57 protein-coding genes and 2 pseudogenes (2 of these 59 cut by a window edge) are annotated in these 55652 nt (G+C 71.4%); 25 read left to right on the forward strand and 34 right to left on the reverse strand.

From position 1 onward, the window contains the following. Positions 1 to 2115, reverse strand: the 5' portion of a protein-coding gene (locus IW245_RS24380) for an ATP-dependent DNA helicase UvrD2 (protein ID WP_197005487.1). 75 nt of this gene lie to the left of the window's left edge; the window shows 2115 of its 2190 coding nt (coding positions 1-2115); its start codon is at positions 2113 to 2115; the stop codon falls past the left edge of the window. Between the two features lie 95 nt (positions 2116 to 2210). Between IW245_RS24380 and IW245_RS24385 the strand changes: the two genes are divergently transcribed. The 3 genes from IW245_RS24385 to IW245_RS24395 all read left to right on the forward strand — a co-directional run bounded on the left by IW245_RS24385 (position 2211) and on the right by IW245_RS24395 (position 3633). Beyond that, on the forward strand, positions 2211 to 2456 hold the full coding sequence (locus tag IW245_RS24385) for a mycoredoxin (RefSeq protein WP_197005488.1): 246 nt from the start codon (positions 2211 to 2213) through the stop codon (positions 2454 to 2456). Positions 2457 to 2542: 86 nt separating this feature from the next. Beyond that, positions 2543 to 3094: an aspartyl/asparaginyl beta-hydroxylase domain-containing protein gene (locus IW245_RS24390; protein ID WP_197005489.1), complete on the forward strand. Its 552-nt coding sequence runs from the start codon at positions 2543 to 2545 to the stop codon at positions 3092 to 3094. A 32-nt stretch (positions 3095 to 3126) separates the two neighbouring features. After that, complete coding sequence (locus IW245_RS24395) at positions 3127 to 3633, forward strand: ferredoxin family protein (protein ID WP_197005490.1); 507 nt, start codon at positions 3127 to 3129, stop codon at positions 3631 to 3633. A gap of 57 nt (positions 3634 to 3690) precedes the next feature. Here the strand turns inward: IW245_RS24395 and IW245_RS24400 are convergent, their stop codons facing one another. The 8 genes and pseudogenes from IW245_RS24400 to IW245_RS42820 all read right to left on the reverse strand — a co-directional run. Further along, on the reverse strand, positions 3691 to 4227 hold the full coding sequence (locus tag IW245_RS24400; protein ID WP_197005491.1) for a hypothetical protein: 537 nt from the start codon (positions 4225 to 4227) through the stop codon (positions 3691 to 3693). Positions 4228 to 4297: 70 nt separating this feature from the next. Further along, positions 4298 to 5131: an NAD(+) diphosphatase gene (nudC, locus tag IW245_RS24405; RefSeq protein WP_197005492.1), complete on the reverse strand. Its 834-nt coding sequence runs from the start codon at positions 5129 to 5131 to the stop codon at positions 4298 to 4300. Then, positions 5128 to 6453 (reverse strand): M16 family metallopeptidase, encoded by a 1326-nt coding sequence (locus IW245_RS24410; protein WP_197005493.1) that lies wholly within the window; start codon positions 6451 to 6453, stop codon positions 5128 to 5130. Before IW245_RS24410 ends, nudC begins: the two co-directional genes overlap by 4 nt. After that, on the reverse strand, positions 6450 to 7745 hold the full coding sequence (locus tag IW245_RS24415; protein WP_197005494.1) for a M16 family metallopeptidase: 1296 nt from the start codon (positions 7743 to 7745) through the stop codon (positions 6450 to 6452). The genes IW245_RS24410 and IW245_RS24415 overlap by 4 nt, the downstream gene beginning before the upstream one ends. 77 nt (positions 7746 to 7822) lie before the next feature. Then, on the reverse strand, positions 7823 to 8734 hold the full coding sequence (locus IW245_RS24420; RefSeq protein WP_197005495.1) for a hypothetical protein: 912 nt from the start codon (positions 8732 to 8734) through the stop codon (positions 7823 to 7825). Continuing rightward, positions 8731 to 11745, reverse strand: a complete 3015-nt coding sequence (locus tag IW245_RS24425; protein ID WP_307788911.1) for an ATP-dependent helicase — start codon at positions 11743 to 11745, stop codon at positions 8731 to 8733. Before IW245_RS24425 ends, IW245_RS24420 begins: the two co-directional genes overlap by 4 nt. Continuing rightward, a pseudogene (locus tag IW245_RS42815) lies at positions 11742 to 13536 on the reverse strand (RecB family exonuclease); the annotation flags it as partial. The gene IW245_RS24425 and the pseudogene IW245_RS42815, both read right to left, overlap by 4 nt. 803 nt (positions 13537 to 14339) lie before the next feature. After that, positions 14340 to 15200: pseudogene (locus IW245_RS42820) on the reverse strand (UvrD-helicase domain-containing protein); the annotation flags it as partial. Between the two features lie 110 nt (positions 15201 to 15310). Here IW245_RS42820 and IW245_RS24435 point away from each other — a divergent pair. Continuing rightward, positions 15311 to 16687: a gamma-glutamyltransferase gene (locus IW245_RS24435; RefSeq protein ID WP_197005497.1), complete on the forward strand. Its 1377-nt coding sequence runs from the start codon at positions 15311 to 15313 to the stop codon at positions 16685 to 16687. 101 nt (positions 16688 to 16788) lie between these two features. Here IW245_RS24435 and IW245_RS24440 read toward each other — a convergent pair whose 3' ends face one another. The 3 genes from IW245_RS24440 to proB form a co-directional block, all read right to left on the reverse strand. After that, positions 16789 to 17082, reverse strand: a complete 294-nt coding sequence (locus IW245_RS24440) for an MGMT family protein (protein ID WP_197005498.1) — start codon at positions 17080 to 17082, stop codon at positions 16789 to 16791. Positions 17083 to 17169: 87 nt separating this feature from the next. Next, positions 17170 to 17379, reverse strand: coding sequence for a hypothetical protein (locus IW245_RS24445; protein WP_197005499.1), 210 nt, complete (start codon positions 17377 to 17379; stop codon positions 17170 to 17172). Between the two features lie 35 nt (positions 17380 to 17414). Next, positions 17415 to 18512: a glutamate 5-kinase gene (proB, locus tag IW245_RS24450; RefSeq protein WP_197005500.1), complete on the reverse strand. Its 1098-nt coding sequence runs from the start codon at positions 18510 to 18512 to the stop codon at positions 17415 to 17417. A 126-nt stretch (positions 18513 to 18638) separates the two neighbouring features. Between proB and IW245_RS24455 the strand changes: the two genes are divergently transcribed. Then, a complete protein-coding gene (locus IW245_RS24455; protein ID WP_197005501.1) occupies positions 18639 to 19877 on the forward strand; it encodes a glutamate-5-semialdehyde dehydrogenase in 1239 nt (412 codons plus the stop codon). Between the two features lie 20 nt (positions 19878 to 19897). Here the strand turns inward: IW245_RS24455 and IW245_RS24460 are convergent, their stop codons facing one another. From IW245_RS24460 to IW245_RS24480, 5 genes are all read right to left on the reverse strand, one after another. Further along, positions 19898 to 21538 carry a M14 family metallopeptidase gene (locus IW245_RS24460; RefSeq protein WP_197005502.1) on the reverse strand — a complete coding sequence of 547 codons (1641 nt, stop codon included), beginning with the start codon at positions 21536 to 21538 and terminating at the stop codon, positions 19898 to 19900. Between the two features lie 115 nt (positions 21539 to 21653). Beyond that, on the reverse strand, positions 21654 to 22832 hold the full coding sequence (gene moeZ, locus IW245_RS24465) for an adenylyltransferase/sulfurtransferase MoeZ (RefSeq protein ID WP_197005503.1): 1179 nt from the start codon (positions 22830 to 22832) through the stop codon (positions 21654 to 21656). A 120-nt stretch (positions 22833 to 22952) separates the two neighbouring features. Next, positions 22953 to 23873, reverse strand: a complete 921-nt coding sequence (locus IW245_RS24470) for a DUF3152 domain-containing protein (RefSeq protein ID WP_197005504.1) — start codon at positions 23871 to 23873, stop codon at positions 22953 to 22955. Between the two features lie 139 nt (positions 23874 to 24012). Next, on the reverse strand, positions 24013 to 24240 hold the full coding sequence (locus tag IW245_RS24475; RefSeq protein ID WP_197005505.1) for a DUF3107 domain-containing protein: 228 nt from the start codon (positions 24238 to 24240) through the stop codon (positions 24013 to 24015). A 10-nt stretch (positions 24241 to 24250) separates the two neighbouring features. Further along, positions 24251 to 24895 (reverse strand): TetR/AcrR family transcriptional regulator, encoded by a 645-nt coding sequence (locus IW245_RS24480; RefSeq protein ID WP_197005506.1) that lies wholly within the window; start codon positions 24893 to 24895, stop codon positions 24251 to 24253. Between the two features lie 88 nt (positions 24896 to 24983). Here IW245_RS24480 and IW245_RS24485 point away from each other — a divergent pair, with 88 nt between their 5' ends. Then, on the forward strand, positions 24984 to 25931 hold the full coding sequence (locus IW245_RS24485; RefSeq protein ID WP_197005507.1) for an alpha/beta fold hydrolase: 948 nt from the start codon (positions 24984 to 24986) through the stop codon (positions 25929 to 25931). A gap of 4 nt (positions 25932 to 25935) precedes the next feature. Next, on the forward strand, positions 25936 to 26769 hold the full coding sequence (locus IW245_RS24490; protein WP_197005508.1) for a phosphoribosylaminoimidazolesuccinocarboxamide synthase: 834 nt from the start codon (positions 25936 to 25938) through the stop codon (positions 26767 to 26769). Positions 26770 to 26908: 139 nt separating this feature from the next. Here the strand turns inward: IW245_RS24490 and IW245_RS24495 are convergent, their stop codons facing one another. Further along, on the reverse strand, positions 26909 to 27556 hold the full coding sequence (locus IW245_RS24495) for a ferritin-like fold-containing protein (RefSeq protein ID WP_197005509.1): 648 nt from the start codon (positions 27554 to 27556) through the stop codon (positions 26909 to 26911). 475 nt (positions 27557 to 28031) lie between these two features. Between IW245_RS24495 and IW245_RS24500 the strand changes: the two genes are divergently transcribed. Next, positions 28032 to 29801, forward strand: coding sequence for a DEAD/DEAH box helicase (locus IW245_RS24500; RefSeq protein WP_443673926.1), 1770 nt, complete (start codon positions 28032 to 28034; stop codon positions 29799 to 29801). 182 nt (positions 29802 to 29983) lie between these two features. Beyond that, a complete protein-coding gene (locus IW245_RS24505; RefSeq protein ID WP_231398916.1) occupies positions 29984 to 30283 on the forward strand; it encodes a translation initiation factor 2 in 300 nt (99 codons plus the stop codon). Between the two features lie 81 nt (positions 30284 to 30364). Here the strand turns inward: IW245_RS24505 and IW245_RS24510 are convergent, their stop codons facing one another. Next, entirely contained in the window at positions 30365 to 30901 is a 537-nt protein-coding gene (locus IW245_RS24510; RefSeq protein WP_197005511.1) for a DUF2231 domain-containing protein, read from the reverse strand. A gap of 98 nt (positions 30902 to 30999) precedes the next feature. Between IW245_RS24510 and IW245_RS24515 the strand changes: the two genes are divergently transcribed. From IW245_RS24515 to IW245_RS24525, 3 genes are all read left to right on the forward strand, one after another. Beyond that, on the forward strand, positions 31000 to 31419 hold the full coding sequence (locus IW245_RS24515; RefSeq protein ID WP_197005512.1) for a Fur family transcriptional regulator: 420 nt from the start codon (positions 31000 to 31002) through the stop codon (positions 31417 to 31419). A 43-nt stretch (positions 31420 to 31462) separates the two neighbouring features. Then, the gene (locus IW245_RS24520) at positions 31463 to 32905 is read left to right on the forward strand and encodes a catalase (protein ID WP_197005513.1); all 1443 of its coding nucleotides are present in this window, start codon (positions 31463 to 31465) and stop codon (positions 32903 to 32905) included. Between the two features lie 111 nt (positions 32906 to 33016). Then, complete coding sequence (locus IW245_RS24525; RefSeq protein WP_197005514.1) at positions 33017 to 33604, forward strand: Uma2 family endonuclease; 588 nt, start codon at positions 33017 to 33019, stop codon at positions 33602 to 33604. A 21-nt stretch (positions 33605 to 33625) separates the two neighbouring features. On the opposite strand, the gene IW245_RS24530 is transcribed toward IW245_RS24525, so the two are convergent. Continuing rightward, positions 33626 to 34834: an MFS transporter gene (locus IW245_RS24530; RefSeq protein ID WP_197005515.1), complete on the reverse strand. Its 1209-nt coding sequence runs from the start codon at positions 34832 to 34834 to the stop codon at positions 33626 to 33628. Positions 34835 to 34972: 138 nt separating this feature from the next. After that, entirely contained in the window at positions 34973 to 35845 is an 873-nt protein-coding gene (locus IW245_RS24535) for a RecB family exonuclease (RefSeq protein WP_197005516.1), read from the reverse strand. A 59-nt stretch (positions 35846 to 35904) separates the two neighbouring features. Here IW245_RS24535 and IW245_RS24540 point away from each other — a divergent pair, with 59 nt between their 5' ends. After that, the gene (locus tag IW245_RS24540; RefSeq protein ID WP_197005517.1) at positions 35905 to 36141 is read left to right on the forward strand and encodes a DUF6191 domain-containing protein; all 237 of its coding nucleotides are present in this window, start codon (positions 35905 to 35907) and stop codon (positions 36139 to 36141) included. Between the two features lie 39 nt (positions 36142 to 36180). Here the strand turns inward: IW245_RS24540 and IW245_RS24545 are convergent, their stop codons facing one another. The 8 genes from IW245_RS24545 to IW245_RS24580 all read right to left on the reverse strand — a co-directional run bounded on the left by IW245_RS24545 (position 36181) and on the right by IW245_RS24580 (position 41102). After that, positions 36181 to 36786 carry a MarC family protein gene (locus tag IW245_RS24545; protein WP_197005518.1) on the reverse strand — a complete coding sequence of 202 codons (606 nt, stop codon included), beginning with the start codon at positions 36784 to 36786 and terminating at the stop codon, positions 36181 to 36183. An 18-nt stretch (positions 36787 to 36804) separates the two neighbouring features. After that, the gene (locus tag IW245_RS24550; RefSeq protein WP_197005519.1) at positions 36805 to 37791 is read right to left on the reverse strand and encodes a PHP domain-containing protein; all 987 of its coding nucleotides are present in this window, start codon (positions 37789 to 37791) and stop codon (positions 36805 to 36807) included. Positions 37792 to 37801: 10 nt separating this feature from the next. Beyond that, a complete protein-coding gene (locus IW245_RS24555; RefSeq protein WP_197005520.1) occupies positions 37802 to 38569 on the reverse strand; it encodes a PH domain-containing protein in 768 nt (255 codons plus the stop codon). Between the two features lie 8 nt (positions 38570 to 38577). After that, positions 38578 to 38736, reverse strand: coding sequence for a hypothetical protein (locus IW245_RS24560; protein WP_197005521.1), 159 nt, complete (start codon positions 38734 to 38736; stop codon positions 38578 to 38580). Between the two features lie 86 nt (positions 38737 to 38822). Beyond that, positions 38823 to 39458, reverse strand: coding sequence for a DUF6758 family protein (locus IW245_RS24565; protein ID WP_307788912.1), 636 nt, complete (start codon positions 39456 to 39458; stop codon positions 38823 to 38825). Between the two features lie 51 nt (positions 39459 to 39509). After that, entirely contained in the window at positions 39510 to 40118 is a 609-nt protein-coding gene (locus IW245_RS24570; RefSeq protein ID WP_197005522.1) for a TrmH family RNA methyltransferase, read from the reverse strand. A gap of 5 nt (positions 40119 to 40123) precedes the next feature. After that, a complete protein-coding gene (locus IW245_RS24575) occupies positions 40124 to 40603 on the reverse strand; it encodes a hypothetical protein (RefSeq protein WP_197005523.1) in 480 nt (159 codons plus the stop codon). 43 nt (positions 40604 to 40646) lie between these two features. After that, positions 40647 to 41102, reverse strand: coding sequence for a MaoC family dehydratase (locus tag IW245_RS24580; RefSeq protein WP_197005524.1), 456 nt, complete (start codon positions 41100 to 41102; stop codon positions 40647 to 40649). 246 nt (positions 41103 to 41348) lie between these two features. On the opposite strand from IW245_RS24580, the gene IW245_RS24585 reads away from it, so the two are divergent. From IW245_RS24585 to IW245_RS24595, 3 genes are read left to right on the forward strand one after another with little or no spacing between them, the layout of a single operon-like run. Then, entirely contained in the window at positions 41349 to 41747 is a 399-nt protein-coding gene (locus tag IW245_RS24585; protein ID WP_197005525.1) for a hypothetical protein, read from the forward strand. Continuing rightward, on the forward strand, positions 41735 to 42601 hold the full coding sequence (locus tag IW245_RS24590) for an MFS transporter permease (protein ID WP_197005526.1): 867 nt from the start codon (positions 41735 to 41737) through the stop codon (positions 42599 to 42601). The genes IW245_RS24585 and IW245_RS24590 overlap by 13 nt, the downstream gene beginning before the upstream one ends. Further along, positions 42577 to 43218, forward strand: a complete 642-nt coding sequence (locus IW245_RS24595; RefSeq protein WP_197005527.1) for a lysophospholipid acyltransferase family protein — start codon at positions 42577 to 42579, stop codon at positions 43216 to 43218. Before IW245_RS24590 ends, IW245_RS24595 begins: the two co-directional genes overlap by 25 nt. A gap of 59 nt (positions 43219 to 43277) precedes the next feature. Here the strand turns inward: IW245_RS24595 and IW245_RS24600 are convergent, their stop codons facing one another. Further along, positions 43278 to 43649 carry a thiol-disulfide oxidoreductase DCC family protein gene (locus IW245_RS24600; RefSeq protein ID WP_197005528.1) on the reverse strand — a complete coding sequence of 124 codons (372 nt, stop codon included), beginning with the start codon at positions 43647 to 43649 and terminating at the stop codon, positions 43278 to 43280. Between the two features lie 106 nt (positions 43650 to 43755). Between IW245_RS24600 and IW245_RS24605 the strand changes: the two genes are divergently transcribed. Continuing rightward, entirely contained in the window at positions 43756 to 45789 is a 2034-nt protein-coding gene (locus tag IW245_RS24605) for an intein-containing Rv2578c family radical SAM protein (protein WP_197005529.1), read from the forward strand. Positions 45790 to 45807: 18 nt separating this feature from the next. Here IW245_RS24605 and IW245_RS24610 read toward each other — a convergent pair whose 3' ends face one another. Both IW245_RS24610 and IW245_RS24615 read right to left on the reverse strand, forming a co-directional pair. Next, positions 45808 to 46530, reverse strand: a complete 723-nt coding sequence (locus IW245_RS24610) for an O-methyltransferase (RefSeq protein ID WP_197005530.1) — start codon at positions 46528 to 46530, stop codon at positions 45808 to 45810. A gap of 198 nt (positions 46531 to 46728) precedes the next feature. Beyond that, entirely contained in the window at positions 46729 to 47919 is a 1191-nt protein-coding gene (locus IW245_RS24615) for an acyl-CoA dehydrogenase family protein (RefSeq protein WP_197005531.1), read from the reverse strand. Between the two features lie 201 nt (positions 47920 to 48120). On the opposite strand from IW245_RS24615, the gene IW245_RS40930 reads away from it, so the two are divergent. After that, positions 48121 to 48600 carry a DUF4190 domain-containing protein gene (locus tag IW245_RS40930; RefSeq protein WP_231398917.1) on the forward strand — a complete coding sequence of 160 codons (480 nt, stop codon included), beginning with the start codon at positions 48121 to 48123 and terminating at the stop codon, positions 48598 to 48600. Positions 48601 to 48661: 61 nt separating this feature from the next. Here the strand turns inward: IW245_RS40930 and IW245_RS24625 are convergent, their stop codons facing one another. Further along, positions 48662 to 49471, reverse strand: a complete 810-nt coding sequence (locus IW245_RS24625; RefSeq protein ID WP_197005532.1) for an SDR family NAD(P)-dependent oxidoreductase — start codon at positions 49469 to 49471, stop codon at positions 48662 to 48664. A gap of 113 nt (positions 49472 to 49584) precedes the next feature. Here IW245_RS24625 and IW245_RS24630 point away from each other — a divergent pair, with 113 nt between their 5' ends. Continuing rightward, positions 49585 to 50100, forward strand: a complete 516-nt coding sequence (locus IW245_RS24630) for a DUF4190 domain-containing protein (protein WP_197005533.1) — start codon at positions 49585 to 49587, stop codon at positions 50098 to 50100. A 27-nt stretch (positions 50101 to 50127) separates the two neighbouring features. Continuing rightward, positions 50128 to 50523 carry a DUF4190 domain-containing protein gene (locus IW245_RS24635; protein ID WP_231398918.1) on the forward strand — a complete coding sequence of 132 codons (396 nt, stop codon included), beginning with the start codon at positions 50128 to 50130 and terminating at the stop codon, positions 50521 to 50523. Positions 50524 to 50561: 38 nt separating this feature from the next. On the opposite strand, the gene IW245_RS24640 is transcribed toward IW245_RS24635, so the two are convergent. Beyond that, the gene (locus tag IW245_RS24640; protein ID WP_197005535.1) at positions 50562 to 51518 is read right to left on the reverse strand and encodes an HpcH/HpaI aldolase/citrate lyase family protein; all 957 of its coding nucleotides are present in this window, start codon (positions 51516 to 51518) and stop codon (positions 50562 to 50564) included. Positions 51519 to 51888: 370 nt separating this feature from the next. On the opposite strand from IW245_RS24640, the gene IW245_RS24645 reads away from it, so the two are divergent. The 5 genes in view from IW245_RS24645 to IW245_RS24665 are tightly spaced (at most 32 nt apart) and all read left to right on the forward strand, a layout consistent with a single transcriptional unit that may run on beyond the window. Continuing rightward, on the forward strand, positions 51889 to 52788 hold the full coding sequence (locus tag IW245_RS24645) for a DMT family transporter (protein ID WP_197005536.1): 900 nt from the start codon (positions 51889 to 51891) through the stop codon (positions 52786 to 52788). A 32-nt stretch (positions 52789 to 52820) separates the two neighbouring features. After that, positions 52821 to 53531 carry an HAD family hydrolase gene (locus IW245_RS24650; RefSeq protein ID WP_197005537.1) on the forward strand — a complete coding sequence of 237 codons (711 nt, stop codon included), beginning with the start codon at positions 52821 to 52823 and terminating at the stop codon, positions 53529 to 53531. Further along, the gene (locus IW245_RS24655; protein ID WP_231398919.1) at positions 53528 to 54070 is read left to right on the forward strand and encodes an SRPBCC family protein; all 543 of its coding nucleotides are present in this window, start codon (positions 53528 to 53530) and stop codon (positions 54068 to 54070) included. Before IW245_RS24650 ends, IW245_RS24655 begins: the two co-directional genes overlap by 4 nt. A 9-nt stretch (positions 54071 to 54079) precedes the next feature. After that, positions 54080 to 55318 (forward strand): magnesium transporter MgtE N-terminal domain-containing protein, encoded by a 1239-nt coding sequence (locus IW245_RS24660; protein ID WP_197005538.1) that lies wholly within the window; start codon positions 54080 to 54082, stop codon positions 55316 to 55318. After that, positions 55311 to 55652 carry the 5' portion of a DUF1003 domain-containing protein gene (locus tag IW245_RS24665; protein ID WP_197005539.1) on the forward strand. The gene runs 132 nt beyond the window's last position, so 342 of the gene's 474 nt are visible here — the first part of the coding sequence; the start codon lies at positions 55311 to 55313; its stop codon lies off the right edge, out of view. Before IW245_RS24660 ends, IW245_RS24665 begins: the two co-directional genes overlap by 8 nt.

Genomic DNA, 55652 nt, shown 5'->3' on the forward strand with positions numbered 1-55652 from the left:
CAGGCCGAGTTTGCGGGGGCCGATGCCCGCGATGGCCACCAGCTGCGGCTCGCCCGACGGGAGCTGCTCGGCGATCGCGGTGAGCGTCGCGTCCGTGAACACCACGTACGAGGGCACCCGGGCCGCCTGGGCGACCAGCGCCCGCCACGCCTGCAACCGCTCCAGCAGCTCCTCGTCCATCGTCGAGGGGCAGGTGGCGCAGCGGCCCAGCTTGCGTTCCATGGCGTCCATCAAGGTCACGCCGCACACCCGGCAGGACACCGACCTCGCCACCGCGCGGTCCCGCTTCTTCGGGACGGGCTGGGTCGTGGTCCCGGCGCGGGCCGGGCCGGCCGGGAGGAACCGGCTCGGCCGGCGGGACTGCCGCCCCCCGGCCGCGCGGGCCGCCGCCCAGGACAGCCACAGCCACTCCCTGGCGCGGGTGATGCCCACGTAGAGGAGACGACGCTCCTCCTCCAGGGCCTCCGGCGTCTTCGCGTATGTCGTGGGCAGCGTGCCGTCCGCGAGGCCGACCAGGAAGACGGCGTCCCACTCCAGGCCCTTGGCGGAGTGCAGGGAGGCGAGGGTGACGCCCTCGACGGTGGGGGCGTGCTGGGCGGCGGCGCGGCGGTCGAGTTCGGCGGTGAAGGCGGCGAGGCTGGTGTCGGGCCCGGCCGGATCGTCCCACCCGGGCTGGCCGCCGTGCCCGGTGTCGTCGCCGCGGTCGGCCCGGGTCGTGCCGGTCGACCTCGACGCCGCGAACTCCTCCGCGAGGCCGACCAGGGCGGCCAACGCCTCCCACTTCTCCCGGGCCGCGCCGCCGGCCGGCGGGTTCTCCGACCGCCAACCCACGGCGTCCAGCGCCTCGGCGACCGTCGGCACCAGCGGGGCGCCCGGGTCGGCCGTGCGGGTGGCCACGCGCAGGGCCACCATCGCCTGGCGGACCTCGCCGCGTTCGAAGAACCTCTCGGAGCCCTGCAGGACGTAGGGGACGCCGGCGTCGGCGAGGGCGCCCTCGTACACCTCTGATTGGGCGTTGATGCGGTAGAGGACCGCGATCTCGCTCGGCGGGGTGCCGGCGTCGATCAGCGCGGCGCACCGGGCGGCCACGGCCGCGGCCTCCGCGGGCTCGTCGGGGAAGTCGCGCACCTCGGGCTCCGGGCCCGGGGCGCGCTGGCCGACCAGCTCCAGGCGCAACCGGGCCTCAGCGCCGCGCGCCTGGCTGATCACGGTGTTGGCCAGGGCCACGACCTGCGGCGTGGACCGGTAGTCGCGGAACAACCGGACCACGGTCGCGTCCTTGTGTTGCCGGGGAAAATCGACAAGGTAGCCGGAGGTGGCGCCGGTGAACGAGTAGATCGTCTGGCTGGCGTCCCCGACCACGGTCAGGTCGTCGCGGCCGGCCAGCCAGGTCTCCAGGAGCTTCTGCTGCACCGGGTTCACGTCCTGGTACTCGTCGACCACGAAATGCCGGTACTGCGAGCGGATCTGCTCCGCCACGTCCTGGTGCTCCTCCATCGCCCAGGCCGCGGCCCGCAGCACGTCCTCGAAGTCGATCATGCCGGCCGCCCGCTTGGCCCGCTCGTACTCCGCGAACACCGCCGCCACCTGGTCGGCCGCCAGCGGCAGCTCCCGGCCGGCCTTCGTCGCGACGGCCGGGTAGTCCCCCGGCTCCACCAGGGAGGACTTGGCCCACTCGATCTCGCCCGCCAGGTCCCGGGCCAGGGTGCGCTCGCCCCGGTGCCCGGTCTTCGCCGCCGCCAGGGTGACCAGCCGGGCCTTGGAGTCCACCAGCTCCGGCATCGCGCGGCCATGGAAGATCCGGGGGGCGAAATACCGCAACTGCCGCAGAGCAGCCGCATGGAACGTGCGCGCCGACACACCCCCGGCGCCGAGCATGCCCAGCCGGGCCCGCAACTCCGCGGCCGCCCGCGCCGTGAACGTGACCGCCAACACCTGCTGCGGCTGCACCTGTCCGGAACGCACCCTGTGCGCGATCCGGTGCGTGATGGCCCTGGTCTTGCCCGTGCCCGCGCCCGCCAGAATGCACAACGGGCCGGCCGGGGCTGTCACCGCCGCGCGCTGCTCGTCGTCCAGTCCCGCCAGTACGTCGTCCACGGTCACCGATTCTTTCATCTTGCTCTTCTCCGTGTTCGTCGCCACAACGGAGACTGAAACCCACCATCGCGACGTTGACCCGGATAGCGTGCGCCCCCAGGAGGTTTGAACAGATGCTGACGATGTACTCCACCACATGGTGCGGCTACTGCCGGCGACTCAAGTCGCAGTTCGACCGGGAGGGCATCACCTATCAGGTGATCGACATCGAGGAGTCGCCGAGTCACGCGGAGTTCGTGATGAGCGTCAACGGTGGGAATCAGACAGTTCCGACAATTCAATTCTCGGACGGTACGGCGATGACCAACCCGTCGATCGTCCAGGTCAAGGAACAGCTCGCGGCCATCGCGGCCCGCTAGCTCGCCTACGGCCCGGGAGGCCTGACCTCCCGGGCCACCCAACGCCGGGCGGTACGGCTGGGACCTCCGGACCTAGACTGCGGCGCATGTTCCTCGCCCCCGCAGCCTTCCCGTTCGTCCAGGCGCTGACGGCTGCATGGACCGACGTACGCGACGAGTACCTGGCCCTGCCCGAGGACTCGTTCGACCCTTGGGTGCAGCGCGAGATGTACGGCGACGGCTGGTCCGTGTATGGCCTGGTCGCGTACGGCGATCGCATCGAACCGGCGCTCGCGGCATGCCCGCGTACCGCGGCAGCCCTGGAACAGATCCCAGGCCTGACGACCGCCGGGTTCTCCCGGTTGGCACCCGGCACACACATCAAGCCTCACGAGGGCTGGGTGACTACCGTGTACCGGGCGCACCTCGGGCTCATCGTTCCCGAGGACTGCGGCCTCCGGGTCGGCGCGACCACGCGGTCGTGGGCACCCGGCGAGGTGCTGATCTTCGATGACACGGTCAACCACGAGGCGTGTAACCGCGCCGCCTCGACCCGGACCGTTCTCCTTTTCGATTTCCTGCGCCCTGGCGAGAGCCGACAGGACGAGGCCCCGCCGGAGGTCGCAGAGTTCCTGCGTCACCGACGAGACGGCGCGTAGCGAGCCGGTCCTCGCGCCCTACCATGACGACCATGGAAGCCCTGTGGGATCCCGCCAGCGGCCTGTCCGACGCGGACCGTGCGCATTTCTCGAATCTGTGGGACTCCCGGTGCGCGTTGAACGTGCCCGGGCCGTTCTACACCGGCGAGACGGACACCTGCTGGACCGGCCGGCTGGTCGCGCCCGACAACGTGCTGTACGGAGGCGAGTACTTCACGGAGTACATCTTCCGCCAGCCGCGGGGTGCCGACGAAGTTCAGGGCGTCATGGAGGCTGCTCGGTTGGACCCTTTCGCTGGCTACGCGTGCGACGGGAACGACCATTGGACTCCCCCATCGGTCCGCGCCTGGTGGGAGTCCCGGAGCTGGGTCATAGACAGCGTGACCGAGAGCCTGAGGGTTCTGGAGTCCGAGGAACGTGCGGCGTCCCGGGACGCGGCCGAGGGCGCGCGTCAGTTCCTCGCCTACATCGGGACCGGCCTCGAGGACGACCTGCGTGCCTACGCCGTGCTGCTCGGGGGTGTGGACGACGACTGGTGACCCGGCACACTGGCCAGCCCGGGAGGGCGGCGGAACCTTCCGCGTTGCGCGTACCGGTCAGGTTCGGGCCCCGGTGATCAGGGCGTGCACCTTGTCGATCGGGCCGACGTTGCGCAGGACCACCGACGGGTACGTCCCGTACCGGCGCTTGCCCTGCCACACCGACACCACTGTGTCCCACGCGCTCGGGAACCGGCCGAACGCGATCGAGCCGGCCCCGTCGGCGCCCGGCCGGACGACCGGCGGGAACAGCACGTCATGCGGCACCGAGGCGGAGGATCTGTCGGTCTCCGTGCAGATGTTGCGGTCCGTCACCGTGTACCAGGTCTTGCTCAGCCACACCGCCCGCACCAACGGGTGACCCAGCGTCAGGACCGTGCCGACGAGCAGGCCGCTGAGCCGCCACGCGAAGGAGATCGGGTTCGCGGGGATGCCGCCCACGGCCAGGAGCCCGACCCAGCAGGCCAGCCACCCGACGCCCAGCACCATGACCAGCCAGTCGGACCGTTCGACGAACACGAGCCGTTCAGGCCGGCCCCGCCACAACACGTTCTCGCACTCGACCTCGTCGAGTCCCCCGCTGCCCAGAGTCATGCGGCCCAGTATGGGGAATCGGGCCGGGCCCCACCACCCGGTGTCGGCGACGTCGCAGCGCCCCAGCGCCTCAGGGGAGTTTGCCGGCCAGCCAGTTGTCGATCATCATCCGGGAGATCGAGATCCGGGCCGGCAGCAGCACGTCACTGGACCGCAGTTCGGCCCGGGTGCGCCATTCCGCCTCCGCGATCTCCGCCGGGTCCAGCACGAGTGGCTGGTCCGGATCCGCCAGGGCCGTGAAGCCCACCATCAGCTCGTCGGCGAAGGGCCAGCCCTCGCTCGCCACGTACCGGATGTCGGAGACCACGACGCCCAGCTCCTCGAAGGACTCCCGGGCCACGGTGCCCTCCAGGCTCTCGCCCGGGGAGACGAACCCGGCGGTGACCGAGCGGACGTTCCCCGGGCGTGCCACGTTGCGCGACAGCAGGATGCGGCCGTTGTCGCCCGTGACCCCGTCGTGGATGAGCACCAGGACGGCCGGGTTGGTCCGGGGCCAGGTCAGGTCGCCGGCCTCGGTCTGCTGTACCCAGCCGGCGTGCACCGGCCGGGTCGGGTGGCCGGTGCGGGGGTGGAACAGGTGGCTCTCGTGCCAGTTGGCCAGGGCGACGGCTGCCAGGGCCAGCTCGACGAAGAGGTCCGACGGCGGGTCGAGGAGCACCTCGCGGAGCAGGGTCATGTCCGGCACCTCGGACATCACGGCGAAGTAGGGCGTGCCCTCCCCGTCGACACCGAGGAACAGCCGCGCCGCGGCGTCCGCCGACGCCAGCCCACCGCCCGGCAACCCCGAGGGGGTGTCGGACATCGCCGACACCCGGCCGCCGTGTACCGCGAAGACCCGGGCGCGACCCCAGGCCTCCGCTAACCACTCAGGGTCGGTGCGCCGGAACTCCGAACGGTCGATCATGCCCGGACGACTCCGGCGAGGGCCCGCAGGGACGGCTCGACGACGTCCGCCTCGCCGAGGATGACGATCGCGGCGTTCGCCGGGGCGAGGTAGCGCGCGGACGCGGCGGCGACCTGCTCCAGGGTGGTGTTCGCGAGCCGGTCGCAGTGCGCGGCCAGCCAGTCGAGGTCGAGGCCGAAGCCCTCCAGCATGGACGTGAGGCTCGCGATGCCGGCCTGGGTGGCCATGCCGAGCCGGAGGCTGCCCAGCGCGTACTCCCGGGCCTGTTCGAGCTCCTCGGCCTCGGGGGGCAGGACGGACATCCGGCCCAGCTCGTACAGCGTCTCCAGCAGGGCCGGGGCCGTGACCTCGGTGGCCACGTCCGCCGTGATCATGACCGTGGAACCGGCCAGGGAGTGCTCGACGCCGGAGTGCGGGGAGTAGGTGTAACCCTTGTCCTCGCGGATGTTGCCGACCAGCCGGGACGAGAAGTATCCCCCGAAGACCAGGTTGGCGAGGGTGAGCGCCGGGTGGTCCGGGTGGCTGCGCGGCACGCCGGGCAGGGCGATCCGCAGACAGGACTGCACCGAGCCCGGGCGGTCGACCAGGGTGATCGGGCCGCCGCCGAGGGCCGGCACCGCAGGGAACGTGACGGTCGGCGCCGGGCCGGTCCAGGCGGACAGGGCCTGGGCGACCGAGTCGAGAGCCTTTTCGGGTACGACGTCGCCGACGAGCACCAGCGTCGCCCCCTCGGGGCGCACCCGCTCGGCGTGCATCGCCGCCAGCTGCTCGCGGGTGACGGCCCGGACCTGCTCCGGCTCCGGGGTCTGCACCTCGTAGGGGTGGCCCGGGTAGATCCGCTTGAGGAGCGCGACCCGCGCCAGGTGACCCGGCTGGGTGCGGGCCAGGCTGATCCGGTCGGCGATCCGCTCGGCCTCGGTCTCGACCTCGCCCTCCGGGTACACCGCGCCGTTCAACGTGATCGCCAGGAGCTCGAGCAGCCGGTCGAGGCCGTCGACCAGGCAGTTGCCGGAGATGGTGAGCCGGTCCATGTCCGTACCGGCGGCGAGCCCGCCACCGACGGCCTGCAGCTCGGTGGTGATGGCGTAGATGTCCATCTCGTCGGTACCGGCGAACAGGGTGCCGGCCAGGAGACCGGCCTGCGCCAGGTCGGCCTGCACCAACGGCACCCGCAGCCGCAGCTCGACCAGCGGGATCGACGAACGCCGGATCGCGATCACCTTGAGCCCGTTGGGCAGGGTGCGCTCGGCACGCTCCGGCAGGACCAGCGGGCCGGCGGGGGTCAGGCCCGGCACCTCGCGGGGCGTGGATTCAGTGCTCATGCCGACACTCCCGGAATGACCTCGACGCTCGCGCGGCGCTGCGGGCGCAGGGTGGCCGCCGCCGCGATGATCTGTGCCTCTGTGACCTCGCCGAGCAGCCTCGGCAGGTCGTTGATCAGGGCGGGGTCGCCGTGCTGCAGCTCCAGCACCGCGAGGCGGACCGCCCGGTTGGTGACCGCGTCGGACTCCCGCAGGAAGTGCGTGACGAACCGGGCCTGGATCCGGGCCAGCTCGCCCTCGGCGAGGCCGTCGGTGACCAGGCGGTCGATCTCCTCGTCGACGGTGCGCAGCACCTTGTCCGCGTCGCCGCCGGGCGGCATGAACACCTGGAGCAGCAGCGCCGTGGGGTCGCGGACCTCGAACGGCTCGCCCATGAACCCGATGTAGCCGCCCACGCTGGTGGCGGTGCGGTCGCGGAGCACCATCCGCTCCTGGAGCCTGGCGGCCTCGCCGTCGGTGAGGACCTCGGCCAGCAGCACGTACGGCAGGTAGTCGGCGAACTCCGCGATCGGGTCCGGCACCCGCCAGGCCAGGGCGATCGCCGGCAGCGGGGCCATCGCGTCGGTGTAGGACGCGCGGCGCTCCGCCGTCAGGTCCGGCTCGGCGAAGGACGGCCGGACCGGGGCCGGGCGGCCCGTGATGTCACCGAAGTGCTTCTCGACCAGGGCGCGCGCGTGGCCGACCTCGAAGTCGCCGGAGACGGCGAGGACGGCGTTGCCCGTCGCGTAGTACTCCGCGAAGAACTGGGTCGCGCCCTCGACCGTGGCGGACTCCAGGTCGACGAACGAGCCGTACCCGTCGTGGGAGTTGGCGAACGTGTCGAACATGACCGGCGGCAGCTTCAGCCACGGGAACCCGCCGTACGGCCGGTTCAGCACGTTGACCCGGATCTCCTCCTTGACCACGTCGATCTGGTTGGCGACGTTCTCCTCGTTGAGCCGGGGACCGCGCATCCGGTCGGCCTCGAGGAACAACGCCCGCTCGAGCGCGCCGGCCGGCAGCGACTCGTAGTAGTCGGTGTAGTCGAAGTGGGTGGAGCCGTTGAACGTGCCGCCGGCCCCCTGCACGTACTTGAAGTGGGCCAGCTTCTCCAGGTTCTCCGAGCCCTGGAACATCAGGTGCTCGAAGAGGTGGGCGAAGCCGGTGCGCCCCTCCGGCTCCGACCGGATCCCGACGTCGTAGACGACGGTCACGCCGACGACGGGCGCCGAACTGTCGGGCTGGAGCACGACACGCAGGCCGTTGGCCAGGGTGAACCGCTCGATGGTGTAGCTCGTGGCTGGAATCCGCACCCCCCGACCCTAGCGCGTGCGGGGCGCGAGGTGTGGCCGGCGGCGCGGTGCGGAGCGCCGCGCCGCCGGCGACCGGCTCACCGGCCGGCGTAGCGCACCGAGTCCAGCACCTCGTCGACCACGTAGTCGAACTGCTTGTGCGTGCCCGGGATCGAGATGTACAGCACGGCCGCCTCCGGGCGGCCCACGTCGATCATCGCGATGGCGACCAGCTCGTCCTTGGCGGTCAGCCCGCGACGGGACGCGTCGAAGTGCAGCCGGAACTTGCTCACCCACGCCGGCCGGCCGCCGAGCACCGCCGCCTCGTCGCGGATCATCTCCATCGTGTTGGGCTGCGGATAGTAGGACACCCGGGCGTCCGCCGCCACCTGGCGGCCCGTGCACTTCAGGTCCAGCTGGGTGCCGTCGTTGGCCGTCGCCGGCACCGAGCCGGACAGGATCGAGGCGTGGTAGGTGCCCTCGGAATACCGCTCGGTGATGATGTCCTGCCCGATCCGGTACTGCACCCGCAGCGTCCCCGCCGACCAACTGTCCCGCCAGGGCTGCCACGGCTCGCCGTAGGCCTTGTAGGAGATGGCGGCCTTCTCGTCCACGGTGCGCGGACCGGCCGGCACCGGGGGCGCGTCGTAGCTCGGCTCCGGATAGGACGTCGGCGGCGGGCACAACTTCGCCAGGGGCGGCCGGCGGTCCGGGCCGTTCTGCGCGTGCGACTGCAACGGGTTCACGTCGCCGGTGAGGACCAGGGCCAGCATGACGACGATGCCGAGGAGCAGCACGCCGGCCGCGCCGCCGCCGAACCACATCAGCAGGCGCTTGTTCGGGTCGGTGCGCGGGAGCGGTGGTGGGGCGGTGCGGGTCGCCGGTCGGGTCGCGAAGGTCACCAGGCCACCGAGGTGCTGGTGGGCCGGCTGCGGCGGGGCTGCGGCGGGCGCCGGCGGGACGACGATGTCGCCGTCCCCGCTCGCCCACGGCGATTCACTGGTCGTCATGACTCCCCCAGTGTGCCACCGGACCGCAAGGGCACGCCCGCCACGAGCGCCGCCAGACCCTCGGCGTCGAGAAGATCGACCGGGCGGACCGTGCGGTCCTCGCGGACGTAGTGGAACGCCGCCCGGACCCTGTCGAGGGGTACGCCGACCAGCTCCGCCCACGCCAGCCGGTACGCGGCCAGCTGCACCGCCGCGGCCCTGGCCGCCTCCCCCGAAGGCGGCCGTCCGGTCTTCCAGTCCACGACGTCGTAGGTGTCCCCGTCGCGGAACACGGCGTCCATCCGGCCCCGCAGCAACACCCCGCCGACCAGGGTGGAGAACGGCACCTCGATCCGGTACGGCACCCGGTCGGCCCACGAGCCGGCCTCGAACGCCGCGCGCAGGTCGGCGAAGTCCGCGTCCGGTGCGGCGTCCGCGTCGGCGGCGCCGGGCAGTTCGTGCAGGTCGAGCAGGGTTTCCGCCCCGTTGCGCCGTTCGAGCCACGAGTGGAACGCCGTGCCGCGGCGCGCGTGGGTGGCCGGGCGCTCCGGCAGCGGACGCCGCAGCCGGCGGGCCAACTCCGCCGGGTCCCTGGCCAGGGTCACGAGCTGGGAGACCGTGAGCCGGTCGGGGAGGGCCACGGCACCGCTGTCGTCGGCCGTGCCGTCGCGTTCGGCGAGGAGCAGGCTGACCTCCTCGGAGAGCTCGCACGGCGTACCCAGAAAGGATCTGACCAGGTCGGCACCCGCCGACAGCGCCCGGCGGCGGTCGGCGGACAGCGGGTCGTGCGGCCAGGGTTTGTGCTGGCGGACCGCGCGCAGCGGGTTCTCGGGACCGGGGTCGTCGACCCAGACGTCCGTGTCGGCGTGCGCGCGGATCTCGGTCAGGAACGGGCTCGGCTGGCTGGGCCGCTTGTTGTCCGACCAGCGGTAGCCGGAGCACAGCAGCAGGTCCCTGGCCCGGGTCACGGCGACGTAGGCCAGCCGGCGCTCCTCGCGCTCGCCGTGCGCCTTCCACGCCGCGTCGAAGTCCTTGATCGTGCCCGTGAACTCGGGCAGTTCCGCGGCGTCGCCCCGCAGGGGGAACGGCAGCACGCCCAGGCCCTGCAGCCACGCGTCGGCCTTGCCGGCCGGGTCGGGGAACAGGCCGTCGTTGAGGCCTGCGACGGCCACCACGTCCCACTCCAGGCCCTTGGCGCTGTGCACGGTGACGAGTTGTACCGCGTTGTCGGCGACCTGTGCCGGGCCCTGTTCGAGGCCGCGTTCCTCCCGGGCTGCGGCGTCCAGGTAGCTGAGGAACGCGCCCAGGCCGGGGCCGCGGGACTCGGCGGCGAACCGGGCCGCGACGTCGCCGAACTCCGCGAGGTGGACCATGCCGTCGGTGGCCGGCCGGGTGATGACCTCGACGTCGAGGCCGATCGTGGTGATGACGTCGGCGACCAGGTCGGGGAGGCTGCGGTCGAGGTGGGAGCGGAGGGCCCGCAGCTCGCGGGCGAAGTCGCCGAGGCGGCGGGCGCCCTCTGCGGAGAAATCGGGTCGGGACGACTCCGGCTCGTCGAGCGGCTCGGCCTCATCCGCCAGGGAGTCCAACGCCTCGATGATCGAGGACTCCTCGCCCAGGTCCCGCGACCACCGGTACAACCGCATCACGTCGCGCGGCCCGATCCGCCACCGCGGCCCGGTCAGCAGCCGCAGTAGCGCCCCGCCGGCCGTCGGATCCGCGAGCACCCGCAGCGTGCTGAGCACCTCCACCACCTCGGGGGTGTCGAGCAGCCCGCCCAGTCCGACGACCTCGACCGGCAGCCCCCTGGCCCGCAGCGCCGCCTCGATTCTGGCCATCTGCGACCGCTTGCGGACCAGCACGGCGGCGGTCGGCCGGGCGTCGTCCTCCCAGTAGCTGCGCAGCGCCCGGTCGAGGCGGTCGGCGATCCAGTCGGCCTCGGCGTCGGCGGTCAGGTGCAGCGCGCAGCGCACGGCCGGGCGGCCGTGGTCGGGGCGGCCGGCCCGGAGCACGGCCTTGCTCTCCAGCCCGGCGGACAGGGCGTTGGCGGCCGTCAGGATGCCCGGCTGGTTGCGCCAGGAAACGCTCAACTCTTTTCTGGTACCCCCGAAGCTGTCCAGGAACCGCTCCAGGCTCCCCGCGCTCGCGCCCCGCCAGCCGTAGATCGCCTGGGCGGGGTCGCCGACGGCCGTGACCGGGTACCCGTCGCCGAACAGCGCCTGGAGCAGCACGAACTGCCCGTGACTCGTGTCCTGGTACTCATCCAGCAGCACCACCGTGAACCGGCCCCGCTCGGCGGCCCGCACCTCGGGATGGTCCCGGGCGATCAGCGCCGACCGGCTCAACTGGTCCCCGAAGGCCATCACCTCCGCGGCTTCCAATTTGTTCTGATAAGACCGGATCAGCGGCACGAGCTGGGCCCGGGCCCGCTGGGTGCTCTCCGCGGTCCGACCCCGCAACGGGGGAAGCCGCGCCTGGAACAAGGCCAGGTCCTCCGGAGTGCGCAACTGCCCGGCCAGGTCCCCGGCGAGCCGCAACACCGCCTCCGTCACGGCACCCGGACTCTTGTCGATCTCCGACATGTCACCGTCGTACGCGCGGACCACCGAGTCGGCGAACCGCCACCGCTCGGCCTCCGTGATCAGCCGGGTACTCGGCTCGTAGCCGCCGCGCAGCCCGTGCTCGGCGTGGATCCGCCCGGCGTACGCGTCGTAGGTGGAGATCGTCGGCTCGCCCGCGAACTTGTCGTCGGGCCCGACCTGCGCCTCCAACTGGCCCAACCGGCGGCGGATCCGGGCCCCCAGCTCGCCGGCGGCCTTCCTCGTGAACGTCAGGCCCAGCACCTGCTCGGGGCGGACCAGATCGTTCGCGATCAGCCACAGCACCCGGGCTGCCATCGTCTCCGTCTTGCCGGAACCGGCCCCGGCGACCACCAGCATCGGCTCCAGCGGCGCGCTGATGATGGCGGCCTGCTGCTCCGTCGGGGGCGGCAGCCGGAGCAGCTCGGCCAAAGACACCGGCGTGAACCTCACTCCGTCACCCCCTTGACGTGCATCGGGCAGCACACCCGGACCGGACACTGCCGACACTTCTCGTTCACGATCGCCAGCACCGTCGCCCCGCCGACCACCTTGCCGGCCGCCGTGACCAGGTCCGCGCCCCAGCCCGGGTCCTCGGCCTCCGACAGCGGGGTCTGGCGCTGCTCGGGATCCGCCTTCAACCGCAGCCGGACCAGCGCGGCCCCGCCGGACACCCCGCCCTCGGGGAACGCCCCTGCCTCCACCGCCGCCTGGTACGTCGCCAACTGCTTGCTGGTCTCCGCGTCCTCGGACGCCGACCCGGTCTTGAAGTCGTACACCACGAGCCGGCCGTGCTCGTCGCGCTCCAGGCGGTCCACCCGGCCGACCAACTCCACGTCGTCGCCGAAGTCGATGCGGAACGCCTGCTCGACGCCGACCAGCCGGGGCGCGCGGCCCTCCGTCCAGCTCAGCAACTTGTCGATCATGCCTTCGACGTCCTGCCACTGCCGGCGCGAGTACCACTTCGCCCCGGTGTCGATCTGCGCGAACCTGCGGCGCACCTCGTCGAAGATCTCCGCCCGGGTGATCCCGTCCCTGGCCGACAGCTCGGCCGCGTAGTGCACCAGGGTGCCGATCGAGCCGGCCGCGCTCGCCGCGTCGCCGCCGTGCCGGCTGAGCAGCCACCGCAGCCCGCAGGTCAGCGCGGTCTCCACAGTAGAGGGTGACACCCGGACCCGCTCCCCGGGCAGGGCCATCGGCCGCGCGTCGGACAGGTCCCGCAGCCCCCACCAGTCGTCCGGGTGCGCGCCGGGCACACCCGCGTCGGCCAGCGCGGCGAGCTGCCGGGCGGCGTCCTCGTCCGGCAGCCGGCGCCGCAGATCCGCCACCAGGCCCGACAGGGTCAACGCCTTCGGCAGCGGCGTGTACTCCACCACCACCTGCTCCGGGTTCTGCGACCGGACCCGCAGCTCGTCCAGGAACCGGCTCGGCTGCTCCTCCTTGCCGGCCACCGCCGTGGCGATCAGACGACCGCGGGCCCGGGTGGCGGCGACGTAGAACAGCCGGCGCTCCTCGTCCAGCAGCGCCACGACCGACGGGTCCCGCTCGGCGACCACGTCGACCAGCTGCTCGGAGCCCAGCAGGGAGCCACGCGGCTTCAGGTTGGGCCACACGCCCTCCTGCACCCCGGCCACGACCACCACGTCCCACTCCAGGCCCTTGGCGGAGTGCGCGGTGAGGACCCGGACCGCCTCGCCCCGGTCCGCGGTCGGCGCGAGCGAGTCGCCGGGCAGCTCCTGGCCGAGGACGTGGTCCACGAACAGGTGCGCGCCGGCCCCGGGCAACCGGTCCACGAACCGGCCGGCGGCCTCGAACAGCGCGACGACGGCGTCGAGGTCCCGATCGGCGGCGGCCCCGCGTTCGCCACCGGCGAGGGCGGCGCGCTCCCAGCGGTCGGCGAGCCCGGACGCACTCCACACCGCCCAGAGCGCCTCCTCGGCGTTGGGCACCGTGCCGGCCCCGGAGGCAGGGGCTGCCCCGGAGAGCGGGGCGGTCCCAGAAACCGAGGCGGTCCCGGAGCCCGGAGCGTCGTCGGGGCCGGCCCGGCGGGCGGCGGTGAGCAGCGCGTGCAGCCGGCGGGCCGGCTCGGCCCAGGCGTCCTCGGGCGGGTTCTCGATCAGCTCGGCGAGAGACTGCGGCACGGGCATCGGCTCAGGGTCCGGCATCCGCGCCGGATCGTCGCCGTCGTCCCCGCTCCCCGGCTCGGACGCGACGTCGGGCCAGGGGGCGTCGTCCGGCCAGAGGTCGGCGTGCGTGTCCGGCTCCGGGTGGGGCTGGGCAGCGCGCCCGATGCCGTGCCGGTGCCTGATGCCGGGGCGGATGTCGGGTCCGGCCAGCGGGCCGAGGGTTTCCCGACCGTGCGCGGACTCAGACCAGCCCTCATCCGGCCCGCTCTCCGGCCAGGCTTCCTCCGGCTCGGCCTCAGGCCAGGCCTCCTCCGGCCCGGCGTCCTCAGTCTCGGGCCAGGCCTCCTCGGCCCGGGCGGCGTTCAGTTCCTCCCGGGGTGCCGGGATGTGCGGCACCGGCTCGGGCCGACGCGCCGCCAGCACCGCCAACCCCTGCCGCAACCGCCGCTCCGCCAACGGATCAGCCCCGCCCAACGGCGAGTGCAGCAACACCACCGCCGTGTCCTCGTCCAGGTTCTCCGGATTCGCCGCACAGTCCAGCAGCGTCAGCAACGCCCGCACCACGGGCTGCGCCGGCAGGGGCAGATCGGCGGCGGCCGTCTCGACCGGTACCCCCGCCATCGTCATCGCCCGCCGCAGCGGCCCGAGCGCCGCGGCCGTGGACCGGACGATCACGGCCATCCGCGACCACGGCACCCGGTCGAGCAGGTGGGCGGCCCGCAGCCGGTACGCGACGTAACTCGCCTCCTCGCTGGCCGAGTGCAGCAGCGCGACCTCGTACTCGCCCGAGCCGCGCGCGGCGACGGCCCGGTGCCGGGCGGCCCCGCGCAGCCGTCGGCCGACCCGTTGGGTGGCCGCGAGCAGGGTGCCGCCGGTCCGCCAGTTCGTCTCGAGCGTGAGGGTCTCCGGGGCGAAGTCGCGCAGCCCCGAGGGGTCGGCGCCCCGGAAGGTGAACGTCACGGAGTCGGGGTCGGCGAACCCGACCGGCCGGTCGGTGACCATGTGCAGGAGCTGGAGCTGGGCCGGGTCGAGGTCCTGGGCGTCGTCGACGTACACGTGCCGGAGTCGGGCCCGCTCGGTCTCCAGCAGGTCGGGGTCCTCGCGCAGTTCGGCGATCGCCGACCGGATCAGCTCCGCCGGGTCGTACCCGCCGGGGTCGCGCAGCAGCCGCACGTCGATGTACTCGTCCAGGAACCGCGCCGCCGACACCCAGTCGGGCCGGCCGTGCTGTCGGCCCCACGCGGCCAGCTGACCGGAGGACACCCCGCGCTCGACGGCCCGGAGCAGCAGGTCGCGTAGTTCTGTCGCGAAGCCGCGGGTGAGCAGGGCCGGGCGCAACCCGGCCGGCCAGTCCTCCCGGCCGTCCTCGAGCGCGCCGCGCAGCAGCTCCCGGATGACCAGGTCCTGTTCCGGGCCGGTGATCAGTTTCGGCGTCGGGTCGCCCCGGCGGGCCGCCGCGAGCCGGAGCAGGGAGAACGCGTACCCGTGCGGGGTGCGGACCAGGGGTTCCGTCACGCCGGGGCTGCGGGCGGCCACCCCGTCGCGCAGGCCGGTGGCGGCGTGCCGGTTGAAGGCCCAGACCAGTACCCGGTCAGGCTCCGCCCCTTCGGCGATCCGGGCCGCGACCGCCGCCAACAGCGTGGTGGTCTTCCCTGTGCCGGGCGCGCCCACGACCAGCAGCGGACCCCGGTGGGCGACCACGGCGGCCTGGACCGGGTCGAGGACCGGCGCGGTGCGCGTTGCCGCAGGTCGCCGCACCAGTCGATAGGTCACGGACTCCATTCCACCACGAGCGCCCGACACCGGGCCTTCCACCTGCGCCCCGCCGCCCGACGGCCCGCGCCCGGCCGTCCTACGGCCCACTTTCCCGACAAACCGACTACTCTCGCCCTGTGGAAGCCTCTCATCGAGCCGCTGTCGCCGCCGGCCACCCCGCCACCGCCGAGGTCGGGGCCCAGATCCTCGCCGCCGGCGGGAGCGCCGCCGACGCCGCGGTCGCCGCGGTCCTGGCCAGCTGTGTCGGCGAGACCATCCTGACCGGGCTGGGCGGCGGCGGCTTCGGCACGTACTACGACGCGGCCACCGGCGAGGTCACCTGCCTCGACTTCTTCGTCGCGGTCCCCGGCCTGGGCTCCACCACCGAGCCAGCCCCGATGACCCCGATCAACGTCATGTTCGGCAGCGTCCCGATCCCGTACTCGGCCGGCGCGTCCAGCGTCGCCGTCCCCGGCGTACCGGCCGGCTGCGGGGAGCTGCACCGCCGGTTCGGCCGCCTCGACTGGGCGGACGTGGTCAAGCCGTCGATCGAGCTGGCCCGCGCGGGCGTCCCGCTGCCGCACGCCCAGGCACTGTCCCTGATCTCGATCGCGCCGGCCATGCTCCCCGGCGACGGCGCGTCGATCTACGCGCCCACCGGCCGACTGCTCGAGGGCGGCGACACCCTGTACCACCCGGGCCTGGCCACGGCGCTGGCCCAGCTCGCCGAGGAGGGCCCGGCGCTGTTCTACACCGGACGGATCGGCAAACTGATCGTGGACATGGTCGCGGCCGGGGGCGGGGTGCTCACGGACGCGGACCTGGCCTCGTACCAGGTGCTGGACCTGCCGGTGGTCTCAGCGACCTTCGCCGGCCGCACGGTCCGGGCCCGCGAGGACCTCAACCGCACCATCGCCACCCTCGGCGCGCTGGCCGCCACCGACCCGGTCAGCGTCGCACGCGCCCTGGCCGAGCCCGGCCCGCCGAGCAACGGCAACACCACCAACGTGTCCGTCGTGGACGCCGACGGCAATGCCTGCGTGGTCACCACGACCCTCGGGATCGGCTCCGGGGTGTGGCTGCCGGGCCTCGGCGTCCACCTCAACTCCATGCTCGGCGAGGGCGAACTGCTCACCCCGGGACTCCCCGCCGGCGGCCGGATGGCGAGCATGATGTGCCCCCTGGTCGTCACCGACGACGACGGCCTGGTGCTGGCGGCCGGCTCGGCGGGCGCGTCCCGGATCCGCACGGCCCTGGTGCACACCCTGATCGGCGTACTCGTCGACGGCATCGCCCTCGCCGACGCCATCGCCCGCCCCCGCATCCACCCGGCGGCCGGCATCCTGCACGCCGAGCCCGGGTTCCCCGCCGACGCCCTGACCGCGCTGTCCGCCGCCGGCTACCAGCTCCGGATGTGGGACACCCTCGACCACTACTTCGGCGGGGTGAGCGCGGCCGGCCGGGGCGCGGCGGCGGGTGACCCGCGCCGCGGCGGAAGAGGCATGACCCTCTAAACCCTTTTTCCGATTACGGAGGTCCCCGACCCACCACGCACCGGCCCAGCCCAGCGCACCCGGCCCACCCGACAGCGGCCCGCCCAGCGGCTACCGACCGCCTACGCCGGCGTCTCCGGATACCACGCGTACCGCGCCATGTTCACCTTGTCCGTGCGGAACAGCACGCCCTCGGCCATGAGCTTCTGCATCTGCTTCTGTTCGTGGTGCGGCACGAGCCGCCCGTTGGCCGCGACGACCCGGTGCCACGCGACGGGCGCGCCGTGCACGGCCATCACCTGGCCGACGATCCGCGCTGACCCGAGCCCGAGGTAGTCGGCGATCGCCCCGTAGGACATCACCTTGCCCTCGGGAATCGTCTCCACCACAGCCAACACAGCCTCGACAACATCCACCCACCCACCTTATCCGCAGCCCTCAGGCCCGCCGGCCGATGCCGTGAGTCCCACACGCGGCCCGCTGTCGGCCCTGGGCCCGCGACGCTACGAGCCGTCGGATCGGAGGAACTCCAGGAATTCCTCTTCGGACTCGAACACATGGCCGCGCCCGCCCCGCGACCGCTCCGCCTCGATCTCCCGCTCCCCGGCCTGCCATCCGGCGGCCCAGAACGACGATTGATCGCTGGGCAACGTGACCCCTGTGTCGGTATGGGCGCCACCGACGATGCTCAAACGCTCTGACACGGCGGTCATGTCCTCCAACGACTACTCGGAAATCAGGTGAAGGCCTACAGCAGGGCGATGTCGTCGCGGTGGATCAGTTCGCGGTCGTAGCCCGGGTCGAGGTCACGGGTCGAGCGGCCCAGCAGCGGGGGCAGCTCGATCGAGTCGTAGTTGACCAGGCCGCGGGCCACCGGCCGCCCCGCCGGGTCGAGCAGGTCCACCGGATCCCCGGCCGTGAACGTGCCGTCCACCGCCGTCACCCCGGCCGGCAGCAGCGACGCGCGCCGGTCGACCACGGCAGCGACCGCTCCGGCGTCGAGGTGCAGGCGGCCCTGCGGGGTGGTGGCGTGCGCGAGCCAGAACAGCCGCGACGTGGGGCGGCGGCGCAGCCGGTGGAACAGGGTGCCGACCGGCTCGCCGGCCAGGGCGGCCCCAGCGTGCGGTGCGCCGGTCAGGACGACCGGGATGCCCGAGGTCGTGGCGATCCGGGCGGCCTCGATCTTGGTGACCATGCCCCCGGTGCCGAGGCCGGCCGAGCCCGCGCCGCCGATCGTGATGTGCGCCAGGTCCTCCGGGGAGCGTACGTCCGAGATGCGCAGGGAGCCGGGCCGACCGGGCGGGCCGGTGTACAGGGCGTCCACGTCGGACAGCAGCACCAGCAGGTCGGCGTGCACGAGTGCCGCGACGAGGGCGGCGAGCCGGTCGTTGTCGCCGAACCGGATCTCGTCGGTGGCCACGGTGTCGTTCTCGTTGACGACGGGCAGCGCGCCGAGGCCGAGCAGCGTCGTCAGGGTCTGGTGCGCGTTGCGGTAGTGCACCCGGCGGACCAGGTCGTCCACGGTGAGCAGTACCTGGCCGACCCGGATGCCGTACCGGGCGAAGGACTGGGTGTAGCGGTTGACCAGCAGGCCCTGGCCGACGCTGGCGGCGGCCTGCTGGCTGGCGAGGTCGCGTGGCCGGCGGGCGAAGCCGAGCGGGGCCAGCCCGGCGGCGATGGCCCCTGAGGAGACGAGGACGACCTCCACCCCGGCGGCCTGCCGCGCGGCGAGCACGTCGACGAGCGCGTCCACCCGGGCCGGGTCGAGTCCACCGGCTGCCGTGGTGAGCGAGGAAGATCCGATCTTGACGACGATGCGTCGGGCTCCGGTCACGGTTTCACGCACCCGCCCATTCTTGTGGATCGGCGGGTACCGACAGCCACCGCCCCGACCGCCACCCGACCCGTCCCGACCTGCGGGCCCCGGCCGCGCCCGCCGCGCCACGGTCCGCCCACCTACTAGGCTCGGAACATGGCACACGACGTCCGCACCGCCGCGCTCGCCGCCCGCGAGGCCGCCGACATTCTGGCGCTCACCACCCGGGCCGCCAAGGACGCCGCACTGGTGGCGATGGCCGGGGCGCTGGTGGCGCGTACCCCCGAAATTGTGAAGGCAAACGACGAGGACGTGGCGCGCGGTCGCGTGGCCGGGTTCTCCGAGGCGCTGCTCGACCGGCTGGCGCTGACCGAGGCCCGGGTCGGGGCGATCGCCGCAGGCCTGCGCCAGGTGGCCGGGCTGCCCGACCCGGTGGGCGAGGTGGTCCGGGGCTCGACCCTGCCGAACGGCCTGGAGTTGCGCCAGGTCCGGGTCCCGTTCGGGGTGGTCGGCATCATCTACGAGGCCCGGCCGAACGTGACCGTGGACGCCGCCGGCCTGTGTCTGAAGTCGGGCAACGCCGCCCTGCTGCGCGGCTCGTCCTCGGCCCGGTCGTCGAACGCCGCCCTGGTCGAGGTGCTGCGCGACGCTCTCGCCGCGCAGGGGCTGCCGGCCGACGCGGTCCAGCTCCTCGACGCCGAGTCGCGGGAGTCCGTGCACGAGCTGATGCGGGCCCGGGGCCTGGTGGACGTGCTGATCCCGCGCGGCGGGGCGGACCTGATCCGGACCGTGGTCGAGGGCTCGACGGTGCCGGTGATCGAGACCGGGGTCGGCAACTGCCACATCTACGTGGACGCCGACGCCGACCTGGACATGGCGCTGCGGATCCTGCTGAACGCGAAGACCCAGCGGCCGAGCGTGTGCAACGCGGCCGAGTCGCTGCTGGTGCACGCGGCCGTGGCGGAGGAGTTCCTGGCGAAGGCCCTGCCGGCCCTCGCCGACGCCGGGGTGACCGTGCACGCCGACCCGGCGGTGTTCGCCGGCGCGGTCGCGGTGACCGACGAGGACTTCGGGACGGAGTACCTGTCGTTGGATCTCTCGGCGGCCGTCGTCGACTCCCTCGACGCGGCGGTCAGACACATCAAGGTGTACGGCACGGGCCACTCCGAGGCCATCATCACCCGTTCCCAGGCGGCGGCCCGGGCGTTCACGGCCCGGGTGGACGCGGCGGCGGTGCTGGTCAACGCGTCGACCCGGTTCACGGATGGCGAGGAGTTCGGCTTCGGGGCCGAGATCGGCATCTCCACCCAGAAGCTGCACGCCAGGGGCCCGATGGGGCTGCCCGAGCTGACCTCGACCAAGTACGTGGTCACGGGAGACGGGCACATCCGCTAGGACGTGCCCGTCCGCCGTGGCTAGAACTGCAGGGACCAGAGGTCGATCTTGCCGGTGTCCGCGCTCGCGATGTCCTGGACGCGGAGTTTCCACACCCCGTTCGCGGCTGACGGGACGGTCGCCGAGTAGGACTTCAGCACGTTGTCGGCGCTGTCGCCGTTCGGGAAGTCCTCCAGCACCACGACCGTGCCGTCCGGCTTGACCAGGCTGATCACCAGGTCACCCCGGTAGGTGTGTTTGATGTCGACGTTCACGGTGACCGTGGTCTTGCCGGACACCCCGGTCACCGTGATCGGGCTCTCCACCGTCGTGTTGTCGGGGATCGCGACGTCGGTGGCGTTCTCGAACCTGGGGCCGGGCGGCTGGGTGGTGCCGCAGTACTGCTGCTCCTTGCCGATCGAGCGCTGCGGGCAGTCGGCGTACTCGACGAGCGTGAGCACCGCCTCCTTGTTCCGGGAGGTCTGCGCGGGGATCACCTCGTCGGGCGGGTAGAAGCCGTAGCTGCCGCCGTACATCTCGAAGGTGTAGGCGAAGATCTTCTGGCTGCCCCACATCCAGTCGAGGATGTCGCCGTCGGTGATGTAGTCGTCGGCCGACTGCTCGGGCGTGTAGCTGTTGGTGCCGGCCATCTGCTGGCCCATGGTCGAGAAGGTGGCGTTGTCGTCGGCGGTCATCCCCGACGGGGTGTGGTTCGTGGTGTAGCCGAACGGCCACAGCACCAGCTCGCCGTACGTGTGGAAGTCGATCCCGACCCGGATCTGCTGCTTGCCTCCCACGACCCGGCTGAGCACCCAGTCGGAGACCTTCTTCGTCTCCGGCGCGGAGAACGCCGACGGCCCCCGGTAGGTCTCGCTCGAGGTGCTGCTCGACGAGCCGTTGCAGCAGCCCCAGTTGTAGGACCAGTTCCGGTTGGGGTCGGTGCCGACGTTGGACGAGCCGGAGTTGGGCTGCCGGTTCTTCCGCCAGGACCGGTAGGAGCCCGACGCGATGTCGTACTCGCCGCCGTCCGGGTTCATGTCCGGGATCACCCAGATCTCGCGGGTGTTCACCAGGTTGGTGATCCGCGGGTCGGTGCCGTAGTTGTCGATGAACAGGTGCAGCAGGTACACCGACATCTCGACGGTCAGGTGCTCGCGGGCGTGCTGGTGGGCGTCGAACAGCACCTCCGGCTCGTCCTCGTCGGTGGCCACGTTGTCGGAGATCTTGACCAGCATCAGATCCCGGCCCTCGTACGACGTGCCGAGGCTGTACTTCTTCGCGATCGCCGGCTTGGAGGCGACCAGGTTGTTCACCTCGGTCGTCAGCTCGGCGTAGTTGTGGTAGTTCGAGTCGGCCGACGGGAAGTCGTCGATGGCGGCCTTGCCCCGGTCGGTCGGCACGGTGACCTTCTGCGCCGTGAAGCCGAGTTTCAGGATCTCCCGCAGCTCCGAGGGGGTGGCGGTCACGCTGATCCGGCCGCCCTCGACGTGGTCCACCGAGGCCCCGGTACCAGCCACGGCGTTGACGCGGTCGCGGGTGAGGGGCCCGCTGAGCACGTATTCGGCGGAGGACTCGGCGGGGTCGTGGCGCGGGTCGGCCGTCGCGGGCCCGGCGAGCGCCAGGCCGAGCAACGCGACGACGCCGACGGTCAACCACCGTCGGCGTCCGAAGCGGACTGTCATGGATCCTCCAGGAGGGGTGCGAGCCCCCTCAAAAGGGAGCTCCAGTGGTGACAGCCACTCAAACAACCCTGGAAGATCACATCAATATATTGTTATCTATGTGTAATTCACGTGGTCAGTACGTCGGCAACGACGGGTCGACCGTGTTGATCCACGCGAGGACCCCGCCCTGGACGTGCACCGAGTCCTTGAACCCTGCCGCCTTCAGCGCGGCCAGCGCCTCGGCCGAGCGCACCCCCGACTTACAGTGCAGGACGATCTGCCGGTCCTGCGGGAGACCCGCCAGCGCCGAGCCGTTCAGGATCTCGCCCTTGGGGATGAGCACGCTGCCCGGGATGCTGACGATCTCGTACTCGGCAGGCTCGCGCACGTCCACCAGGTACGGCGGCTTCTCCGAGGCCAGCATGTCGCGCAGCTCCAGCGCCGTGATCGTCGAGCCGTGGGCCGCCTCCTGGGCCTCGGCCGACACCGCGCCGCAGAAGTCGTCGTAGTCGATCAGGCCGGTGACCGTCGGATTCTCCCCACACAGCGCGCAGTTGGGGTCCTTGCGCACCTTCACCTGGCGGTAGGACATCTCCAGCGCGTCGTAGACCATCAGCCGGCCGACCAGCGGCTCGCCGATGCCCGTGAGCAGCTTGATCGTCTCGGTGACCTGGATCGAGCCGATGCTCGCGCACAGCACGCCGAGCACGCCGCCCTCGGCGCAGCTGGGCACCATGCCGGGCGGCGGCGGCTCCGGGTACAGGCAGCGGTAGCAGGGGCCGTGCTCGGCCCAGAACACGCTGGCCTGGCCGTCGAACCGGTAGATCGAGCCCCAGACGTACGGCTTGCCGAGGAGCACGGCGGCGTCGTTCACCAGGTACCGCGTCGCGAAGTTGTCCGTGCCGTCCACGATCAGGTCGTACTGCCCGAAGATCTCGAAGACGTTGTCGTTGTCGAGGGCCACATTGTGAATGACCACGTTCACGAGGGGGTTGATCTCGCGGATGCTGTTGGCCGCCGACTCGGCCTTCGGCCGGCCGATGTCGGACTGGCCGTGGATGATCTGCCGCTGCAGGTTCGACTCGTCGACCGTGTCGAATTCGACGATGCCGAGGGTGCCGACGCCGGCCGCCGCCAGGTACATCAGCGCTGGCGAGCCGAGGCCGCCGGCCCCGACGCACAGGACCTTGGCGTTCTTCAGGCGCTTCTGGCCGTCCATCGCCACGTCGGGGATGATCAGATGCCGGCTGTACCGACGGACCTCGTCAACGGTGAGCTCCGCCGCGGGTTCGACGAGTGGGGGCAGGGACACAGCGGTGCCTTTCGGTCGCAATTCGCAGTCGCGTCAGGGGCCGGGGCGGGCGGCCATCCTGCCATTGTGCCCCGCGACACCGGTGTTCGGCGGTGACCCGGGACTCAGTTTCGACAACCCCTAGTTTTCGGGTACGTACGACCCCGGCGGCCCGGTCAGCCGCTTCCCGTCGACGTAGGGCCAGGAGTTGGCCGTGCAGCCGTACAGGCCGAGGTTCTGCTGGAGCATCACCGGGGCAGGCCCGCCGGGGGCCGGGCAGCGCTCGTGCACCGCGCCGAGCTGGTGGCCGACCTCGTGGTTGACCGCGAACTCCCGGTACGCGCCGAGCGGGGCCCCGTAGTCCGGCACGGCCGTCAGCCACCGGCTCAGGTTGATGATCACCTTGTTGCTCTTCAGCCGGCAGGACAGGAACTGCTTGGCCTGGATGCCGTCCTCTCGGCAGAGGGCGTCGGTGGTGGCCTCCGTGGCCAGGTACACCGTGAACTCCCCGCCGGTCGGCACCCGCTGCAGCCGCAGGTCCCCGGCGGCCGTCCAGCCGCGGGGGTCGCCGAGTACCCGGTCGACCTCGGCGGCGAAGTTCCCGACGTCCTGGGCGGATCCGTCCTCGACGGCCACCCGGTATTGCCTGATCTGTCCAGCTTTGCCGAACACGGCGCCGGTCCCGGCCGCGAAGGAGTAGGTCCCCGCCCCGGACCTCGGGAAGGCCGCAGGGGTCGGCTGGCCGGAAGGACCCGCGGCAGCACCGCTGGCCCCGGCCACCACCCCGGCATGGGCGCCACCGGCGGCACTCGCCCGGGCACCGGTTGCCGCCCTGGCGGAGTCACCCGGGGCGCGCGGCTCCATCACCGGCTCCGGACGGGGCACCCGAGCCGCCGCCGGCATCTCCGCCGGCAGGCTCAGCCCGCGGACGAAGTCGACCGTGACCAGCAGCCCGGCCAGCAGCAACAGGCAGATCAGCACCGTCCGCTGCCGCCGGCGCAGCATCTCCCGATGGGGGTCCGGGCGGGTCTCCGGGTCCGTGCTCAGGCTGGCCCTCGACATGGCCCCACCATGACATTCCGGGCAACTCGACCATCGATGACACGCCGAACGGCCCGGCGAACCGGGCCGTTCGGAAACGAACTTTCCCCGCCGGCGCTGATCCCCACACGAAGATCACCTTTGGGGTACCGGGCGGAGACTAACCGGCGGTGAACCCCACGGTCCGGGTCACCAGCTCAGCGATCTCCACATAGGCGAGCTTGTCGACCGGCACGATCACCCGGCGACCCTTCTCGTCCTCCAGGCTCAGGATCTTGGACTCGGAGTTCAGAGCCTCGATCACGGCCTTCTCGACCTCGGCCGGCGACTGGGCACTCTCCACGACGAGCTCGCGCGGGGCGAACTGCACGCCGATCTTGACCTCCACGTACCCTCCTCTATGAGCTTTCATTGCCTACGAGCGGGAAGTTCGAGATACCACGCCAGGCCAGGGTGGCCATGAGCGCCACGGCCTCCTCCTTGGGCACCTGCTGGCCGCTCGCCAGCCAGTACCGCGCGCCGATCTCCGCCGCGCCGGTCAGCCCGACGGCAAGCAGCTCGGCCCGCTCCCGGGGGATCGACGTGTCCGACGTGATGGTCTGGGTGATGGCGGCGATGCAGCCCTGCTCGACCCGGTCGACCCGCTCGCGCACGGCGGGGTCGTTGCGCAGGTCGGACTCGAACACCAGCCGGTACGCCTCGCCGTTGCCGTCGACGAAGTCGAAGTACGCCTGCATGGCGGCCTCGACCCGGAGCTTGTTGTCGCTCAACTCGGCCATGGCGTCCTGCAGCCGGCGCACGAGCGCGTCGCAGTGCACGTCGAGCAGCGCGAGGTAGAGCTCCAGTTTGCCGGGAAAGTGTTGGTACAGCACTGGTTTCGACACGCCGGCGCGCTCAGCGATGTCATCCATCGCGGCCGCGTGGTAACCCTGAGCTACGAAGACCTCCTGGGCGGCGGCGAGGAGCTGCTTACGCCGCGCGGACCTGGGCAGTCGTACCGGGCGCCCGGTGGTCTGCGCGCCAGTGGTAGGAGCGGCAGCCATTGGTCACCTCCGTCTAGCCGGGTCATTGGTACCGGCACCCGTTGAGCGTATCCCGTGATCAGCCATGTATCTGAGGCACACTCTCCGTGTGAAGCGCGCACGGATGGTTCCAGAGCAGACCCTGTCCCCCGAAACTGGCCCCTGGCCAGCGTGGCCCGGCCGTGAGGTCACCCTGGACGGCACGGTCATCCATGTCCGCGACACGCCCGGGACGACACCGGACACCGAACCGGCGCTCTACATCCACGGTCTCGGCGGTTCCGGACAGAACTGGACAGATCTCGCGGGCCTCCTCGCCGGCAAGCTCGACGGCCAGGCGATCGACCTCCCCGGGTTCGGCCTGAGCGAGCCGGCGAAGCGGTACGGCGTCGCGGCCTTCGCCGCCCGGGTGATCCGCTGGATCGAGGAGTCCGACCGGGGCCCGGTGCACCTGTTCGGCAACTCCCTGGGCGGGGCGGTGTCGGTCCGGGTCGCCGCGAACCGGCCGGACCTGGTCCGGACCCTGACTCTGATCTCGCCGGCCATGCCGTTCATGGACCCGCGCTGGTCGGCGCACTCGAAGCTGCTCCCGATGCTCCTGCTCCCCAACGTCGAGAAGATCGCGACGAAGCGGATCCAGGCGATGGCCCCGGCGGACATCACCCGCGCGGCGCTCGAGCTCTGCTACGCCGACCCGACCCGGATCACCGAGGACGTGTTCCAGCGCTACACCGACGAGGCGGCGGTCCGGGTGGCGCAGCCCTGGTACGCCGAGGCCTGGGTGCGCACATTCCGCGACCTGGTCGGCAACTTCGTCCGCGCGTACCTGCCCGGCAGCGGCTCGCTGTGGAACCTCGCGGCGCACGTGGAGGCCCCGACGCTGGTCATCGCCGGCAACGAGGACCGGCTCGTCGACGTCCGGGTCGCGCCGAAGGTGGCCACCACGATCCCGGACAGCCGGCTGCTGATCCTCGACCACGTGGGGCACGTCGCCCAGCTCGAAGCGCCCCGGACGGTGGCCCGCGCGGTGCTCGGCCTGCTCGAGGAATTATCTTGAACGCGTGAAGCTGCTGCACTCCGGCAAGGTCCGGGACGTATACCTCGACGGCGACGACATCATCCTGGTCGCATCCGACCGGGTCTCGATCTACGACGTGGTCCTGCCGACCCCGATCCCGGACAAGGGCGCGCTGCTCACCGCCCTGAGCCTGTGGTGGTTCGAGCAGCTGGCCGACGTGCTGCCCAACCACGTGATCTCCACGACCGACGTGCCGGCCGAGTTCGCCGGCCGGGCCATCCGGTGCCGGAGCCTGAAGATGGTGCCGGTCGAGTGCATCGCCCGGGGCTACCTGGTCGGGATGGGCCTGGAGGAGTACAACAAGACGGGCACGGTCTCCGGCATCGCGCTGCCGGAGGGCCTGGTCGAGGGCTCGAAGCTGCCCGAGCCGATCTTCACCCCGACCACGAAGGCCGCGGTCGGCGAGCACGACGAGTTCATGACCTTCGACGAGGTGGTCACGGAGGTCGGTTCGGCGACGGCCCAGGAGCTGCGCAGGATCACCCTCGAGTTGTACTCGCGGGGTGCGGCCGTCGCCGCCGAGCGCGGCATCCTGGTCGCGGACACCAAGATCGAGCTGGGCTGGGACCCGGCCGGCAACCTGGTGCTGGCCGACGAGGTGCTCACGTCCGACTCGTCCCGGTACTGGGACGCCGCCGCCTGGGCGCCGGGCGGGCCGCAGAAGTCGTTCGACAAGCAGTACCTGCGCGAGTGGTCGCAGACCCTGGACTGGGACCGGACCGCTCCGGGACCGGAGATCCCGGCCGAGGTCGTGGAGGGCGTCCGGGCCCGCTACATCGACGTGTACGAGCGCCTGACCGGCAAGTCCTGGATCTAAGCGTCTTGGCCCGCTGAGGGCGGGGAGGCGCTGTGCTGCCCTGCGCGCCTCCGGCGCGACCAGCAGAGGTTCCGGCATACCGGTGTTGTATGCCGGGTTCTCTGCAACGCACGCATCGTCGTCCTCAGCGGGCCCACACTCAGGTGTTGAGGCCGACGACGGCCATCCTGGCCGTGTGCGCCGCCGTCAGCCGCTTGAACAGCGCGTTGACGGCCGCGAGGTCGCCGGAGCCGTGCACGACGAGCTCGGTCAGCGCGTCCTGCTCGGAGGCCACCCGCTGGGCCTGGGACAACGCCTCGCCGACCAGCCGCCGCGCCCACAGCGCCAGCCGGCTGGCCACCTTCGGGTCGGCCTCGACGGCGGCCCGGATCTCACCGGCGATGAAGTCCACGTGCCGGGTGTCGTGCAGCACGTCGAGGATCAGCTCGCGGTCGGGGCTGGCGAGGAAGCCGGCGATCTCCCGGTAGAAGTCATCGGCGATCGAGTCGCCGACATAGGCCTTGACCAGGCCTTCCAGCCAGTCCCGCGGCTCGGTCTGGTCGTGGTAGTCGTCGATGGCCGCCACGAACGGGGCCATCGCCGCCACCGGGTCCACGCCGAGCTGGGTGAGCCGGTCGACGAGCCGGCGGTAGTTGGCGATCTCCGCGCCGGCCATCTCCGACAGCGCCGCCCGCCGGGCGTGGTCGGGGGCGAGCCGCGCGTCCTCGGCCATCCGGTCGAAGGCGCTCAGCTCCCCGTACGCGAGGACGGCTAGCAGGTCGGTCACGGCAAGGGAGGACTCAGACACGACCGCAGGCTACCTTTTTCGGGCCGGAAATCCCGTGTTTCGGTGAGATGAGCCACAGCCGAGCCTGTCGGAGACGTCACGGAGCGAATTGGTCACGGCGCGTCGAGCGATAAACCGTTACCATGGCTGTTAATAGCAGGAGCGCCTTGGCCGATCGAGGCCCCGCGCCTGCACCGATACGCCACTGGCGCCGCGGCGCGCAGGCCGATGACCCGCACTGAGGTCGCACACAGGCCCGCGTCACGTCGCGACACGCTCTCCGCGCCCGTGGCCGCCTGAGAGGGACACCAAACTGCTTCCCGCACAGCACGACCACAGTGACGAAATTACCGCAGAACCACTGATCCCGATCGCCGTCGACACGCAGGCCCCGACTTTCGCAGAGCTGGGCGTGCGCGCCGAGACCGTCGAGTCGCTCGCCGCCGTCGGCATCACCCGCGCCTTCGCGATCCAGGAGTACGCGCTCCCGATCGCCATGCGCGGTGGCGACGTGATCGGCCAGGCCCCGACCGGTACCGGCAAGACGCTCGGCTTCGGCATTCCGATCCTCGAGCGCACCCTCGACGTCAGCGAGGGTGCCGACGGCGCCCCGCAGGCCCTGATCGTCGTCCCGACCCGCGAGCTCAACGTGCAGGTCGCCCGCGACCTGGCCGCCGCCGGCAAGGTGCGTGGCATCCGCGTCCTCGCCGTCTACGGCGGCGTGGCCTACGAGCCGCAGGTCGACGCGCTCGCCAAGGGCGTCGACATCGTCGTCGGTACCCCGGGCCGGCTCATGGACCTCGCCAAGCAGAAGAAGCTCGACCTGGGCAAGGTCCGCACCCTCGTCCTGGACGAGGCGGACCGGATGCTCGACCTGGGCTTCCTCGAGGACGTGACCAAGATCCTGGCGATGCTGCCGGAGCAGCGGCAGACCATGCTGTTCTCCGCGACCATGCCGGACCCGATCGTGGCCCTGTCCCGCCGGTTCCTGAAGAACCCGGTGACCATCCACGCCGGGCACAACGACAACAGTGCGCCGAACCCGCTGACCAAGCAGTTCGTCTACCGCACGCACCCGATGAACAAGGCAGAGGTCGTCGCCCGCATCCTGCAGGCGAAGGACCGGGGCCTGACGATGATCTTCTGCCGGACCAAGCGGGCCACCCAGAACCTCGCCGAGGACCTGGACTTCCGCGGCTTCGCGGCCGGCGCCGTGCACGGTGACCTGGGCCAGGGCGCCCGGGAGCGTGCGCTGCGCGCGTTCCGGGCCGGCAAGGTCGACGTGCTGGTCGCCACCGACGTCGCCGCCCGCGGCATCGACGTCACGGCGGTCACCCACGTGATCAACTACGACTGCCCCGAGGACCAGGAGACGTACGTGCACCGGATCGGCCGCACCGGCCGCGCCGGGGCGACCGGTGTCGCCGTCACGTTCGTCGACTGGGAGGACGCTCCGCGCTGGAGCCTCATCGACAAGAACCTGCACCTCGACCAGCCGAACCCGCCGGAGACGTACCACACGTCCCCGCACCTGCTCACCGACCTCGACATCCCGGAGGGCGTCACCGGCACCCTGCCGTCCGCCCAGCGGACCCGTTCCGGGCTGAGCTCCGAGGCCATCGAGGACATCGAGGGCGGCCCCCGCAAGGGCGGCCGTGACCGGGACCGCGGCGACCGCAAGGCCGGCGGCCGTGGTGGCCGGTCCGAGCGCCCGGCGGCCCCGACCGAGGTGGCGGCCGACAAGCCGCCGCGCCAGCGTCGCCGGTCGCGTCGGGTCGCCGAGGGTGAGTCCGTGGTGGCATCGGAGGGTCAGACCTCGGCGTCGGACGTGAGCCTGGGTTCGGCGTCGGACGTGGATCTGGACTCCGCGCCGGTCTCCGCCTCCGTCTCGTCGAAGTCGGCTACGCGGTCGCGGTCGCGCACGCGGTCCGGTTCGGTTTCCGAGCGGTCGGGGTCGGTTTCCGACTCGGCTCCGGTCGCGGCCGAGTCGGTGGCCCTGGATTCGGTGACCTCCGAGTCGGCGGCCTCCGGGTCGACCGAATCGGGCTCGTCGGCGCCGCGCGCCCGGCGGTCGCGGTCCTCCGCTCCGGCTCCGGCCGTGGCGCTGGGCACGCCGTTCGCGTCGGGTGTCGTGGCTCCGGTGTTCGCGGCCCCGGTTCTCGACAGTGCTCAGGACGACGTCGACGGCTCGTTCGACGATGGCTCCGACGCGGCACGCAAGCCGCGCCGCCGTCGCCGTCGCCCGGCGACCAGCTCGGCCGAGTAACACGCGTTCGAAGGAGGCCCCCACCCAGCCGGGTGGGGGCCTCCTTTTCGCCTGGCGGCACCATGCGGCTTCGCCTCGCGGGACCACGCGGCCCGCAGCACTGCAGCCACGGCCCTGGCCGTCCAGGAGGTCCGCCAGCCATGGGTGGGACGGTCCGCGCACCGGACCGCTACGGTGGGCTGGTGACGGATGAATACTGGCGCCGCCCCGCCCACGGCCAGCCGGCCCCACCGGCGCCCCCTGCACGCCCGGCGGCTCCGGAGTACACGGGTCCGCCGCCGTCGAGCCCGCCGCCGCCCGGGTGGCGTCCGCCGACGATCGTGGAGGTGCCGCCGGCCCGCCAGATGCCCCGCCAGGAGCACCGCGCCCTCGACGAGGAGGAGCGCGCGGGCCGGACGATCACCTACGGGGTCGGCATGGTGGCCGGGGCCGTCGCGGTGGTGCTGGTCCTGATCCTGTGCGGCCGGGCCCTGTTCGTCTGACCCCGGCTCACGCCCCGAATCCGGCCCAGGTGTCGGTCCGATGCACGCCGGGGCCGGGCCCCACCGTAGTCGAATGAGGGTTTAGAAACCGTTCCAGGCGATCCGTGCGCCGGCGTCGCCGGTCTTGTAGACGTACCAGCCGGAGAAGCCGGCCAGGACCAGCACCGCGAGGCCGAATACGATCATCATGATCATGCGCCCGCGGGCCGCCGGAGGCGCCGCGATCTCCCCGCCGGCCGGGGCCGGTCCGATGTTGGCGTTGGCGCGGCGCCGCCCGGCGTCGAGTGCCATGAACAGCAGGGACACGACGGCCAGGCCGCAGACGAACCAGAGCATCTTCGTGCCGTGGTCCTGGTGCACATTGATCTTGGCGGCGAGGTCCGGGGGCATGACGCCCTTGGAGTTCATCCGCTGCTCGAAGCGTTCGCCGCTCTCCTTGGCCACCCAGGAGACGACGGGGGCGATGAGGGCGAGCAGGACGAACACCCAGGTGAACCGGGCCCGGAGGGGTGGCACGAGTACGTAGACCACACCCATGAGCGCGAGTAGTGGCACGAAGACGACGGCGGCGTGGACGAGCAACGGGTGCGCCGGCAGACCCATGATCTCATCGAACATCGCGTCAGTGTGGGGGCTCCGCGTCAGCCGGGGCAATCCTCCACACCGCCCGTGGGATTTATTTGACTCATTCCAGAAAACCTGGTTACCTGGTGGTCATGCCAAGTGACCAGCAGCTCCGAGCGCATGGCCTCCGGGTCACGAAGCCGCGTCTCGCGGTGCTCGACGTGCTGGCCGGCGGGGGCCACCTCGACGTGGACGAGATCACCCGCCAGGTGCGCGACCGGCTCGACAGCGTCTCCACCCAGGCGGTCTACGACGTGCTGGGCGCGCTCACGCGTTCCGGGCTCGCCCGAAGGATAGAGCCGGCCGGTCATCCCGCCCGGTTCGAGGCGCGGACGGGTGACAACCACCACCACGTGGTGTGCCGGGGCTGTGGAGCAATCGACGATGTTGACTGCGCCGTGCATTACACCCCATGCTTGACCCCGTCGAAAAGTCATGGCTTCATCCTCGACGAGGCTGAGGTCACCTATTGGGGCCTGTGCCCTAAGTGTCAGGAAGTCACCGAAGACTGAGATCCGGGAGTCCGGGTCTCGCCCCTAAGTTGGAGGAGAGACGTTGACCGAGCACTCCACGACCGAGACCGGCTCCCCGGCCCCCAGCGACGCGTTCTCGCTGACCGCCGGAGCCGACGGACCGATCCTGCTGCACGACCATCACTTCATCGCCCAGATGGCGCACTTCAACCGTGAGCGGGTGCCGGAGCGCAACGTGCACGCGAAGGGCGGCGGCGCGTTCGGGCACTTCACGGTCACGGCCGACGTCAGCGCCTTCACGAAGGCCGCCGTCTTCCAGCCCGGCACGACGACGGAGACCCTGCTGCGGTTCTCCACGGTCGCCGGTGAGCAGGGCAGTGCCGACACGGCCCGCGACCCGCGCGGTTTCGCGCTGAAGTTCTACACGACCGAGGGCAACTACGACCTGGTCGGCAACAACACCCCGGTCTTCTTCATCCGGGACCCCATCAAGTTCCCGCACTTCATCCGGTCGCAGAAGCGGCTGCCGGACACCGGGCTGCGCGACAACGACATGCAGTGGGACTTCTGGACGCTCAACCCGGAGTCCGCGCACCAGGTGACGACCCTGTTCACCGACCGGGGCACCCCGGCGACGTGGCGCGAGCAGCACGGCTTCGGCTCGCACACCTACAGCTGGGTGAACGCTGGCGGCGAGCGGTTCTGGGTGAAGTACCACTTCGTCACCGAGCAGGGCATCCGCAACCTGAGCGCGTCCGAGGCCGCGACGATCTCGGCGGAGGACCCGGACTTCCACCGCCGGGACCTGATCGAGCACATCAAGCGGGGCGACCATCCGTCGTGGACGCTGAAGGTGCAGATCATGCCCTACGCCGACGCGCCCGGCTACCGGTTCAACCCGTTCGACCTGACCAAGGTCTGGCCGCACGGCGACTACCCGCTGATCGAGGTCGGCCGGCTGACCCTGGACCGCAACCCGGAGAACTTCTTCGCCCAGATCGAGCAGTCGGCCTTCGAGCCGTCGGCGCTGGTCCCGGGGATCGGGGTGTCCCCGGACAAGATGCTGCTGGGCCGGATGTTCGCCTACGCCGACACCCACCGGCACCGGATCGGCACCAACTACACCCAGCTGCCGGTGAACCAGCCGAAGGTGCCGGTGAACACGTACACGTTCGACGGGGCGATGCGCTTCGAGCACAGCGGGAACTCGCCGGTCTACTCCCCCAACTCGTACGGCGGCCCGGTCGCCGACGAGGTCAGGGGCGCCGAGATCGGCTGGGAGGTCGACGGCGAGATGGTCCGCTCGGCCGCGACCCTGCACGCCGAGGACGACGACTTCGGCCAGCCGGGCACGCTGGTCCGCGAGGTGCTCTCCGACTCCGAGCGGGCCGCGCTGGCCGGCAACGTGGTCGGCCACCTCAAGGGCGGGGTGTCCGCGCCGATCCTCGCGAAGGCGCTCGCGTACTGGCGGGCGATCGACAAGAGCCTCGGCGACGCCATCGCCAACGGAGTGAATGGGCACTGACCTGGCGATGATCTCCATGTATCGATAGACTCGGCCTCCCTCGCCCGTTCGAGGGAGGCCGAGTTTGCATGGGTTTGTGCGATAATCGGGCCAACGGTAGGGGGTGTGCAGGTGACCACAGGATGGACTGACGCGCTGGCCGCCGACGCCCGGGACGCCCAGACCCTCCGCCGGATCCTCGCCGATCCGACGAATCCGGAGGTCTATCCGGACTCCATCCCGCACGAGCTGGTCAACGGAGCGATCATCGTGACGCCACCGGCAGGACCCACGCACGGCTCCCTGCTCGTCCTCCTCGGCACCCACCTCCGCCGCCAGGTCCCCCGCGACCTCTGGCTCGGCATCGACACCTGGCTCTACCTGGACCGGCAGAACCACCCGGCCCCGGACCTGATGCTGTGCCCCCGGCCGGACAGCGAGATGAAGCGGCCGGCCGAGGCGCTGCTCGTGCTGGAGATCCTGTCCCCGGCGACGGCCGACCGCGACCGGGGCGAGAAGCGCGCGGTGTACGCCCGGCACGCCATCCCCAGCTACCTGATCGTGGATCCGGAGCCGCTGACCATCACCGAGCTGCGGCTGGACGGCGAGACCTATGTGGAGCGCCAGTCCGCGACGGCGCCGGGCATCTTCACCACCGAGGCCCCGTGCCCGCTGACGATCAACCTGGGTTCCCTGGCCCGGGAGTTGGCCGCCTGGTGAAAGATCAAGATCCTGTGACGGTTACGCCGCGTTCCCGACCGGGCGCGCGACGGTCGACCGGAATGCCCCCGCGAACGGAATGATCCCCAACACGAGCACCAACGGGATGACGAAGCCCAGCCGCAGGTTGCCGACGAGCCCGACCAGGGGCGCGCCGAGGACGAACCCGGCGTAGTTGAAGAGGTTCACCCGGGCGATCGCCACCCCGGTGTTGTCCGGGTCGAGCCGGGCCGCGGCCGTGAACGACTGCGGCACGATCGCGCACAGCCCGAGCCCGAGCACCCCGAAGCCGGCGATCCCCCACCACGGGCTCTGCGCCGACACCACCATCGCGAGCCCCAAGGTGCCGACGAGTGCACCCACCACCACAGTCCGCACCGACCCGAACCGCTCGCCCAGCCGGTCGGCTCCCGAGCGCCCGAGCACCTGGAAGCCCTGGTAGAAGAAGTACGCCCACGGCGCGACGGACTCCGAACTCCCCAACTCCTTGAGCAGGTACGGCCCGTGCCAGTTCGACGTGGACGAGTCGGCGATGTACATGAACATCATCGCGATCCCGATCATGAGCACCGGCTTCCACGGCACCCTGGCAACGGCCTCCCTGGTGGTGACCGCCGTGCCGGCCGCCCCCTCGGCAACCGGCACGGCGGAACTCTGCGCACCCCGGATCTCGACCCTCTTCAGGAGCCCCGGGCCGACGACCAGCGCGAGGGCCACCCCGACCGCCCCGACGATGCCCAGGTGCACCGACAGCGGGATCCACTTCGCCGCGGCCACGCTGGCCAGCGCGCCGAGGATGCCGGCGACGCTCCACACGGCGTGCAGCGAGGCGAGGATGCTCCGGCCGTACCGGGCCTGGACCGCCACGCCCTGCATGTTCATCGTCGCGTCCACCGCCCCGACGCCGAGCCCGAAGACGACGAGGACCGCGAACAGCGCCGGGCGGTTGGGGGCCGCCCCCGTGGCGGCGATCGTCGCGCACACCAGGGGACCGGCGATCCGGAGCAGCGCCCCGCTGCCGAACCGGGCCGCGAGCCAGCCGGACAGTGCGCTGCCGATCCCGGCGAACACCGGCACGGCGAGCAGGACGAGCGACAGTTCCTCGTCGGTGAAGTGGTGCTTGGCCTGGATCGCCGGGACCCGGGTGACCAGGGCGGCGAAACACAGGCCCTGGACGAAGTACGCCCCTGCGATGGCGAGGCGGGCGCGGCGGTCCCGATCGAGGCTCATAACTGAGGGATTCTCGCGTTACCGGGTGCCCAAAGCAATAGCCCGAACCGGCCGGCCGACCCCGGCACCCGCGCCGGCCGCATCAGGGCCCGGCCCAGCTGTCTCGCGAGGGTGCCAGGCCGCCCGGCGGCCGGTCGGTCACGGTTCCGGGACGGCGGGCGGGCCCGGCTGCCTCGGGACCACCGGCAGGGTGGTGTAGCCCTCCACGGCCGTCCACGGCTCCTTCTTCGGGGCCTCCCGACCGGCGGGGCACGACGAGCGGAAGTCGCAGAACGAGCACAGCGCGCTGGGCCGCATCGGGAACTCCCGGTCCGCCTGGATATCGGCGACCGTCGCCTCGGCCCGGGCCACGTGCCGCGCCACGCTGTCGACCGTGTGCTCGTGCGCCGCGACCGTACCGGTCGGCAGGTGGTGCAACTCCACCTTCCGGCACGGCTTGTGGAACATCCGCTCTGCCGCGTACGCGTACAGCGCCAGGGCCCGGGAGCCGCGCGCGTCGTCCTGGTCGAGCCCCGTGCGCCCCGTCTTGTAGTCGACGATCACCAGCTCGCCGTCGCGCGCGTCGAGCCGGTCGACCCGCCCGGACAGGGCCAGGGTCTCGGTCTTCGCCGCCACGGTGCGCTCCACCCCGAGCGGGTCGCCCGCCGGCAGCCCGGCGACATACCGCTCCAGCCAGCCCAGCGCCGTCTGGTAGACCGCCTTGATCTGGGCCGCGTCGCGGTACCCGTCGGTCGCCCAGGCTCCGGTGAGCAGCCGGGGCAACACCTCCGACGTACGCTGGGAGGCCGGCAGGTCATACCACCGCTTCAGCGCGTTGTGCACGCTCGCGCCGAGGGAGTTGTGCGCCCACGCGGGGCCTCTGGGCGGCGCTGGGCGGTCCAGGTAGGCGTGCCGGTACTTCCGGGGGCAGTCCTCGTAGGTGGTGATCCTGCTCGGCGTACAACTGAAGAGCTTGGGTGGCGCGGAGAAAAGGGCAAGCTGATCATCTTCGTCCGGTTTCGCGCTCGGCATATTCCCATGCTCCCACCCGGGTGCGACACTGGAACATCTAGCAGGGGGAGGGCACGGTCATGGGCTTACTGCGCTGGCTGCGCGGCGGCGACGAGGACAACGCCTCGGCGGGCTCACTGTCGGCCGGCATGGCTGAGCTGGGGGGGTTCTTCTCTCCCGGGCAGCGTAAGCAGACCGAGCACGTGGAGGAGCAGAAGCGGCTCCGCCGGGACGTGACCTCCGCCGACGGCGGCAACCGGATCGATCTGGAGCGCGGCGTGGCCGTGATCCGCAAGGCGGCCCCGGCCGAGGGCTGAGCCGGCAGGACCGGCCGAGGGCCGAGTCCGCAGAACCCCTCAGAAGTGGTTCTTCACGTACTCCACGACGGCGTCGGCGATCAGCTGCACCGCGATGGCCGCCAGCAGGAGACCGGCGATCCTGGTCAGCACCTCGATGCCGCTCGGCTTGAGGATCCGCACGATGATCGTCGAGAAGCGCAGCACCAGGAAAATGATGGTGTGGACGGCGACGATGGCCCCGGCGATCGCCAGGTAGCCCCCGACGGCGTGCGTCCCGCGCACCGCGAGCATCGTCGCCACGATCGCACCCGGCCCCGCCAGGAGCGGGGTCCCGAGCGGCACCAGGGCCACATTCGACGTGACCTCCCGGGACGGGTCGTCCGACTTCCCGGTGAGCAGTTCCAACGCCACGAGCAGCAGCAGGATCCCGCCCGCCGCGCGCAACGCGAACAACTCGATGTGCAGGTACTTGAAGATCTGCTCCCCGACCACCGCGAACGTCACGATCACGCCGAACGACAGCAGCACGGACTGCAACGCGGCCCGCCGCCGGTTGCGGACATCCATGCTGGAGGTGAGCGCCAGGAAGATCGGCACCAGCCCAGGCGGGTCGGTGATCACGATCAGGGTCAGGAAGGTCGCCCCGAGCAGCTTGAAGTCCACGTGCCCACTCTAGGGTCGCTACCCTCGGGCGGGCCCGGAAACCCTCGGCGGCGTGCCGTGGCTCTCGGCGACGATCCGCTCGTACACGGCCATGCTCGTCGTGCGGGCGCCGAGCCGGACCGTCTTGTTCGCACCGTGGTAGTCGCTGGAACCGGTGACGAACAGGCCCAGGTCGTGGGCGAGCGCGAGCAGCTCGTCGCGTTCGGCGTCGGTGTGGTCGGTGTGCTCGGCCTCCAGCCCGAACAGGCCGTGCGCCGCCAGCTGGACGATCATCGAGTCGGGCACCACCCGGCCGCGCTTGGACGCCCGGGGGTGGGCGAACACCGGCACCCCGCCGGCCGCGCGCACCAGGTCGACGGCCTCGAACACGTCGACGGCGGCCTTGGGCAGCTTCCACCGGGCGCCGAGGTACTCCGCCCCGAACGCCTCGTCCACGGAACCGACCACGCCCAGCTCGACCAGCGCGCGGGCCAGGTGCGGGCGGCCGACGGAGCCGCCGGCCGCGTAGCCGAGGACCTGTTCCCAGGTGATGTCGACGCCGTCGGCGCGGATCAGGTCGACCATCCGCTCGCCGCGGTGCGCCCGGTCGTCGACCAGGCCGGCCATGACGCCGGCGAGTTCGGCGTGTTCCGGGTCGAAGAGGTAGGCGAGCAGGTGCAGCTCCATGCCTTCGCGGTCGGCATCGGACCGGACTCCCTCGCCGGCGACGTCGGACCGGCCACCCGTGCCGGCGGCGTCGGGCCGTCCGGCCTTCCACACCGAAGCCCCATGGTCGTCCCACTGACCGCTGGACGTGCCGCCGTCCCACCAGCAGGAGATCTCCGCCCCCGGCACCAGGGTCAGCCCGGCCGGCAGCGCGGCGGTCGCCGCGTCCCAACCGGACGTGGTGTCGTGGTCGGTGAGCGCGACGATGTCCAGCCCGGCGGCCCGCGCCTCGGCCATCAGGGCACCCGGCGGGACGGTCCCGTCACTCGCCGTGGAATGGACGTGGAGATCGATGCGCATGTCGGCGACGCTACGCGTCGTCGGCGCCGCCGCCCTCCTCGCCCCGGCCGAGCCTGGCCTCGACGGCCTCCGGCTCGTACATCTCCTCGCAGACCCGCAGGTAGAGCTCGTTCGGGTTCGGCAGGTGCTTGACCTCGCGGAGCGCCTGCTCCTGGCCGGCGGACTCCAGCACGAAGGTGCCGTAGTTGAGCATCCGGCCGACGGGCGACTGCTCGTACTTCATGTCCGTGACCCGGGCGAGCGGCATCATGGCGACCTTGCGCGTGACGATGCCGGAGACGACCATGACCCGCTTGTTGGTCAGGATGAAGCGGTCGAAATACCAGTCGAGGTGCTTCCAGCCGACCCAGACGAGGACGGCGATCCACAGGAGCACGACGACCCCGGTGACCCCGCCCTGGTTGTGCTTGGCGAGCAGCCCCGACGCGTACCCCATGACGAAGGTGGCCCCGACGCCGATGGCCAGCTCGGGGACGAGGTGGATCCAGTGCCGCCGCCACTCGCCCCGGTACCTCTCCGTTGGGAAGAGGTAGCGCGAGACGAGCGGACTCGGTTCGGGCTCGAGCGGCAGGACCCTGCGGGGACCCACCGGCAGGCCGGCGGCGTCGAAACGCAGACCCTCTAGCTCCTCCTCCGTCAGCACTGGAGCAGAAGCCGGAACGTCCCCAGACGTGGAGGCGTACAGATCCTCCACCGATGGCTCCGGGCGTGCCCGGGGGATCGGCTCGGTGTCCCGGTTCGGTGTCTCGTCCGGGCCGTTGCGTCCGTCGTCGGCCATATCAGCGATCAGCCAACCACACCAGCGAGGAAGTCGCCCATTCCACTCAGCACTTCTCCAATCGTGTCGCCGATCTTCCCAGCCACACCGGCTGCGGAATCAGGCCGATACGCGATGAAGAAGACCAGGAACGCGAGGCCACCCCACGTGAGAATCTTTTTGACCATGGCGAGAATTCCCCTCCCCACTTACTTGCCGCGGCGTTACCCAGAGTATCAGTTACGAGTCGTACAGTGAATGTCTCAGTAGAACTTCAGTCCTCCCCATGAAGATACGGGGACGGAGCCCCGAAGACGAGTGCACTGGGGAGCGATTCCACGAGGTCGTGCAGGACGACCTCTTCCGCCAGTACGTAACCCGCCGTGGCTGGCCAGGCCACCGCATACAGCCAGAAGCCCTTGGCCTCGCCCACGTAGGCGCTGCGGTCGGGCGGCGCGTCGAAGGCCCATAGTGGAGTGGGATGGCCGGCCGCTGTCACTTTCGCGTGCGGCAGGCCTTCCGCCATTCCTGGTCCAGGATCAGCACCCAGTAGGCCGGCGAACCGGGGGCCCAACCCGACCCCGAGCTCCTCGGCGACCAGGACCACATCGGCCGGTCCGCCTTCCAGCGGCGCCGGGCCGCTACAGGCCACAGCCGTCGCCCGGGCGCCCGACCGCTCGTCCCCGACCCAGCCGACCCCGGTGACCGTCCACCCCGGAAGTAAGGGCCACAGGCACCACAAAGGGACCTTTGACCTGTTCCGGACCGTGTCCAGGACCGCCAGGCTCGGCCGGTGGGCACTGCGGAAGGGCAGGACCGGACCGTGCTCGGGGCACCGCCAGTCAGAGTGCATCAGGTCCGGCGGCGACACTCTCCCGCCGCACCGCGGGCAACTGACCGCGACGCTCACAAAATCAGGCTACTCCGCATAGGAGAGGAAAATCACTTTCGAGGTACTCATTCACGCGTGCTGTCGGATCCACGCGTGCATCGCGATCCCACCCGCCACCCCGGCGTTGATCGACCGTGTCGACCCGAACTGCGCGATCGAACAGACCAGGCTCGCCGCCGCCCTGGCCGGCTCCGAGAGCCCCGGCCCCTCCTGGCCGAACAGCAGCACGCAGCGGCGGGGCAGCTCCACCGACTCCAGCGGCACCGCCCCGGGCAGGTTGTCGATCCCGACGATCGGCAGATCCTCGGACCTCGCCCAGGCCAGCAGGTCCTCGACGGTCTCGTGGTGGAACACGTGCTGGTAACGGTCGGTGACCATCGCCCCGCGCCGGTTCCACCGCCGCCGACCCACGATGTGCACCGCCCGGGCCAGGAACGCGTTGGCGGTCCGCACCACGGTGCCGATGTTCATGTCGTGCTGCCAGTTCTCGATGGCCACGTGGAAGTCGTGCCGGCGGAGGTCGAGGTCCGCGACGACTGCCTCGCGGGTCCAGTACCGGTACCGGTCCACCACGTTGCGCCGGTCGCCGTGTTCGAGCAGCTCCGGGTCGTACCGGTCGTCGGTCGGCCACGGGCCCACCCAGGGGCCCACGCCGACCTCGACCTCGTCCTCCGTCACACCGGTCAGGCTAGCGCTCTCGCCAGATCGTCCATGAACCGCTGCTCGGCGGAGGTGACCCGGTCACCGCCCAGGCCGAGGAAGCCGCCGGAGTGCGCCGCCTCGGAGACCGAACCGGCGATCCGGTGCAGCCAGACCCGGTAGGCGGCGGCGTCGGCCGGCTCGGCCTTCGCCGCGAGCACCCGGGCCGCGCGGCGGGCGTCGTCGAGCACCTCGGCGAGGCCGGCCGCCCGGTTGTTGAACTCCTCGGCGGCCGGCAGCTCGTCGGCGTCGGGGTCGGCCTCCAGCAGGAAGAGGTCCGCGTAGACCGCGCGGACCAGAGCACTGTCGTCGATCTCGCCCGCCTGAATGCCGGCGTGCCCGGCGATGCCCTCGTTGACGGTGCGCCGGGGGCCGTCGGCCTCGGCCGAGGTCGCGGCGATCACCACGGATCGGGGCAGCTCCACGAGGAGTTCCCATTCGGCGCCGGTGTACTGGTCACGCATGCCGACCTCCCTGAACGTCACCTTTGTGACGTCCAGGATATGGCTATTCCGGCTTTTTCGGGACCATGACGCGGCGGCGGAAGATGCACACCATCGTGCCGTCCTGGTTGAAGCCCTTGGTCTCCACGTAGACGATGCCCCGGTCCGGCTTCGAGCTGGACTCCTTGACCTCGAGCACCTCGGTCTGGCCGTAGATCGTGTCGCCGTGGAAGGTCGGCGCGACGTGCTTGAGGGACTCGACCTCGAGGTTCGCGATGGCCTTACCGGACACGTCAGCCACCGACATGCCGAGGAGCAGCGAGTAAATGTAGTTGCCGACCACCACGTTCTTGCCGAATTCTGTGGACGTCGCGGCGTAGTGCGCGTCCAGGTGCAGCGGGTGGTGGTTCATCGTGAGCAGACAGAAGAGGTGATCGTCGTACTCGGTGACGGTCTTTCCGGGCCAGTGCTTGTAGATCGCACCGACCTCGAACTCCTCGAAATACCGACCGAACTGCATCTGCGGGCTCCTCACGCGATGGGTTACCGGCCAGTAGCATAACTTTTTCCCCACAAACAGCAACGAGCGGCGAGGCCTCAAGACGCCCGCCGCCCGCGCTTTTTGTTGTGGGGATGATCCTGCTCTGTAAATCTTTGGTTTGCTGTGACGTGCGCCATAGTTACGCAACCGTAAGCACCCATCGACCGAAAGGACTACGTCAGCCCTGGCCGGGCGAGGGATGCCGGCGATTCTAGAATCTCCGATATGCGACTCCGGGTGACGATCACCACACTCGTCGCGGTGGCCCTGCTCCTCGGAACCCTGTTCGGCTCCGACGACGACTTCCCCTTCGGCCCCATCCGGATGTACGCGACCACCGACGCCCTCGACGCGCCCGTCCGCGACACCCGGGTCACGGCCCTCGACGACTCCGGGGCCGTCCTCGAACTCGACGAGCGCGACACCGGACTCCGCCGCGCCGAGGTCGAGGGGCGACTCGGGCTGCCCGACCTGCCCCGGCTGCTCGCGGAGGCCTACGCCCGCCGCAACCCCGCCGCGCCCGCGCTGCGCAGGGTCACCATCGTGGTCACCTGGCACGAGCTGCACGCCGGCCAGCCGACCGGCCGGACCTCAGAGGAGACGGTGGCGTCATGGGAACGGTGAACCTGCTGCGGCCGGCCCGGGCGACCGCCCCGGGCTGGCTGTGCGCCCCCGTGCCTCTCGGCCGGATCGCCGTCTTCCGCACGCTCGTTTACCTGTTCGTCGCCGCCGACCTCGTGTTCTTCACGCCCTGGGTACTCGGGCACGCGACGGCGCCCGCCGGGCTGTACCGGCCGCTGCTCGTCGCCCGGCTGCTGCACCTGCCCGCCCCGACCCCGGTGCTCGTGCACGGCGTGTTCTGGGCGCTGCTCGGGGCGGCCCTGGTCGCGGCGACCGGCCGGTGGCCCCGGGGGTTCGGCTGGACGGTGTTCGCGCTGTACTCCGTCTGGATGCTCGTCGCCATGGGCTACGGCAAGGTCGACCACGACCGGCTCGGGCTCCTCGTCGCCCTCGCGGCGCTGCCCACGGTCGGCCGGGCCCGGTTCGGCTCGACGGAGCCCTCGGCCGCCGGGGGCTGGGCGCTGCGGGTCACCCAGCTCGCCGTCGTGGCCACCTACTTCCTCGCCGCCTGGGCCAAGCTGCGGTTCGGCGGGATCGGCTGGCTCACCGGGGCCACAATGACCCGGGCTGTGCTGCGCCGGGGCACCTGGTTCGGCGGGCTGCTCGTCGGGGTGCCGGGGCTGCTCACGGCGAGCCAGTTCGGGATCGTGGCGTTCGAGCTGGCCAGCCCCGCGGTGTTCCTGGTCCGCGACCGGGTCCGCTATCTCGTGGTCGGCGGGTTCTACCTCTTCCACGTGCTCGTCTTCGCCACGGTCACCATCGCCTTCGCGCCGCACCTGGTGGCCATGGCGAGCTTCCTCCCGCTGGAAAAGGCGGTGAGTAGGCTGCTCGGGTGCCCTACGGACTCGTCAAGGTGATCGCCGGCCCCCTCTTCAAGGTGTACTGCCGGGCCGCCGTCACCGGCCTCGAACACCTGCCGGCCACGGGCCCCGTCCTGCTCGCCTCCAACCACCTCGGCACCATCGACCCGCTGATCCTGCCGGCGCTCCTGCCGCGCCGGGTGACGTTCGTGGCCAAGTCGGAGTACTTCGCCGAGGGGCGGATCACCGGGAAGCTGCTCCGGGCGTTCGGCCAGCTCCCCGTCGAGCGCCGGGCCGGGGCCGCCGCCACCGAGGCCCTGGAGACCGCGCTCGACGTGCTGCGGGCCGGCGAGGTGTTCGGCATCTACCCGGAGGGCACCCGCTCCCCCGACGGCCGGCTGTACCGGGGCCGGGTCGGCGTCGGGTGGCTCGCGCTGGCGTCCGGCGCGCCGGTGATCCCGGTCGGGATGCTCGGCACCGACCGGGTCATGCCGCGCGGGGCCAGTTTCCCCCGGCCGGCGAAGGTTCGGATCCGACTCGGGGCACCCATGACGGTGAGTGGGTCAGAGAAGAGTGCCCGCGACCGACGCCTCGCCACGGACGCGATCATGGCCGCGATCGGGGAGCTGACCGGTCAGGAACGGGCCGGGGAGTACGCGCCGCTGCCGGCCTGAGGCCTTATGGGGTGGAGGTGTCGCACCGGCCGGGACCGGGGACGCCCCGCCGTAACCGTCTAACGCTCTGCCTGGGGCAGCGAGCACGCGGCGGTGCCGCCGGGCATCCGGTGCCGGTTGCGGGCCACCCAGCGGTAGGCCGGCCAGGCCAGCCACAGCACGGGGCGCAGGCCGAGCAGCCAGCCCAGGGGCCGCCACGGGCCGCCGGCGTCGCGGAGCAGCCGGGAGATCGCCACCGGGCCGGCGGCCACCCCGCGCGCGTCGACCCACTGCACGGCACCCTCGGCGTCCTCGCTGGTCACACCCAGCGCGGCGAGGTCGGTGCGCTGCCACGGCACGACCCGGGCCCCGGTCGGGATCCGGCGCTCGACGAACCGGGCGCAGGTGGAGCAGAAGGCACAGTCGCCGTCGTACACGAAGGTGGCGCTCATGGGGTCATCATCCTCCCGCCAGGCGTGCGGACGCGCTCTCGACGCCGTGAGTCGCGCCACGCCGTGAACGTGGACAGTAGTTCGAACATGTGTTCTAGTATTGAGCATGCGCTGGAGTCATCTGCAAGCCACCGAGCCGACCGCCACCGACGGCGAGCTGCCCCTGCGCCTCCCCGACGCGACGGTCCGCACCTTCGACACCCCCGGCTTCGCGGGCATGACGTTCCACGAGATCCACGCGAAGTCGATCATCAACAAGGTCCCCGGGGAGAGTTCGATGTTCCAGTGGACGGTCAATCCGTACCGTGGCTGCTCGCACGCCTGCGTCTACTGCCTGACCGGTGACACCCCGATCCTGATGGCCGACGGCCGCACCCGACCGCTCGCCGAGGTCCAGGTCGGCGACGAGATCTACGGCACCGAGCGCCAGGGCAACTACCGGCGGTATGTCACGACGACCGTGCTGGACCACTGGTCCACCGTGAAGCCGGCGTACCGGATCACGCTCGCCGACGGCACGTCGCTGGTGGCCAGCGGCGACCACCGGTTCCTCACCGAGCGCGGCTGGAAGCACGTCACCGGGGCCGAGCGCGGCTTCGGCAAGCGGCCGTACCTGACGACGAGCAACAAGCTGATGGGCACCGGGCGGTTCGCGACCCCGCCGGAGGAGTCCGACGAGTACCAGCTGGGGTATCTGGCCGGCATCATCCGGGGCGACGAGGGGCTGAGCAGCTTCCCCCGCTCGCCGTACCGGTTCCGGCTCACCGTCGCCGAGGTCGAGGCGCTCGACCGGACCAGGGCGTATCTGGCGCACTTCGACGTCGCCACCGAGCGGCTCACCTCGCAGCGGCCCGGCCGGCCGCCGACCCTGCGCACCTCCCAGCGCGACGCCGTCGAGGCCATCGGCCGGCTCGTCGCCTGGCCCGGCTCCCCCACCGACGACTGGTGCAAAGGCTTCCTCGCCGGCATGTTCGACTCCGCCGGCAGCTACTCGCGCGGCATCCTGCGCGTCCCCAGCGCCGACAAGGACATCGTCGACGCACTGGAGACGGCGTTCACGGCGCTCGAGTTCGACTACGTGATCGAGGACCGGGGCTTCGCGTGCTTCCGGCTCCTCGGCGGGCTGCGCGAACACCTCCGGTTCTTCCACACCGTCGACCCGGCCATCACCGCCAAGTGGACGATCACCAACACGGCCCTGAAGAGCAACGCGCCGCTGGGCATCACGGCCATCGAGGACCTCGGCGTGCGGCTGCCGATGTTCGACATCACGACGGGTACGGGGGACTTCATCGCCAACGGCGTCGTCAGCCACAACTGCTTCGCCCGCAACACGCACACCTACCTCGACCTCGACGCCGGGCGCGACTTCGACACCCAGGTCATCGTCAAGGTGAACTCCCCCGCGCTGCTCCGCCGCGAGCTGTCCGCCCCGAAATGGCGCGGCGCGCACATCGCCATGGGCACCAACGTCGACTGCTACCAGCGCGCCGAGGGCCGGTACGAGCTGATGCCCGGCATCATCAGCGCCCTCACCGACTTCCGGAACCCGTTCTCCATCCTCACCAAGGGCACCCTGATCCTCCGCGACCTCGACCTGCTCCGCGCCGCCTCCGAGGTGACCTCGGTCGGGATCGCCGTCTCCGTCGGGTTCACCGACACCGACCTGTGGCGGGCCGTCGAGCCCGGCGCGCCCAGCCCAAACCGGCGGCTCGACGTGGTCCGCCGGCTCACCGACGCCGGGCTGGCCGTCAGCGTGCTGATGGCCCCGGTGCTGCCGGGGCTCACCGACACCGCCGAGGAGATCGAGCACACCGTCGCCGCCATCGCCGCCGCCGGGGCCGTGAGCGTCACGCCCCTCGGCCTGCACCTGAAGCCGGGGGCGCGGGAGTGGTACCTGGCGTGGCTGGCCCGGGAGCATCCGGCCCTCGTCCAGGTCTACGAACGGCTGTACGCGGGCGGGGCCTTCCTCCCCCAGGGGTACCAGCGGGAGTTGACGGCGCGGGTGCGGGCCGCGGCGCGGCGGCACGGGATCGGGGGGCCCGGGCCCGGTGGGGCGCGGAACACGCCGGCTTCGCCGTCGCAGGCGCGGGCGGCGGAGCTGGTGCCGGAGGGGGCCGGGCAGCTGACGCTGCTGTAGGGGGCGCGGACGGGCCGGTCAGCCTGGGTAGCTGGCCACGATGGTCACCAGGTCGGGGGTCACGCGGACCTCGGCCGCCCGGAGCAGCGGGTGGGTCAGCCAGTACAGCCGGGGGTTGTCGACCTCGCCGGCGTAGGTGGGCGGCCAGCCGGTCGACGGGGTGAAGTCGTCGATCACGAGCATGCCGCCCGGGCGGAGCCACTGTGCCGGGTCGATCGGCGGCTCGCCCTTCTTGCCCTGGCCGCCGCCGTCGAGGACGAGCAGGTCGAACGGGCCGTGGCCGCGGAGTTCACGCCAGTCGGCCCCGATGACCTCGACCTGCGGCCCACCGGTGGCGTCCGGCCCGGGCCGGTCGGCGGTGGCGGACCTGGGCCCGTTGACGGCATCAGGCCACGACCGACCTGTGGTGGCGCTCCCCGGCCGGCTGACGGCCCTGGGCGTGGGGTGGTCGGCGAACACCGCCGCCGCGAGGGCAGCCCGGAACGGGTCCCGTTCGACGCTGACCAGGCGGGCGTCCGGGTGCGCGCCGCTGGCCAGCCACGCCAGGCCCACGCCGCAGCCGGTGCCGGTCTCGCCGATCAGGCCGGGGCCGATGCCCCGGGCGAGAACGCGGAGGAGTTCGCCGTGCGCGGGCACGCACGACAACGGGAAGTCGGCCTTCTTCGCCACGTCGACGGCCGTCGCCACCAGGGCGGGCAGGTCGGAGAGTCCACTGTAGGCGTCAGTTCCTCGGAAAGACATGCCACTATTCCTACCGCGTGTAGTCGAGCGAGTACAGAGTGGGCTGACGCCGGGCGGAGGTGTGGCTGACGCCGGGTGGGAGTGCGGCGGACGGCCGGTGGAAACCGGGTCGGTGGTCACCGTAACCGGAAAATGGGGTTGATCTGGGAAAAGGAGTGCGGCCCGGTCGGGGACCGGGCCGCACTGGTGGAGCAGGGGCTATGCGCGGTAGTCGCGCAGCAGGCCGCGGGAGATGATCGTCTTCTGGATCTCCGAGGTGCCCTCGCCGATCAGCAGGAACGGGGCCTCGCGCATCAGGCGCTCGATCTCGTACTCCTTGGCGTAGCCGTAGCCGCCGTGGATCCGGAACGCCTCCTGGACGATCTCGGCGCAGTACTCCGACGCGAGGAGCTTGGCCATGCCGGCCTCGACGTCGTTGCGCTGGCCGGCGTCCTTGAGCCGCGCGGCGTTGACCATCATCGCGTGCGCCGCCTCGATCTTCGTGCCCATCTCGGCGAGCTTGAACGCGATGGCCTGGTGCTTGTACAGCGGCTGGCCGAACGTCTGGCGCTGCTGGGCGTACGCGATGCCGAGCTCGAAGGCGCGGATCGAGATGCCGCACGCCCGGGCGGCGACGTTGACCCGGCCGACCTCGACGCCGTCCATCATCTGGTAGAAGCCCTTGCCGGTCTCGCCGCCGAGCAGCGCGGTCTCGGGCACCACGTGGCCGTCGAGGAGCATCTCGGTCGTCTCGACGCCCTTGTAGCCCATCTTCTCGATCTTGCCCGGGATGGTGAGGCCGGGGGCGGTCTCACCGAAGCCGGGCTCCTTCTCCAGAAGGAAGGTCGACATGTTGCCGTAGGGGGTGTCGGCACCCAGCTCGGTGCGGACCAGGGTGGCGACGATCGAGGAGTAGCCGCCGTTGGTCAGCCACATCTTCTGGCCGTCGAGCCGCCAACCGCCGTCGACGGGGACGGCCTTGGAGCGGATCGCCGCCACGTCGGAGCCACAGCCGGGCTCGGACATGGAGAACGCGCCGCGCGCCTCGCCGGTGGCCATCCGGGGCAGCAGCCGGGCCTTCTGCTCGGGGGTGCCGTGCTGCTGGAGCAGGTAGGCCACGATGAAGTGCGTGTTCACGATGCCGGAGACGCTCATCCAGCCCCGGGACAGCTCCTCGACGACGAGGGCGTAGGTCAGCAGGGACTCGCCGAGCCCGCCGTACTCCTCGGAGATCGTGAGACCGAACAGGCCCAGCTCCTGCATCCCGGCGACGATCTTCTCGGGATAGATGTCGCCGTGCTCGAGCGTCTGAGCGTGCGGGATGACCTCTTTGTCGACGAACTCCCGGACAGTCGACAGAATGTCGCGCTGCACTTCGGTGAGGTCGCGGGTCTGCGCGAGGCGGGGCATGGCACCTCCAGGCCAATCCAGTATTACCGGTGAGTATGAACGGTCGTTCAGGTGAGCGGGAAGTGACTGCCGTGTGACCCTGACCACCTGCTGAGGGCCGCGGACGTCGCCTTCCCGACCGTTGTCGCGACCCACAGGCCTCAGGCTATGCGCGGGTGGCGCGGTACAGGTACCGTCTGGCGGGTAGAGGGAGGAAAGTCAATGACGTACCCGCAAGATCCATATAACCCCCAGGGTCAGCAGCCGCAGCAGCCGGGTCAGCCGGGCTACGGCCAGCCGAGCGGGTATGACCAGAGCGGCTACCCGCAGTACGACCAGCCGTACAGCGCGCCGCCGAGCACGGGCGCCCCGTACGACCCGTACGCGCAGCAGCAGCCCTACCAGCCCGGCTACCAGCAGCCCTACGCCCAGCAGCCGTACGGGTACGTGCAGCCCCGGGGCACCAACACCATGGCGATCCTGGCGCTGGTGTTCGCGTTCGTCTTCTCCCCGGTCGCGATCGTGCTGGGCCACATGGCCAAGAAGCAGATCAAGCAGACCGGCGAGGACGGCGACGGCCTGGCGACGGCCGGCCTGGTGATCGGCTACATCTTCACCGGCTTCTTCCTGCTCTACTGCTGCGGCGTCTTCGGTCTCGGCATGTTCGGCGCCATGACCGACGGCAGCACCAGCAGCTACTGAGCCTTCCGACTCACGGCGCGGCCCCGTTGCGGGGACCGCGCCGTCGTCGCATACCCGACACCTACCGGTAGTTGGACTCGCGGACGCTGTTGCCGCCGTCGACCACCAGAACCTGGCCGGTCACGTAGGACGCCGCCGGCGTGCAGAAGAACGTGATCGCCGCGGCCACCTCCTCCGGCAGGCCCGGGCGGGCCATCGGGGTGTCCAGACCGTGCCGCAGCTCCGCGACCGTGGACGAGCCGGTGCGGATCGTGCCCGGGGCCACGGCGTTGACCGTGATGCCGTCGGCGACGACCTCCATGGCCAGCGCGCGGGTCAGGCCGATGACGCCGGCCTTCGCCGCCGCGTACGCCGCCGCGGCCGGCATCGCGTTGAGGTAGCCGGCCGTGGCCGCCACGTTCACGATCCGGCCCCAGCCGCGCTCCGTCATTCCGCCCACGAAGGCCCGGCTGACCAGGAACGCCGTGCTCAGGTTCCGGTCGATCTCGGCCTTCCACTCCTCGTAGGTGAGCTGGGAGACCGGACGGAACACCTCCGGGCTGCTCTTGCTGGCCAGGCCGGCGTTGTTCACGATGATGTCGACCTCACCGAGCTGCTCGATCACCGCGTCGGCGAGCCCGGCGACCTCCGCGTCGTCGGTCAGGTCCACGACGAATCCCAGGGCGTCGATCTCCTTGCTGCGCTCGTGGATGCGCTTGGTGGTCGACACGATGGCGACCTCCGCGCCGAGCGCGCGCAACCGCAGGGCGGTGGCGAAGCCGATGCCGTCCGGGCTGCCGGCACCCGTCACCAGGGCTACCTTGCCGTCCAGTCGGTCAGTGGGGGCCATTGTGGGTGCTGGGGCGGCGAGTACCGCGGGCTGTGCTGCCATGCCGTGATCCTGCCCCTTAGACACGTTTGCCGGCAACCACCCGTCGGGCGAGTCGTGTACGCCACGCCTGCGGGGGCTGCGGATACCGGGTCCAGGCACCACGATGGGTACCCATGACCTATCCGCACCCCCAGAATGACCCCTACCAGCAGGGCGCGCCCCAGAACTCCCCGGATCCGCTCGATTTCCAGGTGCCGACGCCGTACGGCTACCAGCAGCAACCGCCGGCCCAGCCCGGCTACCCGGGTTACGACCAGCAGGCGTACCCGCAGTACGACCAGCCGTACAGCGCGCCGCCGGTGACCGGGGGCCCGTACATGCCGTACCAGCAGCAGCCGTACGGCCCGCCGAGGGCCAACGGCATGGCCCTCGCCTCGATGATCGTCTCGATCTGCGCGCTCGGCCTGGTGGTGTGCTGCTCTGCGTCCGGTCTGGTCGGCGCCGTCGGCGCGATCCTCGGGCACGTGGCCCGCAAGCAGATCCGGGAACGGGGCGAGGCCGGGGCCGGCAAGGCGCTCGCCGGGATCATCTGCGGCTGGATCGCTTTCGGGCTGTTCTTCGTGATGGTCGCGGTTGCCCTGATCATGTACCCGGGCGACATCGCCCATGTGCTCAACCCGACGAGATAGCTTGCGCCGGCCAGCACAATGGGGAGCATGACGTACCCCACGCAGGACCCGAACCAGTGGGATCCGAATCAGCACTGGGACCCGAACCAGCCGGTCACCGGCGCGCCGTATCCGCCGCAGTACGCCTACCCGCCGCAGTACGTGGCCCGGCGCACCAACGGGTTGGCGATCGCCGCCATGGTCACGTCGATCTGCGCCCTCGTGATGTGCTTCGGCTCGTTCGGCTTCATCGGCGCGATCCTCGGCCATGTCGCGCGCAAGCAGATCCGCGAGCGCGACGAGGAGGGTGACGGCATGGCGCTGGCCGGCATCATCATCGGCTGGATCGGCACGGCGATCGGCGTGCTCGTGATCGCGTTCTACGTGGTCTTCTTCGTGTGGGCGTTCAACGAGGCGAACAACCACACCTACGACGGGTACTGAGAAGGGTGCCCCCGGTCGGGGGCACCCTCTCTTTCGGGCTACGCCGGCGGCGTGAAGCTCGTCGTGCGGGTCATGCCCGCCGCGCGCCCCTTGCCCGCGATGACCAGCGCCATCTTCCGCGAGGCCTCGTCGATCATCTCGTCGCCGAGCATGACCGCGCCGAGCCGGCCGCCGGCCTCGGAGGTGTAGTAGTCGTACGCGTCGAGGATCAGCTCCGCGTGGTCGTAGTCGCCCTGGTCCGGCGAGAACAGCTCGTTGGCGGCGTCGATCTGGCCGGGGTGCAGGACCCACTTGCCGTCGTAGCCGAGGGCCGCGGACCGGCCGGCGACCCGGCGGAAGCCGTCCACGTCGCGGATCTGCAGGTACGGGCCGTCGATGACCTGCAGGTCGTGCGCCCGGGCGGCCATCAGCAGCCGGGACAGGATGTAGTGGTAGGCGTCGCCGACGTCGTAGCCGGGCGGTTGTTCGCCCACGACCAGGGACTTCATGTTGATCGACGCCATGAAGTCCGCCGGGCCGAAGATGATCGTCTCGACCCGGGGCGAGGCGCCGGCGATGTCGTCGACGTTGACCAGGCCGCGGGCGTTCTCGATCTGGGCCTCGATGCCGATCCCGCCGACCGGCAGGCCGAGGGTCTTCTCGATCTGGGTGAGCAGCAGGTCCAGCCACTGGACGTGCGCGACGGTCTGCACCTTGGGGAGCATGATCGCGTCAAGGTGGGTACCGGCGCCCTCGACGATGTCGATGACGTCCCGGTAGGTCCACGGGGTGGTCAGGTCGTTGACCCGGACGACCCGGGTCTTGCCGGCCCAGTCGCCCTCGGTCAGCGCCGCGACGATGTTCTTGCGCGCGTCGGCCTTCGCCAGCGGGGCGACCGAGTCCTCCAGGTCGAGGAAGACCTGGTCGGCGGCCAGCCCCTGCGCCTTGCCGAGCATCTTCGTGCTCGAGCCGGGCACGGCGAGGCAGGACCGGCGGGGACGTCCGAGTGCACCCATGTTCGATCTCCCTGGTAGTCGCGCTGGTGGGTGGGCGCTCCGCCGAAGAGTCGAGCGCGCCGAGTTACCCGCGAGTAGCTAAGTTACCGGCAGGTAGTCGGGAGCGTAGCTTCAGCCTAGGACCGGACAGAACAGCCCTGTGGGATATAGCACACCGCGTGTTGCCGCCGTGACCCGGAAGCCCCTGCCTCACGTGGACCGCCGCATCTTATGCACCTGCAACTCATGCGCGCACAACCGATCGGGAGACGCCTTCGATCGGGAGCCGCCGCCGATCGGGATACCTCGCTGATCGAGAGAGACACCGGGCCGGTGGGACAGTCACCGCCCGGCCCCGTGCCCGTCCCACCAGGCCCCTAGCATTCGGGCCGTGACCACCCCCCGCGCCCACTGGCCCACCTATGCCGCGCTCGCCGTCGGCATCCTCGCCGTCTCGGCCTCCGGACCGATGATCGCGGCGACCGCGGCCCCGGCGCTGGCCATCGCGTTCTGGCGGAACGCGATGGCGGTCGGCGCGCTCGCCCCGGTCGTCGCCGTCCGCCGCCGCGAGGAACTCGGCGCGCTGAACAAGCGGCAGATCGCGCTGTGCGTGCTGGCCGGGGTGGCGCTGGCGGCACACTTCGGCACTTGGGTACCGAGCGCGACCCTGACCAGCGTCGCGACGGCCACGGCACTGGCGACCACCCAGCCGATCTGGACCGGGGTGTTCGCGTTCCTCCGGGGCGAGAAGCTGGGCCGGTCGATGTGGCTGGGGATCTGGCTGGCGTTCGCCGGGGCCGTGGTGGCGACCGGGGCGGACATCAACGGCAGCCCCGAGGCGCTGTTGGGCGACGGGCTGGCCCTGCTCGGCGGGCTGTTCGCCGCAGTGTACGTGAGCTTCGGCGAAAAGGTCCGCGCCGACGTGAGCACGACGACGTACACGCTGCTCTGCTACGGGGTGTGCGCCTTCGTGCTGCTGGCGGTGTGCGTGCTGTGGGACGTGCCGCTGACCGGGTACTCCACGACGGCCTGGCTGCTGCTCGTCGCGCTCACCGTCGGGCCGCAGCTGCTCGGGCACTCCCTGTTCAACTTCTCGCTGAAGCGGGTACCCGCGCATGTGCTGTCGGTGTTGATCCTGCTCGAGGTGCCGGGCGCGGCGCTGCTCGGTTGGCTGATCGTGCACCAGGTTCCGGCCCTCAGCGCGCTGCCGGGCCTCGCTCTGCTGGTCACGGGCGTGTGCGTGGTGGTGCTCAGCCCGAAGTTGACGGCACGGCGGTCATCCAGGGGATAACGCAGCGTTCATCCGATCGCTACTCTTTCGCCATGACCCTCGATCTTGGCGCCCCCGCGTCCGGTCCCGTCCGTGCCGTCCTCTTCGACTTCTTCGGAACACTCACCCACGCCGTGGCCCGTGGCGTCGCGCACGACCACGTCGCCGAGCTGCTCGGCGTGTCCTCCGCGGCCCTGGGTGACGCCCTGAGCGAGACGTTCTACTCCCGGGCCACCGGCGCCTGGGGCGACCTGCCGGCGACGGTCCGGATGCTCGCCAGCCGGCTCGGGGTCACGCCCTCGGAGGACCAGGTGCGCGACGCGTGCACGGCGCGGATGGAGGTGCTGCGGCACGACGCGCGGCTGCGGGAGGACGCGGTGGCCACCCTGGCGGCGCTGCGGTCCCGGGACATCCGGGTCGGGCTGGTCAGCGACTGCACGAACGAGTTGCCGCTGCTGTGGTCGACGCTGGCCGTCGCGCCGTACGTGCAGGCGACCGTCTTCTCCTTCGAGACCGGCTACTGCAAGCCGGACCCGGCGATGTACTCGACGGCGTACAAGGCCCTCGACGTGCTCCCCGAGGAGTGCCTGTACGTCGGCGACGGCGGCAGCAACGAGCTGACCGGCGCGCTCCGGGCCGGCCTGCGCCCGATCCGGCTGCTCGCCCCGGACGCGGCCGAGCACCTGACCTACAACGCGGAGCCCGACTGGCGGGGGCCGACGATCCCCAGCCTGTCCGGGGTGCTGGCACACTGTGGGGCATGACCGACCCGCAGACCGACGCGCAGGCCGAGCCGGCCCGGCCCGAGCCGGCTGAGACGTCCACAACGGTGGCCCCCCGTCTCGATCCGCTGATCGAGGAAGCCGCGAAGAAGGCAGCGATCGCCTGGCTGACCCCGGGCGGCGCGGTCTGGTGCCTGTGGGTGGACGGCGCGTTGTACGTGGTCACCGGCCCCGGCGAGCAGCCGGCCGCCGGGCTGGCCCCGGGCACCGCGACCGTGACCCTGCGCGGCGACCACGGCGGCCGGATCGTGGACTGGACGGCGCAGGTGTCCACGGTGCCCCCGGGCTCGCAGGACTGGGAGGCCGTGGCCCCGCAGCTCGCGGCGAAGCGGCTGAACCTCGCGGCGGCCGAGGACACCGTCGCCCGGTGGGCATCGACGTGCGTCGTGTACCGGTTGACGCCCACCGGGGCGACGATCGCGCTCACCGACGGGTCCGGCGCGGCGGAGGCTCCGGCCACCACGGCGGCCCGGCGCACGAAGAGTCCGTTCAGGCTGCACCGGGTCAAACGGCCCCGCTAGGCTGGGCCCGTGACCACGGCGACCCGCGTATTTGTCGCCCGGCTCGCCGGCATCGCTGTCTTCGACCCCAACGGCGACCAGGTCGGTCGGGTCCGGGACGTGCTGGCCCGTGCCCGCACGGACGGCCAGCCCTGCCGGGTGATCGGCATCATCGCGGAGATCCCCGCCGTGCGGCGGATCTTCATCCCGATGGGCCGGGTGACCGCGATGGACGCCGACGCCGTGGTGCTGTCCACCGGCACGATCAGCCTGCGCCGGTTCGAGAAGCGCCCAGGCGAGCTGTTGGTCCTCGAGGAACTCCTGGACCGCCGGGTGGACCTGCCCGACGGCAGGTACGGCACCGTGGTCGACATCGGGATGGAGCGCGAGCGGGCCGGCGACTGGATGCTGAACCGAGTGGCGGTCCGCGAGCACACCGGCCGGCTGACCCGCCGGGGGCACATCCAGCAGCTGAGCTGGGGCGACGTCCCCGACCTGATCGGCGTGCCCGAGGAGCAGGGCACGGCGTCGCTGCTGGCCACGATGGACAACATGCGCGCCGCCGACGTGGCGAACGTGCTGCAGGACCTCGACGAGACCCGCCGGTTCGCCGTGGCCGCCGCGTTCAACGACGAGCGGCTCGCCGACGTGCTCCAGGAGCTGCCCGAGCACGACCAGGTGGAGATCCTGACCGCGCTGGACAAGGAGCGGGCCGCCGACGTCCTGGAGGAGATGGACCCGGACGACGCCGCGGACCTGCTGCACGAGCTGCCCCGGTCCGACCAGGCGGAGCTGCTGGGCCTCATGGAGCCGGACGAGGCGCACCCGGTGCGTCAGCTGCTCGCGTACCTGCCCGGCACCGCGGGTTCGCTGATGACGAGCGAGCCGATCGTGCTCACCCCGGACGCGACGGTGGCCGAGGCGCTGGCCCGGATCCGCGAACCGCAGCTGCCGCCGGCCGTGGCGGCCCAGGTGTTCGTGTGCCGGTCGCCGATGCAGACGCCGACGGGCAAGTACCTGGGCGTCGCGCACTTCCAGTCCCTGCTCCGCGAGCCGCCGGCCGAGCTGGTCGGCGGGATCGTGGACAACGACATCGACCCGCTGTCCCCGGATATCACGATGCCGGAGATCACCCGGCGGATGGCGACGTACAACCTGGTGGCGATGCCGGTCGTGGACGACGCCGGCCGCCTGGTCGGCGCGGTGACCGTCGACGACCTGCTCGACCACCTGCTGCCGCGCGACTGGCGAGACCGTGGACATGACTGACACCCGCAGCCGGCGGCTCGACCAACCGGCCGACCGGGGCATGCGGCTGCCCAGGATCCGGCTGGACTCGGAGGTGTTCGGCAAGTTCGCCGAGACCTTCGCCCGGTTCATGGGGACGGCCCGGTTCATCTTCTACATGACGATCTTCGTGATCGTGTGGATCGTGCTCAACGTGGTCGGGCTGTGGAAGCTGCACTGGGACCCGTACCCGTTCATCCTGCTCAACCTGTTCTTCTCCACCCAGGCTTCCTACGCGGCCCCGCTGATCCTGCTCGCCCAGAACCGGCAGACCGACCGCGACAAGCTGTCGCTGGAGGAGGACCGGCGGCGGGCC

The sequence above is a fragment of the Longispora fulva genome (assembly GCF_015751905.1).
Taxonomy (GTDB): Bacteria; Actinomycetota; Actinomycetes; order Mycobacteriales; family Micromonosporaceae; genus Longispora; species Longispora fulva.

Coding starts and splice junctions, on each gene's coding strand:
- IW245_RS24470 (WP_197005504.1), bottom strand. CDS start 23,873: ATGTCGAGGGCCAGCCTGAGCACGGACCCGGAGACCCGCCCGGACCCC.
- IW245_RS24615 (WP_197005531.1), bottom strand. CDS start 47,919: ATGCCCCGCCTCGCGCAGACCCGCGACCTCACCGAAGTGCAGCGCGAC.
- IW245_RS24640 (WP_197005535.1), bottom strand. CDS start 51,518: ATGGGTGCACTCGGACGTCCCCGCCGGTCCTGCCTCGCCGTGCCCGGC.
- IW245_RS24635 (WP_231398918.1), top strand. CDS start 50,128: ATGACGTACCCCACGCAGGACCCGAACCAGTGGGATCCGAATCAGCAC.
- IW245_RS24560 (WP_197005521.1), bottom strand. CDS start 38,736: ATGGTCAAAAAGATTCTCACGTGGGGTGGCCTCGCGTTCCTGGTCTTC.
- IW245_RS24530 (WP_197005515.1), bottom strand. CDS start 34,834: ATGAGCCTCGATCGGGACCGCCGCGCCCGCCTCGCCATCGCAGGGGCG.
- IW245_RS24575 (WP_197005523.1), bottom strand. CDS start 40,603: ATGCGTGACCAGTACACCGGCGCCGAATGGGAACTCCTCGTGGAGCTG.
- IW245_RS24445 (WP_197005499.1), bottom strand. CDS start 17,379: ATGACCGCCGTGTCAGAGCGTTTGAGCATCGTCGGTGGCGCCCATACC.
- IW245_RS24630 (WP_197005533.1), top strand. CDS start 49,585: ATGACCTATCCGCACCCCCAGAATGACCCCTACCAGCAGGGCGCGCCC.
- IW245_RS24580 (WP_197005524.1), bottom strand. CDS start 41,102: ATGCAGTTCGGTCGGTATTTCGAGGAGTTCGAGGTCGGTGCGATCTAC.
- IW245_RS24420 (WP_197005495.1), bottom strand. CDS start 8,734: ATGACGACCAGTGAATCGCCGTGGGCGAGCGGGGACGGCGACATCGTC.
- IW245_RS24410 (WP_197005493.1), bottom strand. CDS start 6,453: ATGAGCACTGAATCCACGCCCCGCGAGGTGCCGGGCCTGACCCCCGCC.
- IW245_RS24510 (WP_197005511.1), bottom strand. CDS start 30,901: ATGTTCGATGAGATCATGGGTCTGCCGGCGCACCCGTTGCTCGTCCAC.
- IW245_RS24390 (WP_197005489.1), top strand. CDS start 2,543: ATGTTCCTCGCCCCCGCAGCCTTCCCGTTCGTCCAGGCGCTGACGGCT.
- IW245_RS24500 (WP_443673926.1), top strand. CDS start 28,032: ATGCGCGGTGGCGACGTGATCGGCCAGGCCCCGACCGGTACCGGCAAG.
- nudC (WP_197005492.1), bottom strand. CDS start 5,131: ATGATCGACCGTTCGGAGTTCCGGCGCACCGACCCTGAGTGGTTAGCG.
- IW245_RS24400 (WP_197005491.1), bottom strand. CDS start 4,227: ATGACTCTGGGCAGCGGGGGACTCGACGAGGTCGAGTGCGAGAACGTG.
- IW245_RS24460 (WP_197005502.1), bottom strand. CDS start 21,538: ATGACAGTCCGCTTCGGACGCCGACGGTGGTTGACCGTCGGCGTCGTC.
- IW245_RS24395 (WP_197005490.1), top strand. CDS start 3,127: ATGGAAGCCCTGTGGGATCCCGCCAGCGGCCTGTCCGACGCGGACCGT.
- IW245_RS24540 (WP_197005517.1), top strand. CDS start 35,905: ATGGGCTTACTGCGCTGGCTGCGCGGCGGCGACGAGGACAACGCCTCG.
- IW245_RS24550 (WP_197005519.1), bottom strand. CDS start 37,791: ATGCGCATCGATCTCCACGTCCATTCCACGGCGAGTGACGGGACCGTC.
- IW245_RS24590 (WP_197005526.1), top strand. CDS start 41,735: ATGGGAACGGTGAACCTGCTGCGGCCGGCCCGGGCGACCGCCCCGGGC.
- IW245_RS24385 (WP_197005488.1), top strand. CDS start 2,211: ATGCTGACGATGTACTCCACCACATGGTGCGGCTACTGCCGGCGACTC.
- IW245_RS24625 (WP_197005532.1), bottom strand. CDS start 49,471: ATGGCAGCACAGCCCGCGGTACTCGCCGCCCCAGCACCCACAATGGCC.
- IW245_RS24585 (WP_197005525.1), top strand. CDS start 41,349: ATGCGACTCCGGGTGACGATCACCACACTCGTCGCGGTGGCCCTGCTC.
- IW245_RS40930 (WP_231398917.1), top strand. CDS start 48,121: ATGACGTACCCGCAAGATCCATATAACCCCCAGGGTCAGCAGCCGCAG.
- IW245_RS24555 (WP_197005520.1), bottom strand. CDS start 38,569: ATGGCCGACGACGGACGCAACGGCCCGGACGAGACACCGAACCGGGAC.
- IW245_RS24600 (WP_197005528.1), bottom strand. CDS start 43,649: ATGAGCGCCACCTTCGTGTACGACGGCGACTGTGCCTTCTGCTCCACC.
- IW245_RS24610 (WP_197005530.1), bottom strand. CDS start 46,530: ATGTCTTTCCGAGGAACTGACGCCTACAGTGGACTCTCCGACCTGCCC.
- IW245_RS24655 (WP_231398919.1), top strand. CDS start 53,528: ATGACCGACCCGCAGACCGACGCGCAGGCCGAGCCGGCCCGGCCCGAG.
- IW245_RS24650 (WP_197005537.1), top strand. CDS start 52,821: ATGACCCTCGATCTTGGCGCCCCCGCGTCCGGTCCCGTCCGTGCCGTC.
- IW245_RS24535 (WP_197005516.1), bottom strand. CDS start 35,845: ATGCCGAGCGCGAAACCGGACGAAGATGATCAGCTTGCCCTTTTCTCC.
- IW245_RS24515 (WP_197005512.1), top strand. CDS start 31,000: ATGCCAAGTGACCAGCAGCTCCGAGCGCATGGCCTCCGGGTCACGAAG.
- IW245_RS24455 (WP_197005501.1), top strand. CDS start 18,639: ATGGCACACGACGTCCGCACCGCCGCGCTCGCCGCCCGCGAGGCCGCC.
- IW245_RS24605 (WP_197005529.1), top strand. CDS start 43,756: ATGCGCTGGAGTCATCTGCAAGCCACCGAGCCGACCGCCACCGACGGC.
- IW245_RS24480 (WP_197005506.1), bottom strand. CDS start 24,895: ATGGCTGCCGCTCCTACCACTGGCGCGCAGACCACCGGGCGCCCGGTA.